Origin of the sequence: Pseudoalteromonas luteoviolacea CPMOR-1, from assembly GCF_001625685.1 — a bacterium.
Lineage (GTDB): Bacteria > Pseudomonadota > Gammaproteobacteria > Enterobacterales > Alteromonadaceae > Pseudoalteromonas > Pseudoalteromonas luteoviolacea_K.
This window is the reverse complement of sequence record NZ_AUYC01000028.1, coordinates 1-57,671: the sequence shown is the minus strand read 5'-3', so window position 1 is coordinate 57,671 and position 57,671 is coordinate 1. Positions and strand designations below refer to the sequence as shown.

The following is a 57,671-nucleotide window of genomic DNA, read 5'->3' as shown; positions in this document are numbered from 1 at the left end:
AAAATAAACAGAAGATGCTGTGTTGCATTCGCCGTTATTTTCCAGAGCACACACGGATCAGCGATCCCCGAGGGGGCTGCGTAATTTGGGTAGAATTAGACATTAAGATTGATGGTGGCAAACTGTTTAATAAAGCGATGGCTGAGGGGATCAGCTTGACGCCTGGGCAATTATTCAGTGCATCAGAGCGGTTTCAAAATTGTATTCGATTGAGTTATGGATTGCCTTGGCAAGAAACGCATGAGATGAGCTTAAAACGGTTAGGCGAATTGATTGCGACGATGCATGACGAACGCGAGCCGTAATAAGCACTCGCGTAGCGGGTTGGAAATGACTTGTTAATGTTGATTTTTGTGCATTAATGCGTACCCAGATAAGGTAGGCATTGAGAGGGATAATCGAGTCTCTTGTTGCGCAATGTGCGTAAATTGTTGGCACAGTGCATCTGCACGTGCTTCTAGTTGATCTGCGTGTGCGGTGACATGTTGCTCTATGTTTTCACCCATTTGCTCCATACGCTGCTCAAAGGTGTTGATATCGCCATTGGCATTTTTCATTTCAGAGCCCAAAGAAATCAGTAATGTACCAATCGATTCAAACATTGCGCTCTTTACCGCACTTTCTATCCGAGATTCAAATTCATGACTAAAGTGCTCCCCAAAACTCTCCATGGTTTGCTCTCCCATGACGAAGCTACCTTCTTGATAGAAAGTATTATGAACTTCCTCGTTTAACTCTTCTAATACAACCGACAGCTCATCAAGGCTTTGTAAATTGAATGTGGCGGCAACTTCGTCTAGTGCGACGCCTGCCAGTGTGACAGCGTCTGTAGCTACTTCGGCAACTTTAGGGAGTTCTGCACGTAATGTGTCTGCATAGACAGAGAGTGCTTGCTGTTGCTCTGGTGTCACCGTGATTGTCTGACCATTAATAAGTAGATTACCATCGGCCGTGATCAGCATATGTTGATTGTTTGCTTGCGTAATTGATACCTCTTCTGGGGTGATTTTTACGTCATTTTGAAATTGAAGTTGGCAGTCATCATGGGTAATAGAAAATTGATGATCAGCATGGGCGTAAGCAGAAACTGAAGAAAGCATAGCGATAGATAATAATGTCGTTTTCATGGCTTGGGTCTTTTTTATGTTGATGATACATAGTGATAACCAAATATGATGCCAATTATAAAACCGTCATGATTTCAATAGCTTAAGTTTTTTGGTTGGTCTGTGCTTTGAATTAGTACACTGTATTTAACTAAATTTTAGTCTTTCTGATTAATAGTTAGCATGATTAGTTTATTGAATCGTGACGATAAAAATCATTCACTGTCAAAGTGCTCTATTTCAAGCTAAATAGTTTATAAGCTTCAGTGTGTCGTTGTACGGCGAGTGCTTATGCTACAGGTAACGACCAGTAGGCTCAGATATCCGTGTTTATAAAGTGAATCTCTTTATGTAAATAGGAGCTTATCATGGGTAAAACATATTCCTATGATCCATTGGATGATGAATATCAAGATGACTTGGGCGCGTTAAATGAGAAAGATGTGAATCAGCAGCGGCAGAAAGTCAGGAAAAAGTTAGATGATTACTTGGAGCAAAAAAGGCTACGGCGGCACTTAGGTGATGATGACTTTGATTTCTTAGACGATTAATTCATGTATAACAGAGCGCATAACCGTGCGCTCTGTTAGATCGCAAGCATCTTGTTAGTCTTTGAATGACTTGTGGCAGTCCTTGCATCCCTTTGCCCAATTTCTAAAGGCGGGTGCAATCATTTTTTTATCTCCAGACTTTGATGCGACGGCCAGTGCTTGCGCATATTGAGCAAAGTCTGCCGCTTTCTTATCAAAGGTGGCTCTGTCGCTCCATACACTAGGCAGTGCGCTAGTATCCCCTTTATCTGAGCCTGCGATGAATGCTTCCCAAGGCATACTCGAAAGCTGCGCAGCATTGTGAGCACGTTGCTTGAATCGCTCAGCGTCAAACGGCACTTTTCCTTTTAGCATGTCACCCATATCGCCTATTTGATAGCGGATCAATTGAAAGGTTGCTTTTCGATATTCAATGGCGTCTTCCTTCTCTTCGAACATGGAGTCCGCCTGTACTTGGAGGCTGATGCCTGCAAGTAGCGTTAATAGTGTTAATGATTTCTTCATTAATCGCCCCTTAAATAATTAATTCCATACCTTTTTAAGGGTTTCTTTCTTATTTAGCAAGGTTCTGAGGTTAATGGGAGGGGGATTTTTAGTCATTGAAAATGGTTTGTTGCTTTTTTAGGTCCTATCTGGAGTTCCTGTTTACAGTATATTTATTTTAATTTCATTTACTTTCTTTTACATAGTAGTTTTTTTAATAAAAACAGTTATTTAAGAGTATGAATAAAATTAAAGTTCAAAAAATGTAACTTAATTGTATTTCCATTATTGCAATTAACCATGTAGTCACATTATATTGATGAATGATTCTACTCTCTTAAATATAAATAAACACCAAATTAAACAACAAGTCCTAGGGGAAACTATGGCCAAGTATTCATTTAAAGCGACAGCGGTAGCTATGGCTGTCTCAGGTGCGCTAACTGCTGCAGCAGTTAATGCTGCAACGGTAGATACACATCATCGCGCATTTAATACAGAAATCTCTAACGTTGACCAAGCAACATTAAAAGAAAATCGCGCAGAAGCGTTCTTAGTGATCTTAAAGCAAGAGACAGCAGCAGATTTAATGGCGCGCGGTAACTACTCTGTTAATGACGCACGTACTATGGTTGCCGATGTTGAGTTGTTACAGACGTCTGTTAAACGTGATTTAGCGGCGTTGAATGCAGACATCAAAGTAGTAGGTTCAACTAAGTTACTCGCATCAACACTTATCGTAGAAGCTTCTGATGAAGCGCTTGCTCAGATTAAAAAGAATAAAAGCGTAGAGCGTGTCCTTCCGCTATACGATTATGAGCTGCATGTAGCTGCTGCAAATGATTACATCAAGGCCGCACCAGTTAATGTTGCTGGTTTCACAGGTAAAGGTCAAAAAGTAGCGGTACTAGATACTGGTATTGATTACACACACCAAGTTTTCAACCCAGCAGGTGGTACTAAAGAAGCTTATGAAGCTGCACAGGCAGATCCGCGTGCAGTAGAATGGCCACAAGGTCAGGTGAAAGGCGGTTATGACTTTATGCGTAACGACCCGGATCCAATTGAAAATGATCCAAACTTCCCTGATCCAACAAGCCCAGACGACGGTGCTTCTAATCACGGTACGTCGGTATCTCATTCAGTAACAGGTATCGCACCAGATGTTGAGCTATATGTTTACTCTGTATGTGGTGGTGGTTGTCCTTACGCTGCTCAGCTTGGTGCTTTAGAAGCAGCAATGGATCCAAATGGCGACGGCGATATCAGTGACCGCGTAGATGTAATCAACATGTCACTGGGTGGTGAGTTTGGTTCAACTGATCGTGAAGAAGGTACTCAATTCCTTATCCACCAAGCAGTTAAAATGGGCACAAACGTGGTTATCTCTGCGGGTAACGATGGTAACCACCCATTCCGTATCGGTGGTCCAAGCACAACGCCAAATGCACTTTCAGTAGGCGCAATGGGTCACCCAACACTGAATGAGCTATTTGCACTAGGTACTATCGGCGGCGAAGCGGTTGAAGTAGGTACAGCTAGCTTTGGTCCACAAGACCCGTTCACGTTCTCAAACGAAGACACTGAACTTGTGTACCCTGAGACTAACCAAAATGGCTGTGACTTGCCTGATCCGAATGATGCAGATGGCGCGTTAAATCCATTCGACGGTATGGACTTCACTGGTAAGGCTGTACTTATCGACCGTGGTGCGTGTGCATTCACTGAAAAAGCACTTAATGCACAAGAGAAAGGTGCTAAGTACGTTATCATTGCGAACAATGTCGCGGGTGGCGCACCAGGTCTTGGTGGTTCAGATGATAAAGTGACTATCCCGACAATCTCAGTTACTTTAGATGACGGTGCTAAGCTTAAAGCAACACTTGCTGCTGGTCAGCAACCAGTCTTCAAGTTCGGTATTGAAGCTCACCTTGCAATCGACACGGTCGCTGACTTCTCTTCTCGTGGTCCTTCAATGGATGGCCTATTGAAGCCAGAAATTACAGCGCCAGGCGTAAACATTCAGGTTGCAGCAACAGGTACATACACTGAGCTAGACGGTGCGACGGGTACTTCATTCTCTGGTCCAATTACTGCGGGTGCGGTTGCACTTGTACGTGAAGCTCGTCCTGAACTAAGTGCATCACAAGTTAAAGCGGTACTGATGAATACAGCGAACTTGAATGTATTCATGGAGCCTAAGTCAATCAATGCAGATGCGGCATTAGCGCCGATCAGTATCATTGGTGCGGGTCTAGTTGATGTTGAAAAAGCAGTGGCTTCACAAACGGTTGCTTGGGTTAATCAAACTGATTATGACACAGCACAAGCTGCGCTATCATTTGGTTTTGATGTACTAGATGAAACAACAACTTACACGAAGACGGTTCACGTTAAGAACTTCTCTGCGACTGATAAAACGTATAACCTTCGCACTGAAGCACGTTTTGATAATGACGCAGCATTGGGTGCAACAGCTTGGGAATTCCCAGCGTCAATCACAGTGCCTGCAGGTGAGCAACTTGCATTTGAAGTTAAGCTAACCATTGATCCAAGCAAGCTACCTGCGTGGAGTCTACCTAACCCACAAAGCGCGAATGACTTAACGGCACGTGCAGATGCACTGACCTTGTCAGAGCTTGATGGTGCGCTTGTATTTGATGATACATCGCTTGACGGTGACCACGACCTTCACATGGTTTACCACGTTTTACCGCGTGCAGCAGAGAGCGTCGCGCTTGAACTTATCGAAGATGAAGGCCGTATCAAAGTAACTAATGACGGTTTCACAACGCTGAACGTGTATCCTGAGCAACTGATTGCAACAGGTGTAGAAGCAACGAAAGAAGACAAAGCGTATAACATCATCAGCTCTTCATTTAGCCTATTCGCAAATGAATTCTGTGACACTGGCCTATTCTTCAATGCATCTATTGAAATGCGTGATGAGCTAACAATTCACCGCCGCGCTGGTTACCAAATGAACCTAGATATCGATAACGACGGTATTTATGACTACGCACTAGCTAACTACTATGATGTAGGTCGTAGCGCAGCAGTTGTTGGTCGTGCACGTACAGTGAGTGGTCCAATTGTTGACGGTGAACCACAGTGGAGATTCCTAACTGCGATGTACCATGAAGGTGGTTCTAACACAGTTAAGTTCTCAGGTTGTAGTGATATCATCGGTCTAGACGGTGCTTCACTGGGCCAAGACATGATGATCCAAGCGATGGTTGGTCACAACAACTATCAGCTAGGTATTTACGAAGTGACTGACTCAGTAACTGGTTACGCGAGATTTGATGGCACAGCTTCTGCGCTTGTTGATGACGCAGGTAACCGAGTCACTGAACTTGCACCTGGCGCGTCTGCATATGCAATGAGCTACATGCCGATGACGGTTTCATCTGATAACCAAATCCTTGCAAGTGTCACTTCAGACTTACTACCAGAAGTCGTAGTACCACTGGTTGCTGATGTTGAACTTGAAGTATCTGAAGATGCTGAAGTGGGTCATGTCATTGGTCAGCTAGCACTGGTTGAGCAAGATGGTGGCGCGAACCTTGATATGTTTGAGCTAGTTGCTCAGTCACATTCAGGCATTACGGTTCACAAAGATGGTTCTGTAGTTGTTGCTGAAAGCGATACTCCGCTTGATTACGACGCAGGCCTAATGCATGTTGAACTTACCGTGGTTGCACATGATGAAAAAGGCTTCAAATCAGAGCCGACAACTATCATCGTTGATATTTTAAATGCGGTTGATGAAGACTCTGAAAAAGCACCATATGTTGCTGAAGGTCAGGAATTCGACGTTGATGAAAACGCAGAGCTTGGCACTGAAGTAGGTCACCTTGAGTTTATGGACCAAGACGACAACGTTGCAGAGTTTGTGGTAGATGGCTCAGACGTCATCGCAATTGACGCTGATGGCCTAATCACAGTGGTTGGTGAAGTTGACTTTGACCTAGGTGCGTCTTTTGAAGTGACTATTAAAGCAGTTGATGAAGATGGCTTAGAGTCTAAAGCAGTTACTGTTGTATTCAATGTTGAAGAGGATGAGTACGAAGGTAAGCCAATGATCGAAGAAGGTCAGAGCTTCAACATCGAAGAAAACAGCCCAATCGGTACGGTTATCGGTCAGTTAACTTTCTCTGATTTCGACAATGATGTTGTTGAGTTCTCAGTTGCGGGTACTTCGCTAGTTACAGTGAATGAGCAAGGTCAATTAATTGTTGCAGGCAACCTAGACTTTGAATATGACCGTCAGTTCAGCTTTGATGTGAAAGCAAAAGATGCACAAGACAAATACTCAGATGAAGTTCGTGTAGAAGTTCGCTTGGTGGATGTTGATGAAGACAATGGTGATGATGATGACTCAGGTTCACTAGCTTGGTTGACATTACTTGCTGCACCATTTGCTGCATTACGTCGCCGTAAGCAAAAATAATCATATCGATATCAGCTCAGTCTGATAACGACAATATGTAATAAACACCGGCTTGAAGCCGGTGTTTTTTTATATCTAAAATAAGCGGCGTAATAGCCTTGGCATTGGTGTCCATAGAAAGGCCTGTTTAGTTAGCCAAATTAGGGCTATGGCACATATTCTGTCATTAAGCGATTGGGAGTATCGCTATTTGAGTTGCTGGATTTTAGCCTATGTCTTTAAAAATCATACCGCGGCGCATACTGCGTGTCGCTAGCATGACTTCAGTTAACAAGGCGAGAAAAGCCCCGATGAGCAGAAACATTGCTGCGATAAAGCAACTTGAAACAGTGATCCCAAGCGGCCATGTATATAAATGAGAGATAAATAAGAAGACCACGACAGCACATACCATCAATGCACTGAGCACACTCATACTAAAGGCGATATGGATACAGCGAGAGCGCTTTAGCAAAGCACGCATTTCTTGCGTGAGCGTAAAGTTTAATGGTTCATCTTGATTGGCATTCAGTTTTCTATCTAGTAATCGAGCTCTATCTGTAATACGTGCTAGTCGATTTGATAAAACCCCTAAAAACGCAGCTATCCCCGTTAATAAAAAGACTGGTGCAACAGCGGTTTGAATAACCTTAGCCATGGTTAATATGCTTACTACTTCAGAATTTAGTTCCATTTAATTTGCTCAATAATATTATCTGTCTCGCCAATTAAAGTGTTGACCACACGGTTATGTTCATCAAGTAAGATTAATCGAGGCACCCCTTTATTCGCATACTGGCTGTAGATAATGCGCTGTTCATCGCTGATAAGAGGGAAGGTCAGCTGATAATTCTTAGCAAACTGCGCCAGTGATGCATTTGTTTCTTCTCGTCCAATGGCGAGAATGGTGAGTGTCTTGTCGGTGATTAAAGAAGAGGTATTGAGTTGGTTAAACATACGCTGTGAATCCGAACACCATGTAGCGAAAAAAATCACCAGTTTTTTAGAGTTAATTTTTGATAAGTCATATGTTTGCCCATGAATATCAGTCAGGGATAAATGTTTAAATGTGTCCCCTTGATGAATATAAGTCTCGTAATCTTGAGGGGCTGTATCCATTGTGCCACAGGCACTGAGTGTTAAATTGAGAGTGGTCATTAAGCTGATTGTGAGCAGACTTTTTATCATTGTGTATTTCCTTATGGTAGGCTGGCGTTATTTACGCGTATTTTTAATTACATAGCAAGCTTCGCGAGGCGTGTTTTCACTACAGTTGATGTTTATTTATGGCCTATCTCAGTCTTTTTCTCAGTGCGTTCATTGCTGCTACATTACTTCCTGCGTCGTCAGAATTGTTGCTCACGGGCATGGTTGCCAACCAGTCAGGACAGCTGGGGCTGTTGTGGCTCAGTGCGACTCTGGGCAATGTGCTTGGGAGTTGCGTAAATTACTATTTGGGGAGGCAAGTAGAGCGGTTTAGCCATCATCGCTGGTTTCCTGTATCACAAAACGCGATGGGAAAAGCGCGTGGTCACTTTCAAAAATATGGCAGTGCAAGTTTATTGTTTGCTTGGCTGCCTGTGGTAGGTGATCCACTGACATTAATTGCGGGTGTCTTTAGAGTGAAATTTGGTATTTTTTTATTATTGGTGAGTATCGGTAAAGGGCTGAGGTATGGGTTAGTGATAGCGTTAGCTCTGGGGCTATTTTAGGCCAATGAAATGCTCCAAAGCGGTGGCTTTGGAGCAGGGAAGTGTCAATCAATGTTGCGTTTTTTTTGCCACTCAAGCGTGAGTGACACTGAGTCTGCAAATCTGAGTGCATGAGGCTTATCAACACGCACGCGTGCGAAGGTCACATCAGGGTGTTGGTGACATTCGGCCAATATGTCGGCAACCAGCTTTTCAAGTAAAAGAAAATGTCCAGTCTCAACGAGCTTGATCACTGATTTGGTGATCGTTTTATAGTTCAGAGCATGGTCTACTTCGTCCAGCTGCACGCATTCCGTGTCAGCGGGATAATGTATCTCAATATTAATGACGACATCTTGTTTCTTTTCACGCTCTTCATCATTGAATCCAATAAAAGTGCGCAACCTGAGGTTTGTAATATTGATTATCGCATTATGCATCATGGCCTATCCTTGCTATTTAGCCGTGTTTGACAAGCTGTAAAAATTCATTGCGAGTTTTTGCATCTTCTCTAAAGTTACCTAGCATGACTGATGTGCGCATTTTGGAGTTTTGCTTTTCTACACCACGCATCATCATGCACATATGTTTAGCTTCGACGATAACCCCTACACCTCTTGCTCCAGTAACCTCTTCAACCGCTTTTGCGATTTGATGTGTTAGCTGTTCTTGGATCTGGAAACGACGTGCATACATGTCTACGATTCGAGCAAACTTAGATAAGCCTAACACTTTACCATTGGGAATGTAAGCAATGTGACAGCGGCCGACAAACGGTAATAGGTGGTGCTCACACATGGAATAGAGCTCTATATCTTGTATAAGTACCATATCGTCCGCATCTGATGAGAAGACCGCATTGTTGGTGATTTCATTCAAAGTTTGACGATAGCCTTGGGTTAAATACTCCATGGCTTTGGCTGCACGTTTAGGGGTGTCTAATAACCCCTCTCTGTCAGCGTCTTCGCCAACGGCTTTAATGATCTCTGTGTAACTGTTTTTTAAATCTTCATGCATAATGTGACTCACAATTTCATTATTTGAATTCGAGCTAAAAGGTGTCTTGCTCAAATTTACTTTAAGTGTCTACCACCATCTACGGCGAGTGTTCTACCTGTTATATAGTTGCTATTGAGCAATAGCTCAATGCTGGCAATGACTTCTTGGCAACCTGGCTCAATACCCATGAGAGATTTCTTTAAGGTTTTGACCTTATAATCATCATCGTCATGTTCATTGAAAATGATCAGTGATGGAGAGACCGAGTTGACTTTAATTTGAGGCGCATACTTGGCCGCAAATGAGCGACTTAAGTTATCTAAGGCGGCTTTGCTTGCCGCGTACGCGATGTGTTTTGGACTGCCTTTTTCAGCGACATAATCAGTGATATGGATAATGTCGCTGACCTCGGTCGATGCTTGTAGTAGCGGGGCAAGCGCCATATTCAGTAAGTAAGGTACTTTAGCGTGGATACGCATCATGTTGTCAAAAAGCGCGTTATGGTCAGGGTTAAGCTTTTCGCAATCCCAGCTCGAGGCATTGTGTATGACCGCACGCAGCGTGGAGGTGTGTTGTTTTACCTCGTCAACCAGCGACTCTATGGCATTGTGTTCATTGAAGTCCACTTGGATACATTTTACCCCGCTGGCTTCTAATTCGTCGACGGCCTTATGTCGGGTACGATACGTGACGATCAGTGGTGCATCTGCCTTAATGAGGTGCTGTGCAAGTGCCAGCCCGATACGCTGTGCTCCGCCTGTAATTAAGATTGGGGCTGCCATAAGAATTCCTTAAAGTCTGTGTGTCGTATGGTCATAAACTTCATGCTTACCCTGATAAGATGATGTAGTTAATGCTAAAAGCGACACGTTTCCCACTGCAATACGGGGTTAGTTACCTTTATGATCACTAACTTATCATGGCTTTTCACTGGCTGTATAGCATGTTGTTACAATAATGTTAAAATCTTTGTGTGGCTTAGGTAAGATAAAAAAGGGTGCTCAGTGCACCCAATCTTTAGCTGTATCTTTCTTATTCGTCGTAGACCGTTGGGATCGGCTGTCGCTTATGTTGAGTGCGCAGATAAATAGCTGTTAGTTTGTCTTCAACGTCTTTGGGCACATCTTTGCCTTCTAAAAAGTCGTCGATGTTGTCATAACTTAGCCCTAATGCGGCTTCATCTGTTAAACCAGGTCTGTCACACTCTAGGTCTGCGGTAGGCACTTTCTCAACCAACTGAGCGGGGGCACCTAACTGTGCAGCAAGGGCACGAACTTGGCGTTTGGAAAGGCCGAATAATGGGGCTAAATCACAGGCGCCATCACCGAATTTAGTGTAAAACCCCGTGATGTTTTCTGCACTGTGATCGGTGCCCACTACTAACCCAGCGGTCAACCCTGCGATTTCATATTGTGCGACCATACGCTGCCTTGCTTTGACATTGCCTTTGACAAAATCGACGTGATTTTGTGCAGGTAGCGAGAGGCGAGCATCATTCATCGCTTGAATCGCTTGTTCATGCATAGCGTCAGCAGCAGGCTTAATATTTACAGTTAGGCGCTGGGTCGGTTGAATGAAGTCCATGGCAAGTTGGGCTTCATCTTCATCCGCTTGAATACCATAAGGTAAACGCATTGCAATAAACTGGTAAGATTTATCTGGGTGAGCTTGGTTTAGTTCATCAACTGCCAGCTGACACAGCCTGCCACAAGTTGAAGAGTCAACGCCACCACTGATCCCTAGGACAAGACTTGTGCAGTGTGCAGATAGCAATCGCTGTTTTATGAATTGTACTCGACGGGTTATTTCTTCAGCCACATTGATATTAGGCTTAACTTTCATTTCGGCAATTATTGCGTCACGCATTGAATATCCTCGGACCTATTTATTATCTTCATAAATAGTGTAATTGATCCTCAAGTCTCTGGGCAATGATGTTTTCATTGCGGTATGCTTTAAAGCCCGAGATGTTGTTTGATGACTTTCAATTCTGCTTTCAGCTGATTGATTTCTTCAAGCAAAGAATTTAACTCATTGGGATGATTAATATCGGCTTGCGGCGTTGCTTGTGCAGTCGGTGCGTCACCGAACAAATGTTGGTAACGGCTTTCTCGCTTGCCTGGTTCACGTTCTAATTTTATGACGAGTTCTTGCTCTTGTAGCTTATTGAGTGCGGCTTCAACGTCGCTAACATTGCCAAACTCAGCGAGACGACCACTGCGAGTTCGTAACTCTCCAGGTGTTTGTGGTCCTCGTAACAGCAGTAAGCAAATGATGGCCCGTTGCTGCTCGTCTAGTTGTAGGCTACTAAACTCGGTATTGCAAAAACGGTGTGTATATTTAGTCACACGTCCAGATAATGCCTCATCAGACATCACTAAGCGCTGAGTCTTAAGCTGCTCCAACCCATCTAGCACATCAGCTTCTGTGAGCGACAGTACAGGCTCCCTATTGGACTTTTGGTTGCAAGCATTAGTGAGGGCATTCAAAGAAAGCGGGTATTGATCGGGGGTTGTGGTTTCTTTTTCTAGTAGACAACCAATTAAGCGCTGTTCGATTGTGGTGAGCTTCATAGTTTCCCTCTTCAGTAATATCGTAATATGAAACGAGGCCTTTCTCTATCGACATGTAAGCGTCTGTGAACATAGAGTTATAACCAATGCAATGACCTTACTCTATGCTATTTAAAGAAATTTTCCTAGTTGAGCGAGTCCATTCTTGTAGCGATTTTATTAACAGTTCAAAATTAATCGGTTTACTCAAATACGCATCCATCCCTGCCGCAAGGCATTTTTCTTCATCCCCCTCCATCGCATTGGCTGTCAGCGCAATGATAACCGTATTTTGATGCTGCTGACCGCTCTTACCTTGGCGGATGACTTTGGTTGCGGTGTAACCGTCCATTTCTGGCATTTGGCAGTCCATGAGAATGATATCGTAGGGCCTCTCGAGTTTTTGTAGTTGTTCAATGGCTAATCGCCCATTGGCAGCACAGTCGGCTTTGATACCGACTTTTGATAATAAACTGAGTGCCACGGTCTGATTAATTTTGTTATCTTCCACCAATAATACAGAGCAGTTGAGCTGAATGTCTTGCTTGTCAGTGTGTGAGGCTTGCTTTTTCTGCACCAAGGCCAAAGCATTAGCTGGCGTTAATGGGGCAAGAATAGTATTGCTTTCATGGCTTTTCGGTAGCGCAGCCAATTCATCTGGCGTGTGGCATAAAATCGCATAGTTGAGCTGATGCTTTTTTATAAAAGAGAATAAAGCCTGAGAGATCAGGTCTGAACTCTGCGTCAGCACCGTTGCTGTAACGATGAGCGCTGGGTGTGCATTGTTTTGCGATTCACAAAAATCCAGTGCGTCGGGTATCGTCAAGAAATGCTCAGTGGGCACACGCCACGCGTTGAGCATGTGCCTTGCACTGAGCTCTGTTTGCGGGTGTTGATCTATGATTAATAAATTGTCAGTACTACTTTCTAATGCCTTGATTGGCTGAGCGTCTTGTAATTCGATATAAAAAGTAAATGTACTACCGACCCCCAATTTGCTGTATGCATGCAGCGCGCCGCCGAGTAGCTCACACAGTTGCTTGGCAATGGTCAGGCCCAAGCCCGTACCGCCAAATTTTCGTGTAGTCGAGGGATCAGCCTGAGTAAATGAATCAAAGATTTTATCGAGTTGTGCTTTGCTTATCCCAATGCCCGTATCTTCAATACTGCACCACAAACGCGTATTTTTATTACTTTGCTCAGTGTAACAAGTCAGCGTGATCTTACCGTTTTCAGTAAACTTAATGGCATTACTGATTAAGTTATTTAAAATTTGCTTCAAGCGGTGTGGATCGGTCTTTGCGAGTTGATACTGCATATTTCGGCTATCTAAAAACAGCTCTGTATGTTGATCAATGGCTTTTGGCGCGAAGGCGGCAAAGCAATCGCTGATGATTTGGATGAGGTCACATTGGATAGTATCAATTGACATTTTCCCTGCTTCGATTTTCGAGAAATCGAGAATGTCATTGATGATAGTCAGTAGAGACTCCGCTGAGCTTTGAGCCAGAGTGAGGTGGCGTTGTTGACCTTCATTTAAATTAGAACTGCTTAAAATGTTCAGCATGCCTAAGATCCCGTTCATAGGTGTGCGGATCTCATGACTCATGCTCGCTAAAAATGAGGCTTTTACTTTTGCTGATTGTTCAGCGAGTTCTTTCTCCATAACCGCTTTATGCTGCGCCTGCTGCTGCTGTTGGCTGCTAAATAAACTGGCCAACATGGCGGCAATGGCCTTAAGAAAGCGTTTATCACTTTGTGTCCACTGTGGATAGGGAGTATTAAACTCTGCGGTTAGCGTTCCATACAAAGTGTCTTTGAAAAAAATGGGGACGAATACAATGGCATCTATTTCAAAAGGTGAAAGGTATTGCTCATTGATCGCACGTGTCACAGCATGGCTTTTAGCTGACCAAGCTTCAACACTATTTTTATTCAATAACGCGCTAAAAAGTGCTGATTGTGACGTTTTTCGCCAAGGGGGATAGTGTTGCAAGCTGTCTCGTTTGGTATTGCTAAAGCACACAGGGTATAAATGTGTTTGCTCTTCACTAAATAGCCAGATACTCGCTCGCGCAGCGTTAACACCATGGCAAATGGTATCGATACAAAGCTCTTGAGCACGGTCAAGGTGGTTGTTCAAAATGGCTTCATGTGTACTGAGCTGTGCTAGTAGCTCATTGTTTTTTGCTACTTTCTCGTGTTCTACCTCCATGGTTTTACGTTGGTGTATATTTTGAATAGAACCAAACACTTCTTGCGTTTTGCGACCCACCCGCTTTGTTTGCGCTTTGATAAGCACCCAGCAGGGAGGTTTATCTTTAGGCACTATTAAAAACTCACCTTGAAAGCTTTTCCCTTTTTTAATAGCCAGACCCATGGCATCTTGAAACTTTTTCCGCTGAGGGCCTTCTTTAAAAAACTCAGTACTGCCCATCCAAGAGGGGTGGTAGTGTGTGGGGACATTAAAAATTTGTTGAGTGACCGTGGACCAGGAGATGTGGTGGTCACTTAAATCAACAGACCAAGCACCGACTTCAGCCAGTGAGCCCATGCTGGTGAGGGAGTTAGCTTGATCTTCCAATTGCTTTAACAGCCGTGTGAAAAATACAAATGCAATCATAAAGATAATTACAATGGTGAGTAGCGCTAGGCGAAATGGCCACAACGCAGAGTCTTCTCCAGACCAGCCAAAGCGAGGCGCAGCATACAACACCCATGACCCCGATGGCACATTGATTTCAAACTTCAACGGATTGAGCTGCTGAATATCACTGGAACCATAAAAGTAGGCACCTTGTTCACCGCGAGCATGCTGCCCACGCATTGCAATTTGATAATTGTCTTCTAATTCACTTAGGTTGGCACTTTGATAAAGCTTTTGCATATCAATGACCACCGAAAGTAGTCCCCAAAACTGCTTTTGTGCATCATAAACTGGGACCCTGGCGATTAATGCATCGCCTCCCTGAACAAGTCGCAATGGACCGGCTAAAACGATTTCACCGGTACTTTGTGCTCTGAGTGCTTCGACGCGCTGGGTGGGATGGGTGCTGTAGTTTAAACCCAGCGCTTGCTCATTGCCTTCCAGTGGATAGATAAATTTTAATATCATATTTGGCGCTGCGCCCAAGTTACGCAGTACCTCGTCTGACTCGAATAGCGGCGAAGCAATATTGGCAAATTTTTGTTGCGTGAGATTGTCTGTATTGCCGAGGGCGATTGCGAGCCCTCTTACCAGCTGAATATTGGCAGCCAGCTGACCTTCTATACGGGTTCGGTAAAGGTTTACCTGTTCATAGGCCCGGTTTTTTTGTACTTCGATGAGGTGTTTATGATTAACTCGATCAACATACCAGCCAGTGGCAATGATCACAGCTAATAGGATGAGTACTCCAAACTTGGATAGTATTGCTTTCCTTGGCGGCACAACATTCTCTGTTTGCATGTCTTGTCTGTCGGTTCCATGAATATCTTAACTATAGTTGCCTTGCTAAAAAGTCGCCAAATCAAACTCGGGTAAATGAACTGCAAAAAAGCATGATAGTTATTATGTCTCAAAAGTGTCTTTGAACCTGACTCAATGACTTGCTATAACTGGTGGACATATTGGGGAAGGTTGCTAGCAAGACACGCTTGCTCACGTTTAGAAAGGAACACAAAGGAACATATATGTTGAAATGGTTTAAATTAGGCATATCAGTTGTTGTCATTGGGATATTAATAGTGACAGCGACTGTTTATGGAGTACTTTCACTCAGTTTACCGGCATTAGATGGACACGCCCTTAGCGATAGAATTACCGCACCGAGTAGGTTAAGTCGAGATAGTATGGGGCAGGCGATAATTCATGCCAAAAATCGGCAAGATGCAGCATACACGATGGGTTATGCCCATGGCCAAGATCGGTTTTTCCAGATGGATTTACTCCGCCGAAATGCAGCCGGAGAGCTCAGTGAGTTGTTTGGCTCAGCGGCATTGAAGCTGGATGAGGCTCATCGTTTTCACCAATTCAGACAGCGCAGTGAGCAGATCGTTGCCGCCATGGATGAAGCAGACAGAAACCTGCTGAGCGTCTATACCCAAGGTGTTAATGATGGTCGTCTGCAAGCCGGCATGTCGAGTTTTGAATACTTACTCCTCGGTGTGGATGCGCAGCCTTGGCAGCCCGCAGACTCTTTGCTGGTGATTTTTAGTATGTATTTGGACTTGCAGTCAGTGACTTATAAACGTGATAAAACGCTCATCCATATTGCTGAACATTTTGGTCAATCGATGGTCGATTTTATGCTTCAACCAAGCAGCTATCAAGCGGCGCTGGATGATAGTCAGTTGCCAGCGAAGTCAATCTTAGTCCCTGCGCTTGAGACTCCTAATTCTGTGGTAAAACATATCTCTCACATTGAAGATACGCCACTTTATGGCAGCAATAATTGGGCAGTAACGGGGCAATTGACGGCAACTGGCGCTGCGATGGTATCTGATGATATGCACTTGGGTCTGAATGTGCCTTCTATTTGGTACCGAGCACAATTAAATTACCAAACAACAGATAACCAGCCTGTGACGGTGACTGGCGTCAGCTTACCTGGCGTACCCGCGATTGTGGTAGGAAGTAATGATCACATTGCGTGGGGGTTTACAAACGGTTATTTAGACACTGCTGATTGGGTTGAACTTACCGCACAAGATACAGTGCAAACAGTCACAGAAAAAATTCATTTACCAGGCGGCCAAACACATGTCTTTGAACTGATGATGAGTGAGTTTGGGCCTGTACAGCAATTCAATGGCAAGCGCTATGCATTACAGTGGGTTGCGCACCAGCCCTACGCAGTGAATTTAAACTTACTCGAACTAGAGACCGCCAAGACGGTAGCACAGGCGCTGGATGTTGCTAACCATGTTGGGATTCCTGTACAGAACTTGATGGTTGTAGATGAGCAAGGTAATGCTGCTTGGCAGCCTATTGGTGCTGTGCCTGCGCGGGTCTTTCCCAGTGACTTAGCTGTGCCTTCTAATCGCGCGGAACCTACATTATGGCAAAAAAATGAGCTGGTACGACCGCAAGTGATTAATCCGAATAATGGTAAGTTATGGACGGCAAACTCTCGAGTGATGTCTGCGATGGCACATCGTCGCTTTGGCGATGGTGGGTATGCATTGGGTGCCCGCGCTGTACAAATTCGAGATCGACTACTTGCACAAAATCAATTCAGTGAATCTGATTTTAATCAGCTACAGCTTGATAATGAAGCACGCTTTTTATTGCCTTGGCATGCACTCTTGGTAGATACACTGACCAATTCTGCAAAGCCAAAAGACGAATACCAGCAAGCGCTTGAGTATTTGGCAAATTGGCGAGCGTGTGCATGCAGTGACTCCGTGGGTTATACCTTAGTGAAGTATTTTAGAATGCGTGTGATAGACACCGTATTTAGCCCAATCGAAAATCACTTAAAAGCAAAAGAGGAAACGCTCAGCCATCTTAAGCGTTATTTTGAACCCGCACTTTGGCAGCTTATCGAAACTCAGCCACACAATTGGTTGGCTGGGCATCAAGATTGGCAAGCGGTACTGGAGAGTGCTTTCTCTGAGGCTCAACACACCTTACAAAGTCGCTTTGGTGAGAATATGGCAAATTGGCGCTGGGGTAATGTGAACCAACTCCAAGTACAGCACCCATTCAGTCAGCAGATGCCATTTTTGAGTCGCTTTCTAGATATGCCCTCAGTGCCGGGGTTTGGAGATAGCTTTATGCCGGCAGTCCAAGGGAGAAGCTTTGGCGCATCGCAGCGATTTATTGCTCAGCCAGGGTACTTAAACAAGGCGGTAATGACTGTTGCTGGAGGACAAAGCGGTCACCCACTATCACCTTACTACCGCAGTGGGTTTGCGGCATACGCGGAAGGGGAATTAACGCCATTACTGCCAGGTGAAACACATCATGTAATAGAATTTTCAAATAAATAGGACTTAAAACGTCAGGTACTTTGCACTGTTTTTGAGGGGGCGCTAGTCGTTCGATTACGCCCTTGTGTTTTACTTATATACAAGGCATCGTCAGCCAGTTTTATGGCCATCCGAAAAGGCAGTGCGGGGTGCCATTGGGCGATACCAAAACTCATGGTCACTTGCAGCGCATCGGCATTGAAAGTATGCGTTTCAATTTCGCGGCGTAGGCTTTCAATTCGCGCTTGTGCGGTCTCCAAATCACAATTGACAAACACCAATAAAAACTCTTCGCCCCCCCACCGAACGGCAATATCAGAGTGCAGTGTGTGGTGTTTTATTTTCAGTGCCACTTCGATTAATACATCATCACCGATGTCATGGCCATATTTATCATTGATGCCCTTAAAATGGTCAATGTCCGCCATCACAATCGTGAGCTGCTGCGATGTATCGACGCAATTTTCTTGTGCGTTTTTGATGAGCTCCTTGGCATAGCGGCGATTAAACAGGCTCGTTAACGGATCTTTGGCTGCGAGTTGTGCCAGTTGATAACGGTTAGAAAAGGTGACCTCACGAATATGACCAATGGTATATATGCTCGGTAGTGCACAGATCAAGACATTGATGAAGTGGATGTAGGGCGCGAGATGACTCAATACAAAGCTGTCTTGAACGCTGCCAAAAAGCTCAAATAAAGCGGCAAAGGTGAGGATGAGCAATAGCGCTAATGCTGACGCAATTTTTAACTTGAGTTGGTAGTCGAGTAAGATGAGACTCGCGATGGTCCATAGATAATATTGAAAGCCATAGCCCATGCCAAGCACTGCACATACGAATATGGAATGGAGCGTGACTTCAACACAAAACAGTCGCAGGGCAAGGTGGCTTTTGTGCTCATAAAGTAGCTTGATGCCCACTGCCCAAGCGATCACACTGCCAACATTGACCATCGCCAATATGGTAATGTCACAATACCAAAACAACACCAATAATAGGCAATGCAGCCCTAAGCAATAGTATGCCAGGTGTTTGAAGAGCCTATTTTTAACTTGTTCTACGGTGTCAGGTTGACTGAAATAATGTTGACGTGTTGCCACACCAACTCCAAGAATATGTGATGATTACTTCAGTATAGAAGATGGATCTCAAGCTGAACACTTGTCCCTAAGGGACAAGGTTCAAGCAGATCCCATATGGTAAAGTCGCGTGTGATAGTTGCTTAAAATACATCACCCCACATGACCATGACGGCGGCTATCGCGATTAAACTAAGTCCAAGCGTATCGCGTTTTTTAGGAGGAGATTTAAGCCAAAAAGCAGCGATCAGGAGTGTAAAGAAGACTTCAATTTGTCCCAGTGTTTTGACATAGGCGACATGTTGGAGGCTCATGGCACTGAACCAGCCAATTGAGCCGATACAGCTGGTGGTGCTGATCAACAGTACCAAGGGCAAATGCGACTTGAGTGTTCCCCAAGCTTGAGGTGTTTTGATACTGATATAAAGACTTAAAATGAGTGTTTGACAGCCCAGTACGTATAATAATACCCACCCCGCACTGTGCGGAAAGGGCAACCCTGAAGCAAGTGCGGCCTCTCTCACCCAAAGTGAGGTTAAGGCAAAACAGGTGCCGCATAGTAAGCCGATGGCGGCCGTTTTTAGATTAAACTGCTTCAAACTGAAACCGCTCAGTAGTAGAACTGCCACTGCACCGATTAAAACGCCCATCCAGCCAAAAGGCGTTAAGGTGGAACCGAAGAATAACATACCTAAGATCGCAGCCATTAACGCTTCACTTTTTGCTAAGCCCGCACCGGTTGTAAAGTTCTTTTGTTTGAACAGCACCACCATCAGGGCGGTTGCAGTGATTTGCATGAGGCTGGCTGCGAGTACATAAGCACCTAAAGTGAATGAGGGCTGTATAGCCGGTGCGGGCTCAAATGCATAGAGTAGATAGAGATAGAGTGCGGCGATAGGAGTGGCAAATAGGAACCTTGCCAAGGTGACCACACTGACGCTGGCATGATTGCTGAGTTGGCTTTGCAAGGCATTGCGCCACGCTTGACTGAATGCTGCTAAACACGTAAATAAAATCCACCCCATAGATCACCTTCATTGATTATTTGTTATTTAAATTACTATGTTAGCGCTTGTATCCATAATGAATTTTTGTGATGGCGAGTATTTCAAAGCGTGACTAGACACGAGTGCGACAATCTGTCGCAGTGTCGGCGGGGGGTAAGTTATCTATACTGTGATGGATGTTACTCATAAAGCCACAGCTATGTATTTGAGTGGCTTTATTTTCCTCAATTATGGCAATTTCTTTTGTTTTATATTTAGATAAAATGCGATTAAATAGCACTCAGCTTGAATTTCAAGGAGTGACTATGAATGTGATTATCGTGTGTGCATTAATTGCCGTGTTTCTACCGTATTTGGCCAAAGTCCCTATCATCATCGCTGCCAATAAAGTGGGTGGCTATGACAACAAACAGCCGCGCGCTCAGCAGAGTCAGTTGTCTGGGCTTGGTGCGCGTGCCGTTGCCGCCCATTATAATTGTTTTGAGTCTTTAATTGTTTTTGGTATCGCGGTGGCGATTGTGCTTTCAACAGGAACAATAAACATAACAATACTGGGGTTAGCCATCGCGCACATCATTGCACGATGTGTATATTGTGTTTGCTACTGGTGTGATTTGGATTTATTGCGTTCTATCAGTTGGACTGTGGGCGTATTGTGTCCAATCGCAATGATTGTGATGTGCCTGTAAAAATGGCGGTTTAAGTTACAAGGTTAATGTATTGATATCTATTTGGCAATAATCCCCCTCAGGTAAGGTATTAGGGTCTAGTATGATATTGGCAATGCGGGTGCGATATAAATCGACGACGCGGCGATCACAGTGTTTCGCCATTTTCCTGATCTGTCTATTTAACCCTTGTTTGAGGACGATAATAAAGGTGTTTGGGCCTATTTTTTTAACTGAACATGGTAATGTTAATTGCCCGTCTACGGGGACCCCCTGAGACATTGCAAGACAAAATGCCTCATCAATTTCTTTATCAACGGTGACTCGGTATTCTTTCTCTTGATGTTGGTCTGGATGGATCAATGCATGACATAGTTCACCGTCATTGGTAAGTAAGAGCAACCCGCGACTATCTTTATCTAACCGACCTATCGGATAAACCCGAGTTGTGCGTGGTAAGTAATGCACCAAGCTGGCAGGATCATCCGTATTCAGTTTACAGTCAATACCAACGGGTTTGTGATAGACATATAAGTGTTTAGGTGCAAGTCCCGATATCTTTTTGCCTTCGACCCATATGTCATCGTGTTCAGTCACATGGTCAATATGATTTGCAGGTCGCCTGTTTACCTGCACCAGTCCTTGCTCAATGAGCCTTGAAGCTTGTCGCCTTGAGCAAATACCACAGTGGCTGAGGTATTTTGCCAAACGCATAGGTGGGTGAGATATCGGTTTGCTCATCAGTAACATCAAGTTATAAAAATAAGGTTAGCATGATAGCAAAAATAGTATCCGTTGTGCGCAATAAACTTTACACCGTCGTGACTCGTATAACAGCATTTTTGGAGGTGAAAAAATGAAAATTACGTTAGCTGCGCTGGGCGACAAAGCGACCATAGATAAGTTTGTCGTGAATTCCCTCGATCAGGCATTGTACCAACTGACAGTTTGCCTTGGAGACACTGAGTATGTGGTGGTTGATGAGCGAGGTGAGACCCTCAGAGCACATAACCCGCTGGCGTTGCAAAAGCGAGTTCAGCACTTACCTTACCAAAAAATGACACTACGTCAGCAAAGCGCATATGACGAAATGATAGGGCAGCCACTACGTGAGGGCAGCAATCAACTTGAAGTGCCATTTGGCGATAACAAGCTATATTAGATCAAATGTTGACACTATGTATGCTTTTTTACTCATTGTGACTTAAGTACTATTTAATTAATTAAAATTTTAAAATTGTACATCTCGATTTAAAGCCATGACAAATATGGATTTTGTAATATTTTGAGAGGTGTCACCCTTGTATAAAAAACTTCATTACCAAATTTTTTTCACACTTTATTAAAACAATCATATATATTGGAGTTACACTTAATACAACTTGGGTTAACTTGGTGTTACTTGTTGTGGAGATCAATCAATTACAAAGGCATTTGAGCCATTGTGGTGATCTCGTCCGAGTAGGTGGACCACACGAACGTGGTCATTTGATCCCCGCTCGTGCGATTTCAAAAACTAAGACATTATTATCTTTGGGCGTGAATGATAACTGGCGCTTCGATAAAGCATTTCAGGAGTTAAACCCTGAGTGTCAGGTTGTTGCGGTAGATCATAACCTCAGTTTATCGTCAGTACTGAGTGAAGCACTGAGCAGTAGCATTAAGCTGTTACGTAGTGCTTTGCTGGGTAAAATAAAACAAAGTAAACGTCATGCACAAACGCTGCTTAATCAGGTTTTACTGTACCTCTTTTACAATAGCAGCAACCGTTTGCTGCGCCGTCGTGTAAGTAACCAAACCAATGAAGTCGATATTAGTTTAGAAACCTTAATTGCAGTTTATGGCACGATTGATGAAAACGCGACGATGTTGAATGTCACTATGTCTTGCCAGCAATGCGACTTGCTAGAAGACATCATTTCATTGGAGAGTATGCTGAGTGTCGTTACTATTGAACTGGCACCTTTACCAACCAACATGAATGAGGTTGAGGGTTTGATAAACCAGCTGTCTAAATGCTTTGATATTGTTAATGTATCTAGTGATGGCGTTGATGTTGATCAAGTGTCTTCTGTGGGCTGTTTGGAAGCGCCCCTAGAACTGACTTTTATGAATAAAAGGCTCTCGCGCTGATCAATACATGCTTGGCGAAGTCCTACCTAGGTTTTAATATTAGCTCAGCCTTCTGCTGATCGATTTCAAAATCGAAATGCCGTAAAAAATTCATACCCAGTAAGCCAGGCCCATAATGAGCTTGCTCCATCACACCAAATTCAAAAGGGGTCCTTTGCTTTGTGCCAATTTGAATTCCTGTACTTTGGTAAAATGGCACTTCTGTAATGCCATTGGCGGTACTGACGCGTCGAGAGTTTATATAGCTTACATCATAAGCCAGCTGCTCAAATTGCGCAGCTGTGAGTGCCGTTACGCTGGCACCAGTATCTATCATTAGCGCCATGTCCTGACCTGCGATTTTTGCTTTTAAAACATAATGCTCTCCTTGACGAACAAGGGGAATTCTCTCTACCTGTTGGGCGGTGTTATCCAGGGCTTTTTTGAGTGGTGCAATGGCTTGATGCTGGCGCTGCTGATCACTAAGTTGTGATAGCAATAATTCTGCTTCTAAGGCATTGTTAAGCGCTAAGTGTGCTTCGACCATAGCTGCGATAATAGGGATGCTATTTGGCTGCTCACTAAGCCATATCTGCCCTTGAGCAATGGTTTCATGCCAGTTGCTTTGTGTTTTTAGGTGCGCTAACTGCTGTGTAATTAAGTTGGTGATGATGTCTTGTAACTGAGTGTACTCGGGGTAAAGGTGTAGCAATTTGATATAGCGATCAATGGCTTCATTGTATTCACCTTGTGCAAAATAGACATCGGCTTCTAATTGTAGGGCTGTAAAGTCGGTTGGTGAAATAGATAAAACACGCTGCACGAATAACAAGGTGTCAGTTAATTGTTGGGTATTTTGATGTGCTAACTTACCTCTGAGTTGCTCTAGCCAACTGTATACCTGTTCAAGGTGTTGGAGTGGATAGTCGGTATCGATCCACTCATTAACTGCCCTTAAAATATTGCCTTGATTGAAGTCGCGTATGGCGTCAGCGAGCGGTTTGTGTGACTGTCTGGTATCTGCATGCAACTCAGCCTCTGTTGCTGGTATCGACGTGTTTGCAGTTTGCGGTACCGGCTGGGTATTAAAAAGGCGCTGTAAAATTGAATTAGGACGCTGCCACTCGAAATAGACATTCAGAGTTAAAGAGCACATCAGTAATAGCCAAGTTAAGTACCGCATCGCTGTGTGCTCCTATAATAATATTACAAAGTGTGCTTGCTCAGCACATTGGCAATGGCTGTGGCAAAGTCTCTATGATGTGCAATGCCCATGGCATTGAGACGGGTATCTTTAAGCGCGCAGTTGTAGGGTCTTGCGGCTGTCTGTGATGGCTCTGGTAAAGCAACTAGGCCTTGAGTATCTAGGTTGAGTGCTTTAGCGATAAATACTGCCATCTCATATTTCGTCATTGACTGGTTGTCTGAGATATGAAACGTGCCCGCTTGCTTTTCCGGTGGTTGGACAAACAAATCCTTCAGGGTGAGTGCAATATCTTCTACATGAGTGGGGTAGCGTATGGCCCAGTGGTCGTGTTCGCTGTGTGGATTATTTAACACATGTTCAGCAATGACGGTCACCGCAGACTCAGCTAGATATTCCACATCGCCATATAATACCGGAACTCGTACGACGGTGTGCTGTGGGCTTACCGCTAAAACGGCTTGCTCTGCTTGTACTTTACTTTCTCCATAAAAATTGACTGGCGAGGTTGCTGCATTTTCGATATAAGGTGCAGATTTGCCATTGAATACATAATCAGTACTCACCAATACAAATTGGATATCCCTGTCTTTACACAGTTGAGCGAGAAACTCAGCTGCTTGGACATTTAAAGCAATGGTTGCTTGGTGATCATTTTCACAGATATCTGGTTTGCGCTCAGCGGCTGCGTGAACCAATATGTTGGGTCGATGAGTATCTAAAAATGCGGTGATAGCCGCCTGGTCATGCAAATCTAATTGCTCAATGGGGGGAGCCGCTCGACTGAACCCTGTGCCAATGACGGTATTTGATTGGGATAATATTTTTACTAAAGCGCGTCCGAGTAGCCCCGTAGCACCTGTAACGACAATTTTACTCATTGTTTTCTCATCTTTTTTATCACATAGGTATCTTAACGCTAGGATTGCATGTAAAGAAGCGAAAATGCGGTGAAATAAATGAGAAAAATAGATACGTAGCTAGAGAGGGATACGACACCTTACCTAAGGTGCCGTATCTGGCTGGAGAAATTAAGCCGATTTTTGCTGTGTTTGGCCTTCCCAAATTTTCGCTCTGAAACTGAATAGTAAAATCAGGATACCGACACCAATACCAAATAAACTGATCTGTAGGTAAAGATTTGGGATTTGATCGACTTGCTCTGGGTCAAAGTTACCTGCTAACAACCCAGAAATGATATTACCGATAGAGTAAGTCAGTACAAATATCCCCATCATTTGTCCGGCAAAACGCTTTGGTGACAACTTACTCACTGCACTCAGTGCCACTGGGCTTAGGCATAGCTCGCCAACGGTATGTAAGAAATAAGTTGTAATAAGCCACATTGGTGCAACTTTTAAGCCTTGTGCTGCGTACTGAGAGGCAAAGAACATCACAATAAAGCCAGTTGCCATGATGATGAGGCCAACCGCGCATTTAAGGCTGTATGAGGGGGTGATCATGCGTTTGGCAAGGTTTATCCAAAGTGCGGCAAAGAAGGGTGATAAAATAATGATGAAGAATGAGTTTGAAGATTGGAACCATGCTGTCGGGACGGTAAAGCCAGCGATCACTCGGTCAGTATAATCTTGCGCGAATAGGTTTAAAGAGGAGCCCGCCTGTTCGAAACCTGACCAAAAGCACGCCGATGCCACACAGACTAAAAACAGTGCCCACAGCTTTTTCTTTTCACCTTCATCAAGGTCACCTGCAAAATAGATGTAGCCATAATAACCAAGGAAAATTACGGTAAAGGCAACCGCCACATATTGTGCAAGCGTGACCGGTTCAATCACGATTATGCCTGCATAAGTTAGTGCGACAATCGCAGCGGTCGCAGCAAGAACAGCACCGATTGCAAGCCATGCATTTTTACTGCCAGCGGGTGTCAATGGGTGACTTGGTTTGTCACCGACCCCTTCAATGTTGCCAAGCGTCATGCGGTACTGAACAAGACCGATTGCCATCCCCACGGCTGCCGCGCCAAAGGCCCAGTGCCAACCGACATTTTCCATAAAGTAACCACACACCATGTAACCAATTACCGAGCCGATATTAATCCCCATGTAGTAAATGGCGTAGCCACTGTCGCGGCGCACATCTTCACTGCTGTATAGCTGGCCGACCATGGCACTGATATTGGGTTTTAATAGCCCAGTCCCCATCGCTACTAAAATCAAGCCGATGAAAAAGGTACTTTGTGCGGGAATTGCTAGGACAATATGCCCGAGCATAATGATGATACCACCGTACCAGACGGTGCGTTGACCACCAAGCAGGCGGTCAGCTATCCATCCGCCGGGTAGGCCGAGGAAATACACTGCGCCTGTGTACAAACCATAAATCGCGGTTGCGGTGGCAACGGTGAAGGCTAGGCCTTCTTCTTGTAGGCTTGCGGTCATAAATAAAACCAGCAAAGCGCGCATGCCGTAGTAGCTCATACGCTCCCACATTTCAGTGAAAAATAGGGTTGAAAGGCCTTGTGGATGACCGAAAAAACCCGTGTCTAGCTTGTTGTCTGGTGACTCGGCAGAAGCTGCTTCGTGAGATGACATAATGACTTCCGATTCTATGTTTTTATAGTTGAAAGCCAATATTAGTACGTTATCTGTACTGTGAATGCAACTTTAGCAGACTAATGGCGAATTGACAGCGCTCAGTATTATTGCCGTTTACGTCAAATATTGCTTGGCTGAACGCGTCATTTTTGAGGTTAATAAAGTGCCTTAAGCTGGTGGATATCAGAGATTTCGATGTCTGCGAGTCCTTGATATTGGTAGGTTACCCCTTGGTTATTTAGCCATACGCTATGGCATCCGGCATGATTCGCACCTTGAACATCTGTATCTAAGCTGTCTCCGATGTGCAAGATCTGGTTTGGGTGTATTTTCAAATCTCGACAGGCGCGTTTAAATAGTGCATCACTGGGCTTTGCTTCACCATCTGGGCCCGCTAAGTACACGCGTGAAAATACACCGGCCAAGTTAAATTTGTCGACTTCAACATTCCCATTGGTGATGGCAATTAACGTGTATTTTTTCGCTAAATTATCCAAAAGAGTCAACACTGAATCTGCAACTGTGATTTGGCTGCGGGCATCGGCAAATGCTTGGTAGGCAAGGTGTGTATGTCGTGTAATTTCTTCTTTTGTTAAACCTAGCTGTGACAAGCCATATTCTAGCGCGACTTTTCTCCACTGAGTGACATCACTTTGTAAGTAGGGCTGTATTTGACTTACATGGCGTCTACAGGCTAGCCAATAGTCGCCATCTTGAGCCGCCCATTGTGGGATAGACTGCAAATAGGTTTGCATGGCATTGATGGCATTAAGAATAATGGGGTGGTTATTATAGAGTGTGTCGTCTAAGTCAAAACTTAAAACTTGAATGGGTGAAATTGATCGATTAAATCGCATAATACACAGTGAAATAGGGCAACAATTTTTCTATTGTATGCGAAAAACATGAGTTGAGTGAAGTCTATAAGATACAGTGTTAAGACTTCTTTTGCTTAGCTCTTGGGTGCGCCTGGTCGTATACTTTGGCAAGGTGCTGAAAGTCTACATGAGTGTATACTTGAGTTGCAGATAAGCTACTGTGGCCAAGCATTTCTTGGATACCACGCAAATCACCACTGGATTCCAATAAGTGACTGGCAAAGGAGTGGCGCAGTTTGTGAGGGTGTACATTAGCACTGATCCCTTGTTTTACACCCCATTCTTTCATTCTTGCTCTGACATGACGGACAGAAATACGCGATCTACGGCTGCTAACAAACATCGCAAGCTCTTCTTGGTGCGCATACATTGGGCGCAGTTTTAACCATGCAGCAATGGCCTCACGGGCTTTACTCCCCACCGGCACGACACGCTCTTTGTTGCCTTTACCTACTACCCGAATTTCGCCATCGCGAATATCGTGTAAATTGGTGTTAACCAGTTCACTGATCCGTAATCCACTTGAATACATCAGTTCCATCATCGCTTTATCACGTACAGCCAACGCATCTTCATCGTCAATATCGAGTAATTGCATCATCTGGTCAACGTCAAGATTTTTTGGTAGGGGCTTTTGGAACTTGGGACCTTTTTGGATTGCAGCTGGGTCATGTAAACCATGGGAATCTTGATGCTTGGTTTTTAAAAACTTATACAGGCTGCGAATGCAGCTGAGTTTGAGATTAATACTCCTTGGGTTGTATTGTTGCGAACGCAGTTGCATTGAAAAACGTCGGATCAGTTCACTGCTGACTGAGGACCAATTTTGACAATGTGGCGCAAAAAACTCTGCAGCTAGGCGCAACTGGGTTTGATATTGCTTTAAAGTGTGAGCGGAATACTGCTTTTCGTAGCGCAAGTAGGCCATAAACTCATTAATTGGGTTTTGCCACTGTGCGCTGAGCGATGTCTCGCTCATGCTAATTCCTTCAATCTTATTTGTAGTGAAGAGACCAATTCATTGACGAATAGGTTGCCATTATCAGGTGAAAAGTGATCGGCACATTCACTGGCAAAAGCTAAAATTGCAGTGGGTTTATCGCTCGGGCCAAGTAAGTACAAGGCAACTGAATTGCAGGCAAACCCACTGAATAGGAGTGTTTGCTCTTGTAAGTCCAATCGCCCTAAGTAGCGAGACAATTTATTGAATCGTCTGTTCACCAGCTCTTCGAGCGTATTGTCGTAAGGGATCAGCTGGCAGACAGATATTTTTGGGGACTGAGACAATGTATCTGCGAGAATGTCGGCGAGTTCTTGAAAGTTATTGCAATACCACAATGCGCGTTGACAATCGCTGAACAATTTAAAGATCAGTTCATTTTCCCTGGCCGAGTCCACCATTGCGGCAATTTGCTTTTTGAGTTTGGCATTTTCTTCACGCAATACTCGCTGCTGCATTAACGCAAGATTAGGTGCACCTTGATGCTGTACATGTAGATTCATATCCAGCAGCAAGTAAGGGTGTTCCAGCAAAAAGCCCGGATTCTGTTGTAGAAACCCCATGACTTCTTGGGCTGTTAAAGGATGCGACTTATTACTCATATGGCGATCTGTCCATCAAAAACATGTTCAGCGGGGCCTGTCATTTTGACTGGTTTATTTCCGCCGTTCCAGCGTATTTGCAATGCCCCCCCTGGCAAATCAACACGTACCGTATCGGCGAGTTTACCTTGGGCAATACCGACGGCAACGGCACCACAGGCACCACTGCCACACGCTAAAGTTTCGTTTGCACCACGCTCCCACACTCTCAACTTTACATGCTCACGGTTGATGATCTGCATAAAACCCACATTGGTGCGTTTTGGAAAGCGTTCATGGTGTTCAATAAGCGGACCTAGGGTCTCGACGTCGGCGGTGTTTATATCATCAACCTCGATAATACAGTGTGGATTACCCATGGAGACTGCGCCACAAAAAATGGTGTGCTCTTGTGCCCTAAGTACATAGGTGAGTTCACTCTGCTGGGCTTTGAATGGAATATCTTGAGGCGCAAACTGGGGGGTGCCCATATTGACCGTAACTTGGCCGTCTTTTTCTGTATAAAGCGTAATATCACCGCCTTTGGTGGAAACGTTGACTTTGTGCTTGTTGGTTAGCCCTTTCATTCTGATAAAGCGAGCAAAACAGCGTGCACCGTTGCCACATTGCTCCACTTCGGTGCCATCGGCATTAAAAATACGGTAGTGAAAATCAAGATCGGGAGAGTAAGGAGGCTCTACGAGTAATAATTGATCGAACCCAATCCCAAAATGTCTATCTGCGAGCTTTTTAATTTGATCGCGTGACAAAAAAACGTTTTGTGTGACGTTATCAATCACCACAAAGTCGTTTCCTAAGCCATGCATTTTTGAAAAATTTACAAACATATTATTTTACTATTTAGCCGCTCAATGCGATGCACTATCGCTTTTATTATTCTGAAAGTAAGGTTTCGCCCTGCCATAGCGATTCAAGTGATTCTCTGGCTCGTATCACGTGGGCGCGATCACCATCAACCATGATCTCAGCGACCCTAGGGCGCGAGTTATAGTTAGAGCTCATGGTAAAACCATAAGCACCTGCGCTGCGTTGAGCAAGTAAATCACCGGGTAAAATGGCCAAGGTTCGGTCTTTACCGATAAAGTCGCCTGTTTCACAGACTGGCCCGACGACATCATAAGCATATTCTGGTGTGCCATCATTACGTGGGCTGACAGCAATGATCTCTTGCCATGCTTGATATAATGATGGTCGCAACATGTCATTCATACCTGCATCAACAATGGCAAAATGCTTATCCGCTGTTGGCTTTAAGTATTCTACTTTGGTGACGAGCAGGCCTGCATTGGCTGCAATAGCACGGCCAGGTTCAAAAATTAATTCCAATTCACTATGCGACTCAAGTCGCGCGATTACCTGAGCTGCGTATGCACTTGGGTGAGGTGGTTTTTCACCATCGTAAGGAACACCAAGTCCACCGCCAATATCGAGGTGGTGTAAGGTGATCCCAGCTGATTTTAAGGTGTCGACCAAGTCTAATACTTTGTCCAAGGCAGCTAAAAAAGGTTCAACTTCAGTGAGTTGCGAACCGATATGAAAATCCACCCCAACCACTTGAATACCCGGCAGGGCACAAGCCAACTGATAAACGTCAAATGCCTGCTTGATATCGATACCAAACTTATTTTCTTTCAACCCCGTTGAAATATAGGGGTGTGTTTTTGCATCAATATCTGGGTTTACACGAATAGATACTGGCGCTTGTACATTCATTTGCGTGGCAATATCAGAAATACGCTCTAGCTCAGCCTTAGATTCGACATTAAAGCACTTTATATTTTGCTCAAGCGCGTAAATGATTTCTTGTTGTGTTTTCGCTACCCCAGAAAATACCACTTTTTTAGCATCACCACCGGCTTTTAATACGCGTGCCAATTCACCCTGAGAGACGATATCAAAGCCTGCGCCCATTTTTGCCAAGACATTGAGTACAGCAAGGTTGCTATTCGCTTTAACTGCGTAGCAAACCAAGTGTTTATGACTGGCTGCAGCGTCAGTAAATGCGCGATAGTGCCGCTCTAGCGTTTTACGAGAGTATACATAGCAAGGTGTACCATATTGAGCCGCGATATCTTTGATAGCCACTTGTTCTGCGTACAATTCATTATTTTGATACTGGAAAAAGTCCATTTACTTATCCTTTTCGTCAGTTTTTTTCGTTTCTTGCGATGATTGTTGCGTGGTGGAGGCGCGATTTTTATCTGCGTCTTCAGGTAAATACAGTGGACCGCGTTGCCCGCAAGCTGTTAACGTTAAGGTGCTAGTCAATGCTAGGGCAAGTAAGCTAAATTGAGTGTATGTCGCTTTCATTAGATTAATGATGTCAGTGCCTTTATAATCGCAGAGTAACAGAATTCGCGAAAAAAGCAGCTTTTGCGGTTGAAATTTATTCCCTGTATCGGGAAAGCTGGTTATCGCTTAGCCGTATTTAAGGAGTTAGTCATGACAGATAACGAGTATCATCAGTTAGCCGAAGCGTTAATGTTAACAATTGAAGAGCAGATCGACGATTGTGATGCTGATTTAGATTATGAATCTGCTTCCGGTATTTTAGAGATCATTTTTGCTGATAGTTCTAAGATTATTATCAATAAGCAAGCACCACTGCATCAAGTATGGGTAGCAACCAAATTTAATGGCCATCACTTTGAATTACGTGATGATAAATGGATAGATAACCGATCTGGCGCGGAGTTTTGGCAGTTTATGGCCGACGCGGCAACACGTCAGGCGGGTCAAAAAATAGAGTGGCAACACGACTGATGTTAGAATTTGTAGAATATGCTGCTAAAGCGCAGCACAAAGCAACGGTGATTTGGCTACATGGATTAGGCGACTCAGGTAACGGTTTTTTGCCAATTGCGCCAGAATTAGACTTGCCTGATTCACTAGGTGTGCGTTTTATTTTCCCTCATGCACCTGTACAGCCTGTGACAGTTAATGGCGGTATGGAAATGCGTGCTTGGTATGACATCAAAAGCATGGATCTTGAAAACCGTGCTGATGAAGCCGGTGTACGCGAGTCGGCGGCAGCCGTTTCTGCGCTAATTGAACAAGAAATGGCAGCAGGGATCCCGGCAGAAAAAATCATCCTAGCAGGCTTTTCACAAGGTGGTGTGATCAGCCTTCATTTGGCACCGCGTTTATCACATACATTGGCTGGCGTGATGGCATTGTCTACGTATATGTGCGCACCACAAAAGCTAAGTGCAGAAGCCACACAATCGGCATTAAATATTTTTATGGCGCACGGTAGTCACGACCCTGTTGTACCGATGCAAGCGGGGCGGACTGCATATGATGCGTTAGTTAAGCAAGGGTATGAGGTCAGCTGGCAAGATTACCCAATGGAGCACCAAGTGTGCATCGAAGAGCTTAAAGCGATCCGAGCGTGGTTAATCGCACGCTTGTCATAGTGAATAGGACATACATATGACTCAACGTATAGTGATCAAAACCAAAATGACAGAGGCTAAATCTCAGCCTCGTCGCATTGAAACCGTCGGGTATCAATATCATTGGCGGCGTATTATCAGCGCGGTATGTGTGGCAAGTTTTGGTGTGACTGCGTTGTCATATGGTGTGTTTACGTCTGTTTATGCTGATGAAGCCCAGACACCAATGAATGTGCCGATAAGCACAGTGGCCATGCCATCGTCTGACATGATTGAGTCAGCACCTATGGCAGAGGGGAGTGTGCAGAGCACGCATATCGTGGATTCAGCACCGGCGGCAGATGCGCTGACAGTACAAGCTGAAAAAGTGGTAGAGGTAACACAAGAGACTGTTGGGCTGGAAAAGTCTGCACCTACCGTTGCTCTTGAAGAACAAATACCGACTGAACCGAGAATTACAGCCCCACAAAATGCGCTGCCATCACAAACACAATTTGCCGCTGATGCACAAGTGGCCAGCGTTGCGCTCAATGCCAAGGTAGATACCAGTCATATCAGCCGAGCCGTATTGACCTCAGGCATTGAAAATCGAGAGCCAATTAACGTGCTTAAGCACTTAGTTGAACCCAGCAGATTTCAAGAAAAACTCTATTTCTTTACCGAGATCAAAGGACTTCAAGGCGAAGTGGTGCAACATTTGTGGTTTCATCAAGACCAATTGATGGCAGACATTACTTTGCCAGTCAGCACGCCGAGATACCGCACTTACTCGAGCAAAAATATTATGCCGAGTCAAACCGGAGAATGGCGCGTTGAAGTGATCACCCAGGGTGGACAACTGTTGGCACAAAAATCATTTCGAATTTTAGCGAAGGCTCCCTAGGAGCCGACAAGGCAAAACATGACAGATACAAAAAATACTGTGCGCATTGCGACACGTAAAAGCGCACTGGCACTTTGGCAAGCAGAATACGTTAAAGCGCGACTAGAGCACTTTCATCCTGGACTTGTAGTGGAATTGGTGCCGATGTCGACCAAAGGTGATAAAATTTTGGATACGCCCTTGGCTAAAATTGGTGGTAAAGGCTTGTTTGTAAAAGAACTTGAACAAGCCATGTTAGAAGGCCGCGCAGACATTGCAGTGCACTCAATGAAGGATGTGCCCGTAGATTTTCCAGACGGGTTAGAACTGCACACCATTTGCGAACGTGAAGATCCACGTGACGCGTTTGTTTCAAATCAATATAAGCATATCAGTCAATTACCAGCCGGTGCGGTTGTTGGCACGTCCAGTTTACGTCGCCAATGTCAGATCCGCGAAGCACGCCCTGATCTAGTAATTAGGGATTTACGTGGCAATGTAAACACGCGTTTGGCTAAATTAGACGCGGGTGAATATGATGCAATCATATTGGCTGCTGCGGGCTTGATCCGCTTGGAAATGCCAGAGCGCATTGCAAGCTTTGTCTCAGTCGAAGAGTCATTGCCTGCCAATGGACAAGGTGCGGTTGGCATTGAATGTCGCAGCGATGATACTCGTATTCAAGGGTTGCTAGCGCCTTTGGAGCACGCAGAAACGAGAGCGCGTGTTCTTTCAGAAAGAGCGATGAATCGACGCCTCGAAGGTGGCTGTCAGGTGCCTATCGGCGCGTATGCTGAGCTACAACAAGACCAGTTATACTTGCGCGGCTTAGTGGGCGCTGTGGATGGGAGTCAAATTCTTCGTGCAGAGCTCACCGGTGATATTGCCAATGCTGAAGCACTGGGTATTGAGCTTGCTGAAGCACTTTTAGCGCAAGGTGCGGACAGTATTTTAGCGGAAGTTTATAGAGACGCTTAATGTGAAGTTTGCCATCACTCGGCCGCAAGGAAAGGGAGAGGCGCTTGCCACTGAGTTGGCAAAATCTCACCTATCAGCACTGTGTACACCAGTGCTGAAGCTCTGTTCAGTTCAAGCATCACCTCAACAGTTACTCAGCGCCTGTGACGCTGATATCCTCATTTTTATTTCGCAAGATGCGGTGCTTAATTTTGCGTCGCAAATACAAGCAGATGGCTTGTCATTGCCCTCTACTTGCCAAATATTTGCAGTCGGCACACAAACAGCTGATACGGTGAGTGAGTATTTATCTCGTAGGGCTAAAGTGCCCAAACGGCAAGATTCTGAAGGGCTAATGGCGCTTGCTGAACTTGAAGAGGTACAAGATTTAAGTGTGGTGATCATCAAAGGTCGAGGTGGTCGAACGCACATTGCGAAAACCCTAAAAGCTCGAGGCGCGCGGTTAAGTACCTGTAATGTCTATGAACGAATTGCAGTACAAAGTAGCTCAGATGACTGGTTAGACCTCTGGCGGGCAGCTAAAATTGACGGTATAGTGGTCACCAGTAACGCCGCGGTAGATGCGATTTTCAATACGCAAGAAGCAGCCAATCAAGCTTGGTTGCAAACATGCATGTATGTGGTTGTCAGTGAACGGACAGCGCAACATCTTAAAATACAGTATAAAATAACCGATACACAGATCGTGGTGAGTTCAGGTGCGAGCAATGATGCCTTGGCTCAGACGATAGGTGATTTAATTTCCCAACAGGGCAATGCAATGACGGAAAAACAGCAAGAAACGCCGGCCTCAATCCCAGCGAATGAGCCACAGCAGGTGGAAACCCAGGCGAATAACAAGACGGCTAAATTGAGCAAAACAGCGGTACTTGCTTTACTGATAGCCTTGACGGGAGTGGGCGCTGCTGGAGGGGTCTACGTATATAATCAACAACAAATAATGCAGCAAAGTGGACAGATAGCGCAGTTAAGCGCGCAGAACTCGCAATTACTGTCGCAGTTGCAAACGGCTCAATCGACATTGAACGGCTTACAAAATCAGTGGCAAGCTCAGCAAGAATCGATGACTGCGCAATTGCAACAACAGCAGCAACAAGTGCAACAAACATTACAACAAACCCTGTCACAAGCACGTCAGCAGGTCGGTGGTGCGGTAAGCTCTGAATTGCGTGCATTGGCCCGCTATGCTGAGTTTAAAGCGGCCAGTGAGCGAGATTATTTAGGCGCTGTGATGGTATTGAAACGCTTGGATGGTGCGCTCTCAGAAGAGTCCGCAACAGATACTTTAAAGCTTGCCATTAACCAAGACATTGCGATGCTTCGCGCCTTGCCAAAACCCAGCACGGAAGCGGTGTATATGGAACTGGCGGGCTTAATTTCTCAGGTGGATAAATTACCACTTAAAACCATTGATAAACCCAAAGAGCGCGCAGTTGACAGTGCCGAACTCAGCCGTGATATCAGTGACTGGCAAGCTAACATTATTCGTAGTTGGCAAAAAATAAAGGCGGACTTTTTAACCATCCGTCAGCATGATAGGCCTGTGATAGATCCTCTGTTAGATGCACAAGAGCAACAATTGATCCGAGCCCAGCTACGCAGTTATTTACAGCAAGCACAAACCGCATTTTTAGACCAGCAAGCGAGTATTTTTGACCAAGCTTTATCGGGCGCGATAGCGACTTTGAAGCGCTATTATCGAACAAATGAGTCAGCGAGCAATATGGTGTTGGAGCAATTACAGGTGTTGCAACGAACAGAACACCCAATGGCTCAATCTCCTCAGTTAGCTACGCCTACAGCACTGAAGGAGTGGTTACAATGATACGCTGGTTATTGGTGGCCATACTGTTTTTCATTGTGATGGCTGGTGCACATATGTTGATCGATGAAAAGGGCTATGTCTTAGTATCAGCTGGTGTGTATACCATAGAGAGTACATTGGTTTCATTAATATTTATGCTGTGTTTGGCTATTGCTATTGGCGCGATTATCTTAAAAATAGGTAAAGCTATATGGCGTGTGGTTGCTGGCGTTTCTCAGCGCCGCAGCAAAAAGCGCATTGCGCGTCAGGAAGCGGCGCTAGAGCAGAGCATGTGGGCGCTGATCAATGGCCAAGAAGACAGCTTGGGTTACGCCCTGCAAAAAGCCGAGTTTCCTGATAAATGGCGTGATATGCAGTGTGCAATCCAAGCGAAAGCGGCACTGTATGCCGGTAAAAAAGTGGTGGCCAGAGAGTATTTGCAGCAACTGAGTGAACCAGCGCAAAGCAAGGTTAGCCAACTATGGCTGGCAGCAGAGCAAGAGGGACAAGCGCTGGAGAGTTTGGCACCCCAAGCACAGATGAAAAAAGCCACCCCGACGCAATTGCATGCGTATGTGAGCGCGCTGCTGCAAGCGAAAGATTGGGATACCTTACAGTCGACAATTATGCAGCGTCATAAGCAGCTACACTGGAGTGAATCGCAGTGGGATAGTTTCTTTACTGATTATTTTTCTGCCATTGCGCAGCATACAGATAAAGATCTTCAAGCATTGCAGGGGGCATTACCGCGTGGGCTTAGGGCAATGAGTTATCCTGCATTTATGGCTGTGTGTGTACGAACAGGCCAACTAGCACCAGTGCGTAAAGAGTTGATAAAGCTTTTGAAAAAAGACCAAATTAGTGAGCTTGCTGAGATTCTACAGCACCTAGATGGTGCGGATATCGAATTGCGCAAACTGGTACAAAGCAAATTGAAAAAACAACCTGAGCAACCTGGTTTGTTATTTTGTTTGGCGTGTTTGGCTAACGGTGAGGGAGATCATAACCTTGCTGCAAAAATTTTTGATACGTTATCGAGTGAACCGTGGCAAGCGTTATGGCAGTATCAAGCACAGAGGGCATTTGCCAAAACAGGGCAGTATGAAAAGGCCTATTTACTGTTGAGCGACCAGCATAACTAATGAGAAGCCAGCTATCATGCTGGCTTTTTTGTATCTCAACATTTATCTGTACGTAGACAATTAATTGTAAGAGGTCTGTTTAGTTTGTTTTTGCGGATAATTGTCCTTGTATCTAAACTTAAGATGCGTATGATCTGAAAAATTTTATCTGCAAACCGAGTGCCTTATGATCAATACCAAACTACCTTTACTTGATTTACACCGCCACTTAGACGGTAATGTGCGTGCTGAAACAATTTTAGACCTCGGTCAAAAGTTTAACATGCCGCTGCCAGCACAGGATGTTGAAGGCCTTAGGCCGCATGTGCAAGTACTCGATAACGCGCCAAACTTGATGGCATTTTTAGCCAAATTAGATTGGGGTGTGAAAGTACTGGGTGATTATGACGCATGTCGTCGTATTGCAGTTGAAAACGTCGAAGATGCTATTGCGCAAAATATGGATTACACAGAATTGCGTTTTAGCCCATATTACATGGCAAAAACACATAATTTGCATCCACAAGGTGTGGTAGAAGCCGTGGTGGATGGCATTCAATCAGCCAGTGCTGATTGCGATATCAAAGTGAATTTAATCGGTATTATGTCACGCACGTTTGGTGTCGAAAAATGCCAGTACGAGCTTGATGCACTGTTGGCATTTAAAAATGATTTAGTTGCAATTGATTTGGCGGGTGACGAAATGGGTTTCCCTGGCGAGCTATTCATTGATCATTTTAAGCAAGTTCGTGATGCCTACCTTGGAGCGACCATTCATGCGGGTGAAGCGGAAGGGGCAAGTAGTATTTGGCAGGCCATTCAAGAGCTCGGTGCAACACGTATCGGTCACGGCGTAAAGGCCATTGAAGACCCTAAGCTGATGGACTATTTACGTGATAATCGCATCGGTATTGAATCTTGCTTGACCAGTAACCTACAAACCAGCACAGTTGCAAGCATTGAAACACACCCACTCAAGCAGTTTTTAGATCATGGTATTTTGGCGACCATTAATACCGATGACCCGGCTGTGCAAGGGGTGGAGCTTGATAATGAGTTTGAAAAAGCGGCGCCATTAGCTGGTCTGAGCGCGTCAGACATCATTAAAGCGCAACACAATGCCATTGAAATCGCATTTTTGAGTGATGCGGACAAGCAAGCGCTTTTGAACAAATACGCCTAATTCATTAAGCTGCTCAGTGCGCTGAGCAGCTTAAATAATTATCTTTTAATGCTGCGATGACCTGACTACGTGTCACAATAGCAATCACTTTTTCATCTTCCAGTACTGGGTATATCTTGGGTTTGTTTTGCTGCATTTGAGTGGCCAAATCCACCACCGTGGTTGCCTTGGTGACTGACAGTGTCTCTGTACTCATTAATTCTGCAACTTGATTGCTCCCATCACAAAAATAACTACTTTGAAGAAGCGGGGCAAGCAACTGCTGCTCAGAGATAAAGCCGACGAGACGGCCTGCACTGTCTTGCACTGGGGCACCAAATAAACCAAATTGCTGTAATTGCGTAATCGCATCAGTAATGTCAGTGTCGGGTGTGATTTTTGGAAATTGCACCGACATGATGTCTGAAATAAATTGTTTTGCCATGATAGCTCTCCTGTTGACTGATAGAGCTAGTATGGGCGATGGATAATCATTTTTAAAATTGATTATTTATATTGTATCGATAGGTTTTATAGATTAAATGCGCGGTTTGGTCACCGCGCATAGGATGCATTATTTGATAAATGCAAAGGCATCCGCGAACATAAAGTCACGTTGTGCACCGTGATTGATAAAGTCATCACGTACAATACCAATCATGTCAAAGCGTCCTGCCATATAAACACTGTAAGGCTCTAACGATACGATGTCTTTCATCACGGCTTGGTGTACATAGCCAGTATGACCTGTCCAAGTGTCAGATGCATTTTCGACAACAGGAATGAATTGGAAGTTCGCTTTGCTGTTAGCCCAGGCTTCCATTTCAGCTTTCGCATAGAGTGCAGATTCTTCTTTCACACCCCAGTAGAATAAAACCGGTTGGTCGTAGTCAATTTCAGCTAGGTAATCGGCCATTGACTTAACGTACGAAAAGCCAGTTCCGCCTGCTAGCAATACTAAAGGTCTTGATTGTTCAGGGCGAACTTGTGAGATACCCAATCCCACTTCAAGATCAACTTCAACATTATTGCTGTGCGCTTCTCTCAAATGATCAAGCGCCTGCATTGCATAAGAGTCAGCACCAGATGCACCGATATGCAGCTCAAGTTCTTGTTTTCTTGAAGGGCTGCTGGCAATAGAGAAAGCACGTTTATCTTTCTCGCCAAGTACGAGTTGTAAATAGTGACCCGCAGAAAATTCTGCATCATGTTGTGGCTTTAGTAGCACTTTATGAACAAATTCAGTGAGAGGAGAAATGGCCTCTACACGCGCTTTTAGTATTTGCATTTCAAACCTTAATAATTAAGCACCTTGGCGAAAGTATGCGCACTGTAACATATTTGGTTGTCGATTTGATATATCGTCCACCGTGATTGTTTACCCAACTTGTAAACATATGCAGGTAATCAGTGCGCATCGTATGACACCGTGATTACTTCTTCATGATCCCCAAGCTATCCCAGATCTCATCGACTTTACGTTTGACTTCATCATCCATGACGATAGGCACACCCCATTCACGGTCGGTTTCACCCGGCCATTTATTGGTTGCGTCCATCCCCATTTTTGACCCGAGTCCAGATACCGGTGACGCAAAGTCTAAGTAATCGATAGGGGTACTCTCGATCATGGTCGTGTCTCTGGCTGGATCCATACGTGTGGTAATCGCCCAGATAACATCATTCCAATCGCGCGCGTTGACATCATCATCACAGACAATGACAAACTTTGTGTACATAAATTGACGTAAGAAAGACCAGACACCCATCATCACGCGCTTAGCATGACCTGGATATTGCTTTTTCATTGTCACCACGGCCATGCGATATGAACAGCCTTCTGGTGGCAAATAGAAGTCGACAATTTCAGGGAATTGCTTTTGCAAAATGGGTACAAACACTTCGTTTAGTGCCACACCTAAAATAGCTGGTTCATCAGGTGGACGGCCTGTGTAAGTGCTGTGATAAATCGGGTTTTCACGATGCGTGATATGCGTAACAGTCATCACGGGGAAGTCATCGACTTCGTTGTAATAACCGGTGTGATCACCATATGGGCCTTCAGGTGCGGTTTCACCTTGCTCAATGTAACCTTCTAATACGATTTCCGCACTGGCTGGAACTTGTAAATCATTAGAGATAGATTTCACGACCTCGGTTTTGCTGCCTCGCAGTAAGCCCGCAAATGCGTACTCGCTGAGCGTATCCGGCACTGGTGTCACAGCTCCTAATATTGTGGCAGGATCTGCACCGAGCGCGACCGACACTGGGTAAGGCTCACCAGGATGCTCTTTGCACCACTCCTGGTAGTCTAAAGCACCACCGCGATGGGATAACCAACGCATGATGATCTTGTTTTTACCCAGTAATTGCTGGCGATAAATACCTAAGTTTTGGCGCTTTTTGTGTGGTCCTTTGGTGACCGTTAAGCCCCATGTAATAAGGGGGGCTGCGTCGCCAGGCCAACAATGTTGGATTGGTAATTTAGTGAGATCGACTTGATCGCCCGACAACACAACTTGTTGGCATGGTGCTTTTCTCACTTCTTTCGCAGGCATGTTAAGCACTTGCTTAAAAACAGGGATCTGGCCAATGGCTTCTTTGATGCCTTTAGGTGGCTCAGGCTCTTTTAAAAATGCCAGTAATTTGCCAACTTCACGCAATTCGTTGACATCCGTTTGTCCCATCCCCATAGCAACGCGCTTTGGCGTGCCGAACAGATTCGCTAACACAGGGATATCAAACCCTTCGGGGTTTTCAAATAAAATAGCGGGCCCGCCAGCTCGCAATGTACGGTCGGCGATTTCGGTCATCTCTAGTTTTGTCGAAATGGGTTGGCTGACGCGCACGAGTTCACCTTGCTTTTCAAGCAACTCGATAAACTCTCTTAAGTCTTTATATTTCATTTTTGCCTTTTACGCAGTGAGTACGCTTATTGGTAAGTGGAGTATATCAATTCCCTACAACACAGCACATAGTCAAACAGTTCAACAGCCATTATTGAGACATGTCATAATGTAACTATGCGCATACGTTTACGATGCGAAGAGAATGGTTAAATTGGGTACGAATTAAGTAAGTATTTGGTTTAACACTGATCATATTTTTGTCTATGTTCTGCACTCTTAGGTTTCATTGCCCTAGTCTATAGGCTATATTCTGTCAGAGTCGACGGAGTATTGGGTGGAGGCGGCTTGAAGACAATAACAAAAATAGCGCAGCGTTTACTCTTTGCGTGTATTGGGCTGCATGCCACACAATCTCTCGCACAAACATTGCCAACAGAAGTGTTTGATAATCATAGTGCAGTCATGCTGTTAATTGAGCCTGACAGCGGAAAAATCGTGCGGGCTAATCAAGCGGCGGCTGATTTTTATGGTTATAACAAAGCGCAGCTCGAAGCCTTATATATCCAAGAAATTAATCAGTTTTCACCTCAGCAAGTGGAAAAAGAGCGGCTCTCTGCGCTCAATGAAGGACGAAATTATTTTATCTTTCAACATCGTTTAGCGAGCGGTGAAAATCGAACCGTGTCTGTGTATTCCTCTCCCTTTATGGCTAGCAATGGTGAGGCCCTGTTGTTCTCAGTGATACAAGATATCAGTGCAAGACGCCAGCTAGAGCATGCACTGTGGCACTATCAAAGTAATCTTGAGCAGCAAGTCGCTCAGCAAACACGGGAAATTAAGCACGGCAGTACAGTGCAAGTCTTTTTACTCAGCAGTGTCATTGGCATTTTTGTCGGTACGACCGTGATATTAGGCTGGGGGTTTCTCCGATTACGAAAAACCAAAAAGCGCTCTGAATTTCATCGTGCCAGACTCAATGCCATTTTTGACGCCATTGGTGACTATCTTATTTTTACTGATGTAAATGATAAGGTGCTGTCTGCCAATCGTGCGGCATATCAAGACTTAGGTGAGCTGGATAACAAACCGATAGGGGATGTGTTATCTAAGTGTGTGTGCCTTGAGCAGCTCCAGTATGAGCCCAAAGAATGTCAGATCACGACCAATTTTGGCACATTGGATGTAGAGATAAGCAAAACAGATGTGTTGGATCATAACGGGGGGCTGTATGGGCATATCTTCTTGCTCCAGAATATCACCCAACGCTTGGCGGATGAGAAAGAACAGCGTTTAGCCAGCACCGTCTTCTCAACGACGAGTGAAGGGGTACTGGTTTCTGACAAAGATAATTGTATCCAGATGGTCAATCGTGCCTTCACCGATATTACCGGATTCAGCGGGCCTGAAGTAATGGGGAAAACACCGGCAATTTTTAATTCCGGGCGTCATGACACTGCTTACTTTACCCAGTTATATGATGCGTTGAGTACGCGAGGTCACTGGGAAGGAGAAATTTGGAATAAACGCAAAAATGGAGAAGTGTACCCTAGTTGGTTGCAAGTCTCTGCGGTATTTGACCAGCATGGTGACATAGACATGTATGTTGCTTTGTTTAATGACATCACATCACGCAAGCGCAATGAGCAATTGATGTGGCAGCAGGCGAATTTTGATAATTTGACTGATCTTGCCAACCGCCATCACTACCATGCCAAGTTTGATATTGCACTGGCACAAGCGCAACGTAAAAAATCACGAGTGGCTGTGTGTTTCATTGATCTTGATCGATTTAAAGCAGTAAATGACACGCTAGGCCATCATATTGGCGATTTACTGTTGATAGAGGCGGCAAACCGGATCCGAGAGTGTACACGAAATTCAGACACTGTAGCACGCTTGGGTGGCGATGAGTTTGCCTTGTTATTGCCAGATATGGATCTGATCAGTGATATGGAAAAGTTAGCTGAAAAGATACTGACTGCATTAAGTGCGCCGTTTCATCTCGAAGGCCATGAGGCATATGTCTCAGGCAGCATGGGGATCACCTTTTACCCTGATGATGGTGAGGATCGCAAAGTATTATTGCGTAACGCAGATAGTGCGATGTATAAAGCAAAAGAAAGCGGCCGTAATTGCTATCAGTTTTTTACCACCGCAATGCACGAACACGCCAAAGCGCGCAGTCAGCTTGAAGGGGCTCTGCACCGTGCATTGGCGAATCAAGAGTTGCGTGTGGTCTATCAGCCTATTGTGGGTGAGCAAAAGCTGGGATGTGAGGCGTTATTGCGCTGGCATAATGACACATTGGGCGAGGTATCTCCCGTTGATTTTATCCCCATCAGTGAAGAGTTGGGACTGATTATTTCAATGGGCGAGTGGGTGCTATATCAGGCATGTGCACAAGCGCGGGCTTGGTTGACGAAGACCCAACGGCCTTTCTTTGTCTCGGTCAATGTGTCTAGTATACAATTTAAGCGTCAAAATGTGGTTGCTTTGGTGGCAAAAGTACTTAAGGACACCGGGTTACCAGCGGAGTGCTTGACGCTTGAGATCACCGAAACTGTATTAGCTGACAATTCAGACGATATCGAAAGACAACTAGAGCAACTGCGAGCGATGGGTGTTGGGTTGGCAATAGATGACTTTGGAACGGGGTATTCATCACTGGGTTATTTGAAACGCTTTCCGCTTTCTAAACTTAAGATTGACCGTGCGTTTATCAAAGATTTACCCGATGATGAAGAAGATAAAACGCTGATTAGCGCGATTATTTCGATGGCCAGCAAGCTGAAGCTGACAGTCATAGCTGAAGGGGTAGAAACCGAGGCGCAATTAAGTTTGTTGCAAGAGCTTGGCTGTGACTTTACCCAAGGGTATTTGCATGCCAAGCCCTGCAGTGCCGATGAATTTGAAGTATTTTTAAGACAGTATTACGATGCATCTACTCATTCGCAGATTTGATGCATCATACACAGTGACGCAAGCGCTTCTTTGGCTTTGACGTTACCTTGTTCATGAGCGGTTTTGAGCAATTCAAAACCGCGTTGTAAATCTTGCTCTCCACCTTCTGCTGCGATCAGCATGGTCGCTAAGTTATACATACCCCATTGGTCTTTATTCTTTGTCGCGATCTCAAACTCAGCCCTTGCCGCGACTAAATCACCTCGTTGATAAAAGCCAATACCTTGGCTATTGGCTGCAGAGAATACCGCGCGTTGATGTTTAGGAAAGTGCGGCAGTGCGCGCTGTTTGACAATGCCGCCCATGACATAAATGTCATTTGGACGATAGGCTGCGTAGATTGCGCCACTTTGGTAATAGGGCATGACTTGTGTTCTAGGGATATGCCAAGGCTCTGCCTGAAAGTAATCATCGACCATTAAGTTATCAAGCTGAATAGCGCGTTTTGCATCACGCTTTCGTGAGTAAGTATAACGGCCCTGCTTGAGGGTTAACTGGGTATCATTGACCGCAATGACTTGAGCGATACGAAATTGTGGCTGATAGACTCTGTCCGTTTGCATCCTGCCAATATCAACCATGATCACATCATCCACTTTAGGAGCATCTAACCAAGCATGCTGCATTTGTTGAGTGCGTTGATGTTGCACAATCCAATGGGCACAAACACCAATGAGGATAAACGCGATCACAATGGCTTTATAGCGACTCAGTAATTCCGAAATGATGTCATGAGAACGAAAAATTGCGTTTTTGATCATCGCCAGCTCCGTGGTTGATTATGATTATTGTATTACCAAGACAAAGATAGCATGCCTTTGTCTTGGCACAAAGTGGGTTTATTTCCCTGCCATTTTGGTTTCTGCATTGGCTGCCATCAAAGCAAAAACGGCATAAGCGGCAGTGTTTTGCTTCAACTTATCTGGGTCTACTTTATCCAGAGTATCATCGGCAGTGTGGTGATAGTCGAAGTAATCAGTACCAACTTGATGCAGATCGAAAATCGGTGCAGAGGTGGTTTGTTTGAGTGGAATAAGGTCAGGTCCACCTCGGGCTGCATTTTTACGAATATATTTTACCCCAAGCGGTTCTAATTGCTCTGCGATGGCTCTGACGACTGGGAGCGACGCGGCATTCACGTTTGACTCAAATGCATACACGATATCAGCGCCAAAATCAGACTCTGCGGCTGCAACAATATTATCGAGTTGTTTTTCATAGTGTTTGAAATAGGCCTTAGCACCCCACAAACCAAGCTCTTCTGCAGCAAATAACACAACGCGGATACTGCGCTCTGGGCGGGTGTGGTCGGCGATATGTTTAGCCGCAGCCATGGTTAATGCCACCCCTGCACCATCATCGAGTGCGCCAGTCCCTAAATCCCATGAGTCTAGGTGGCTGCCCAGTAAGACATATTGCTGTGGGTATTTAGAACCGGTAATTTCACCGATGACGTTGTAGCTGGTACCTTCACCAAGATCTTCAGTTTGAATATTCAACTCAACTTTGACTGGCTTTCCAAGCGCGATCAGGCGCGCTAGTTGGTCCGCATCAGGGTTTGCAACAGCGGTTGCTGGGATTTTTGTTACCCCTTTGGTGTAGTGGCTGCCACCAGTGTGCGCAAATCGGTGATGACTGGTACTGACCGATCGCATCATGTAGGCGATAGCGCCTTTTTTAGCGGCTTCAACGGCACCTTTGTTACGAGCTTTAACAGCAGGCCCATAGCCATTACCGTCGATATCACGATTCATACGATAGTTCACAAAAGCTATTTTGCCTTGCAAACTGTTAGCAGGTGCTGCAATTAATTCATCGAAAGTTTCAAACAAGACGACTTCACCAGACAGGCCTGTTTCAGGTGTACTGATACTGTTACCAAGCGCAGTTAAATGGAGTGGTTGCTTACTTGGCGTTAGAATAAAAGCGGATTCGTGGTAGCGACGCCACTCTGGAAATTTGGAAGGTTCCAACCATACTTTATCAAAACCAAGTTTTTGAAACTTCTGCTTAGCCCATGCAACGGCCATTTTATCATTTTCAGTACCCGGTAAGCGTGGGCCTACCTCGGTTGTAAGGGACTCAACCAGCTGCCAGCTGAGGTCGCTTTGTCGAGCGTGTTCGCGCACTTTTTCAACCATCTCCAACTCTGCTTTTGTAAACTCTTGGGCATAAGCGATATGGCTGGTACAGAGTGCGACAAGCGGCAGTATGCTGGATTTAATCAGCGTACGAAATGCATGTTTCATGAATAATCCTTGATAGATAAATAGAGTTTTATTTTGACATCGAAACTATTTAATTTAAACGTTAATAAGATGAATGACATGAATGTACACTGTAGGATTATTGTTGTCTTGTGTGGGATGGTAGTGTGTATTGTGCTTTGAATGCCAGAATACAGTTATATACTAAGAGTCGAGGTTTTTGGTAAAATTGACTTAATTTGATTTGTTAGGACATCCATGTGAATTTGCTATTTTCTCAACTTCCCCTGCGCCAAGAGTTGTTTACTTCTTTGTCAAACGCCGGCTTTAATAAAATGACGCCGATTCAGTCGCAGGCGATACCTGAGCTATTAAATGGCAAGGATGTTGTCGCACAAGCTAAAACTGGCTCTGGTAAGACGCTGGCTTTTAGTCTAGGGGTGTTGCAGCAATTGGACCCACATGCACAGCAAATTCAGGGGCTAATTCTGACTCCAACTCGCGAGTTAGCATCGCAAGTGGCGGATGAAGTCAGGAAACTGGCAAAGTCATTGGCGAATATTAAAGTACTAACGATTTGTGGCGGAGAGCCGATTGGTCCACAGATCAGCTCATTAGAACATGGTGCACATATTGTGGTGGGTACTCCTGGTCGTGTTGAAGAGCATCTGTTTAAAGGGACCTTAGATTTAACCGGTGTTAGTCACTTTGTTTTGGATGAGGCCGATCAAATGTTAGAAATGGGATTCATCGATGCCATTGAGAACATTGCCGTCTATTTATCGCCTACTCGTCAAACAATGATGTTTAGCGCGACATACCCAAAAGACATAGACAAGCTCGCAAAGCAGTTTATGCAATCGCCAGTTGTCGTGAAAGGCGAAACTGAAGCGCTTAACAAGCAGATCAAACAACAGTTTTATCATCTGAAAAATAATAAGCTGCGGTTTAATACTTTAAAACTATTGTTATTACAGCATAAACCGCAAAGTTGCATCGTATTTTGCAATACCAAAGTTGAGACCAAAAAGTTGTATAGTGAATTACAACAAACGGGTTTACAAGTCGTGGTATTGCACGGTGATTTGGCGCAAATTGAACGTCAGCGCATGTTACTCCGCTTTGCCAATAAAAGTGCCTCTATTCTTGTTGCCACAGATGTGGCGGCCAGAGGGCTCGACATTGATGATATCGATATGGTTGTCAATTATCATATGGCACTTGAACCACAAACTCATGTGCACCGTGTAGGTCGTACAGGCAGAGGGGGCAAAAAAGGCTTTGCGTGTTCTTTGTATGGAGAAAATGAAACATTCAAAGTTAAACAGCTCAGCGAGTTGTATGAAAGAGAGTTTAATCCTTCTCCCACGCCACCTTTGAGTTTGTTGGATAAGCCAATATATAAGCCGAGCATGGTCACCGTGGTTCTTGATGTTGGTAAAAAGCAAAAAGTCAGGGCAGGAGACATCGTCGGTTGCTTGACTGGTGAAAATGGTATCAGTGCAGCACAAATTGGCAATATTACGGTACAAGATAACCAGGCCTATGTGGCGGTATATCGAGATGCGGTTAAACCTGCAATTCGTAAGTTACAGGCGGATAAAATAAAAGGTAAGCGCATCAAAGCAAAGCGACTAGTTTAGTTATTTAAGAGCAGCTTATAGTGTGCTTTTGAGCTGCTCATATTCTTGCTTTATTTGTTTAAAGGTGGCTGCATCACCGCCTTTATCAGGGTGATTTTCGATGGCTAGCTGACGCCATCGTTTTTGCAGTTCAGTCGCAGAATACTGTGTTGGCAGCTGCCATTTTTTTTGTAACTGTTCGCGCGTTTCAGAACTGAGACTTGGGGTGGTGAGAATGTATTTTTGCCAAAAGCTCGTCAGCAATGCTTCGATCTCCTCTTCACTCGTTTCATAATTGCTCCAATCTAAATAATAATGTCTAAGAGCTGCTGAGCTTTCAACTTGAGGTGCGTTTGAGTTGGGTGTATCCACTTCGGCTTGATGAAGGTAGATATCCATATTTGATATGTGCAAGTGATGGCCATATTCATGTAGTTCATTTTGTAATTGATATAGCGCATTCATGATTAAAAAGTTTTTCTTAAACAATTCTTTGTGTGGATCAGAGTCTAAGTTAGGGAGCGCCTTATGCGAGGTGATCTGAGCTGCTAATTCATGAACTTTGTAGTGTGTTCCAGTGGAGAGAATTTCAAAAATAACATCAAGTAATGGGTTGGTCATTGTTCGGTCTGTAAACATAGTGTATCTTCATTGCATAGGATATTGTTGATTAAATATTACGCTATTGCAAATTGGGATTAGCACGGATGGCAGTTATAAAGACATGCTGTATGTTGATAGTAGCATTAGGATTCAGTTTTCACACCATGGCAACTGAGCCGCTTAGTGAGGTTCAGTCGTTACAACAGCAAATCGAAAATATTACGCAACTAGATGATTGGCAAGAAAAGAAAATGGCGACTGAGCAATTGCTTAATCACCCTATGTTATTGTCAAAACAGCGTATTACATTACTTCAAAATATGGGGAGTGCCGCCTTTTCTTCTGGCCAAATTTCGGATGGTATAGGTTATTTTAAAGAATTGGAACTGTCAGTGGATGGTGATCTTGACCCTGAACTCTTATATCAAGCAATGAAAATGCAAGGCATTGGCTGGTACCACTCTGGTGGGTTTTCAGCGGCGGTCACTGAATATGAACGAGCATTGGTGCTGGCACGATTGCATTTACCTGCCATTGAACTTGGCCATATTCTTAATAACCTTGGACTAGCGCGTTTACAAATGCATGATTTAATCGGTGCCTTGTCATCGTTTACTGAGGCATATTCGCTATATCAAACCCATGGTAACGATCAAGATGAAGCTGACATCATTCTCAATATTGCAGGTGTTTATATTCGCTTGTTGCGATACGAAAAAGCTGAAGAGTTGTCTCTTAAAGCCATAAAATTATTCAATGTGCTCTCTGATAGCTATGGTCTTGCGTTAGCTCAGGCTAATCTGGGTGTGATGTATACCCAAACTGGGCGGTATGAGGAAGCACGTACTTTTTTGCAAAAAGCCGTAGATTATTATGAAGCGACCAATGATATTAAACACCTTTCTTATGAGTATGCAAACTTAGCAAGAGTAAGCGTGGTTTTAGGTGAGGTCGAACGGGCTGAAGTGGAAGTAAACTTCGCGATATATTACGCCGAAAAATCAGGCAACTTGGCGAATATGGCTGAAGCACTTCATGTACAAGCACAAGTAGATTTAATCAAAGGTCAGATTGCAGCTGCAATGGATGCTGCTCAGCGAAGTATGGAAATAAGTCGCGATTTAGGTAGCTCTTTGCGAGAAAAAGAGTCCATGTTACTTTTTGCGCTGACAAAAGCGGCACAAGGTGAAACAGCCAATGCTCTGTCCATTATCGTGGAGTATAACAAAGCGCGGACACAGCTACTAAATCAGGCGTTATTCTCAGAAGCTGAAAAATATCAAAAGCAATTTGAAGAGAGCGAGCTTAGCCAAGAGTTGGCAAAATTAAAACAAGCCCAGCAGCTTCAAGAGCTCAAGAATAAACAACAGCAGCAGTTGATTTGGATGAGCGTGCTTGTGGTTGGGTTTGCACTGTTAGCATCCATTGCTTGGTATCGAAGAAGCCTTGAACACAAGGCCAAACTGGATTTGCGTCATGAGGTTGCATTGCGCACGGCGGAATTGCAAAAGACTGCAGATCAACTGCGCAGTGCAAATCAAATAAAAAGCCAGTTCTTAGCAAATATCAGTCATGAGATTAGGACACCACTGACCGCAATTCTTGGGTACAGTGAAAATATGTTGCGTGAAAATCAGCACAACCTTGAGTTGAAAGAGCCGCTGGAAGTGCTGCTTAGGCAAGGTGTGCATTTAAAAGAATTGATTAGTGATGTACTAGATCTGAGTAAGATAGAAGCTGAGCAACTTGAGTTAGAAATGACCGAGTTTAATGTAGAGGCACTACTCACCGACATTACGGATATGTTTCACCATCCCTGCATTGAAAAATCACTCGAGTTAATCGTTGATCATCACCTGGAGACACCCTATTGGGTGTGTCTAGATTATGTACGGGTCAAACAAGTGCTTATTAATTTGCTAAGTAACGCCATAAAATTCACCCATAAAGGACATGTCGAGCTGATAGCAGAACCTTCAGAAGGGGGGATCAGGTTTACAGTAACGGATACAGGGATAGGGATGTCGGGTGAGCAATTGGATAAAATTTTTGATTACTTTCAGCAGGGAGATAACAGTATCTCTCGCCGTTTTGGCGGATCTGGATTGGGTCTAAGCTTATCTCAGCAGTTAGCCAACATGATGGGGGGGACCATTCGAGCGATGAGTGAGCTGCATGTAGGCAGTCGGTTTTCGTTTTGGCTTCCTTGCAAACGTTTAAATGCTCCACATTGTGGGAATACGGCACAACAATCTCAGTTAAGGCCAGCGGCAATGTTTAGTGGTGAAGTATTGGTCGCGGAAGACCATGATGATAATCGCGTGCTATTTGAGCGGATTTTGCATCAACTTGGTGTGAAAGTTGAGTCGGCAGCGGATGGTCGACAGGCTGTGGAAAAGTGTTTAAGTAGCTTTCCTGATTTAGTACTGATGGATATACAAATGCCAGAAATGGATGGGGTGGAGGCACTTAAACTACTTCGCCAGGCAGGATATGAGGGACCTGTTTATGCACTTACTGCGAATGTGATGGAACATGAAATAAGTTATTACCTTAAAAATGGCTTTAGTGGACACTTAAGCAAACCGATTGAGCATAACAAGTTAGTGACCGTGTTGCACAAAGAATTACAAGAGAATGAACAGCAAAACAATCATACCGAAATGTGCATAGATATGAGTGACTTGAAACAGAGCTTTGCATCAACTTTAGAGCAAGAGCGATATAAGTTAATTGATCTCTGGCAAGACTCTGATCATGATGGGTTACAATATCATTGTCATAAAATCGCTGGTGCGGCGGCTGTGTTTGGTTTTACTGCCATTGCTGACATTGCGAAACAATTTGAGCAAGCCCTTAAAGAGCAAAAGCAGGCACAATATCAGGATTTGTTTTTGATCTTGTGTGATGAACTGAAGGTGCAAGCCTATTCAGAACAATTCGATGTCACAGGAGTCTGAGTCATCAGGTTGTGCTTTGGTTTGGCTTGTAATGGGGGCCGCTGCGGGGGTAGAGCGGCTTTTATCAACCCGAGGGTCTAAATTGGGGTCAGGTGTTTCAGTTTTGAAAATACTGAGCTTTTCATGAATGCTGGAGGATAAGTTTAATAAATCAGCACTTGAAACGGCTTGGATTTTTGAGCTTGATAATGCATCAGAGTTGAGCTCTACCATAGATTCGATACTTGATTGCGCTTCGTCTGATACCAGCTTTTGTTGGGACACTTGAGCGTGAATACTGTGCGACATTGCATTGATATCCAACATGGCATGCTCAATTTGGTCAACTTCTTTAGTAGACTCTTCCGACAGTTGCACTGTTTTATCCGTCTCTTCTAGTGCGAGCAACATTAACGAATGTGCACTGTCAGTGCCCGCCTGTATTTTACTTACCATGGAACGGACTTCTTGCGTTGATTGACTGGTACGCGCGGCTAGATTACGAACTTCGTCTGCAACGACAGCAAACCCTCGGCCTTGTTCACCGGCACGAGCGGCTTCAATTGCAGCGTTTAACGCAAGTAAATTGGTTTGCTCAGCAATTGAGTTGATCACATCGATAACGGCACTAATGGCATCACTGTCCGTTTTTAATGTCTCAATTTGTTCGCTAGTTTGGCGAATATGGCTGGCAAGACTCAGCAAGCTTTGTTGGCTGTTGTCAGTGTCTATTCGCGTTTTCTTGACAGCCTCAGTGGCACTTTCGACTGAGTTATATATTTTTTCTAGGTTTTCATCAAGCTCTCGAGAAACCACCAACATGCGATTAATTGATTCTGCGAGATCTTCGCCATGAGCATGCTGTATGGTGGCTTTTTGTGTCATTGATGCATACGTATCCCTGAGGTCATCTGCCATCGGTGCGAGTCGTGCTGAGCAGGTATACACTTCACAGATAAGATGTTCAATTGTCGCTAAGCCTGCATTAAGTGCTAAACAAGCTGGCGGGATGTGTTTATTTTGGTCGTCAAATCGATACGTTAGATCTATATGCGTTTCAGCCAATAAGGCATTCACTAAGTTATCGAGGTAACCGCCTTTATCATGATACTTTGAAATGGTGTAATAAATCATCGTTGCACTGATGACCATGAGAGCACAGAGAAGAAGTGTTGCGGTTAAAGTGAAATCAAAGTAGGCGGCGCAAGCTACCGTAATGACAATATTGGCGCACGTGGTACTAACAACACCGACGTTTAAACGCATATACTTGATACTCCTTTCTATGGGTTTAAAAACTAGACTTTTTCCAATTAGATTAATAGGTATAGTCTAGTTCAAAAAGAAATCCAAGCTGGTGTTAGACGAAAAAAAACCTGCCGGAGCAGGTTTCTTCACTATTTTCGCTTCATGGAGTCAAAGAACTCATCATTCGTTTTACTCATCGACAGTTTGTCGATAAGGAATTCCATGGCGTCTATTTCACTCATTTCATGTACGATCTTGCGTAAGATCCACATTTTTTGTAACTCATCAGGCTTCGTTAATAACTCTTCGCGACGGGTACCTGAACGGTTAAAATCAATCGCTGGGAATACACGCTTTTCAGCAATCTTACGATTTAGGTGTAATTCCATGTTACCAGTACCTTTAAACTCTTCGTAGATAACTTCATCCATCTTAGAGCCGGTATCAATCAGTGCCGTTGCGATAATGGTTAAGCTGCCGCCTTCTTCAACGTTACGCGCAGCACCAAAGAAGCGCTTTGGCTTATGTAGTGCGTTTGCATCAACACCACCCGTTAAGACTTTACCTGATGAAGGAATAACGGTGTTATATGCACGTGCTAAACGAGTGATAGAGTCAAGCAAGATAACAACGTCTTTTTTGTGTTCTACAAGGCGTTTTGCTTTTTCAATAACCATTTCTGCAACTTGTACGTGACGGCTCGCTGGTTCATCAAAGGTAGAAGCGACAACTTCCCCTTGTACCAAACGCTGCATTTCTGTCACTTCTTCCGGACGCTCATCGATAAGCAGTACCATCAAGGTTGCATCAGGGTTGTTGTAAGAGATAGATTGCGCAATGTTTTGTAGTAACATTGTTTTACCAGCTTTTGGTGGCGCTACGATAAGTGCACGTTGACCTTTACCAATCGGTGAGGCAAGGTCTAATACACGCGCTGTAATATCTTCAGTACTACCATTACCACGCTGCATAACTAGACGCTCATTTGCATGAATCGGCGTCAAGTTTTCGAATAAGATCTTTGTTCTAGAGTTTTCTGGCTTATCAAAGTTAACTTCGTTCACTTTTAAAAGTGCGAAGTAACGCTCGCCGTCTTTAGGTGGACGGATCAGACCGCTAATTGAATCACCAGTACGCAAACTGAAGCGTCTGATTTGACTCGGCGATACATAGATGTCATCTGGTCCTGCTAAATATGAAGCTTCGGAAGAGCGTAAAAAGCCAAAGCCGTCTTGGAGAATTTCTAAAACACCGCCGCCGTAAATGTTTTCGCCGCTTTTAGCATGCGCTTTCAAAATAGCAAAAATAATATCTTGTTTTCTTAGACGGGCTACGTTTTCGAGTCCCATTGACTCGGCAAGTTTTACAAGCTCATTTATTGACTTGTCTTTAAGTTCGCGTAAATGCATATTGGTGGGTTCTTTAATTAACTTTGTCTTCTCGTCGCACGAGGGATTGAGTTGATATTTGATAAAAGGTTAGTGGCTCTATAAGTTAGCAGCTAGCTAGCGAGTCGTCCAGTCTTTATACAAAAAATAAATCCATTAATCTAATAAATGGTCGCTAGTTAGTGAGCAAAAAAGCCCAAACATATCGTATTTGGGCTTTTTCGTAGAAGTATTAAACGTTGTCGTTTAAGAACTCAACAAGTTGAGTCTTCGACAATGCACCTACTTTAGTCGCAGCAACAGCCCCATCTTTGAAAAGAAGTAAAGTAGGGATACCACGAATGCCGAACTTACCAGGTGTACCTGAGTTTTGGTCAATGTTTAGTTTACCAATGCTCACTTTACCTGCAAACTCTTCTGCAACTTCATCAAGGATTGGCGCGATCATTTTACAAGGACCACACCACTCAGCCCAAAAGTCCACAAGAACAGGGCCGCTTGCATTTAGTACGTCAGCTTCAAAGCTATCGTCAGTTAATTGAATTATTTTGTCGCTCATTACGTTCTCCGATAGAAATTTGGCGAATTATTTAGTGCGTATTTAAACACTCTTGTTTCTTATTGCAAGTTTAAACGTTATGCTTTATTGCTATGACTAAGACACATTTGACCAACACGAAATTTTCAGACTTTGCTTTAGCACCGGAAGTGGTCGCCGGTTTAACAGCGAATGGCTTCGAACATTGTACGCCAATTCAAGCAAAGTGTATGCCTTACGTATGTGAAGGCAGGGACATTGCGGGTCAAGCGCAAACAGGAACGGGTAAAACATTGGCGTTCCTAACCGCGACTTGTCATCGTTTAATGCAAACGCAACCAGAGCAGCAAGCATCAGGACAGCCGCGAGCTATTATCATGGCACCGACACGAGAGCTTGCAATTCAAATTCACAAAGATGCTCAAATTATCGCACCGCACTGTAAATTAAATCTAGGATTAGTATATGGTGGCGAAGAATATGAAAAACAACGGGCGCAGTTAGAAAAAGGTGTTGATATTTTAATTGGCACAACTGGAAGGCTGATTGATTTTTATAAACAAGGTGCATTCAACTTAAATAGTATTGAAGTCGTTGTATTGGATGAAGCTGATAGAATGTTCGATTTGGGCTTCATTAAAGACATTAGGTATTTGTTTAACCGCATGCCAGGTACGCAAGAGCGCATGAACTTATTGTTCTCAGCGACTTTATCTTATCGCGTACAAGAGCTCGCTTTTGAGCATATGCACAACCCTATCCATGTTCAAATTGAGCCAGATGTTAAAACTGGCAAGCGCATTCAAGAAGAGCTGTTCCAACCTTCACAAGAGGACAAATTGCCTTTACTTCTGACTCTAATTGAGGAAGATTGGCCTGAGAAGGCAATTGTGTTTGCGAATACTAAACATAGCTGTGAAAACGTTTATGAATGGTTAAAAGCAGATGGCCATCGTGTCGGCTTATTGACAGGCGATGTGAATCAGAAAAAGCGTTTATCAATTCTGACAAGGTTTACAAAGGGGGAATTGGACTTATTGGTAGCGACCGATGTTGCTGCGCGAGGACTGCATATTCCTGAAGTGAGCCATGTGTTTAATTTTGATCTGCCAGATGACAGAGAAGATTACGTGCACAGAATTGGACGTACTGGTCGAGCTGGTGCATCGGGTCATGCGATTAGTTTTGCGTGTGAACAATATGCTTACAACCTACATGAGATTGAGGAATACATCGAGCATGCTATCCCAATTTCTCAGTATGATAAATCAGCATTGTTAGATGACTTAAAAGCGCCTGTAAAGCAACATCGTAGAAATTACCAATCAGGCCCTAGAAAGCGTGGAAATACACGACGCCAAGGTAATTTTCAAAAAGCATCGCCTAAGCACAGTTAAAAAGTAGTAAAGGTAAGTAGAGGTCACAAGCGTGGGATACAACTCACCACTGAATAATGTATATGCCGTCATAGATTTGGGCTCTAACAGTTTTCATATGTTGATTGCAAAGCATATGGCTGGAGGGGTCCATACGATTGGCAGAGTAAAACGCAAAGTGAGATTAGCCGCAGGGCTAAATGAACAATATGTTTTATCACAAGAGGCGATGGAGCGCGGGTGGGAATGTCTCTCCTTATTTGCAGAGCGATTGCAGGATATTCCAGCGCAAAATATCAAAATTGTTGCCACAGCTACATTACGTTTGGCGACGAATGCGCAAGAATTTAAACAGCGAGCTGAAAGTATACTGAACCATAAAATCGAAATTATTAGTGGTGAATTAGAAGCTTGCACTATTTACAAGGGCGTTGCGCATACATCTGCATGTCATGGCAAGCAACTGGTTGTGGATATTGGTGGTGCCAGTACCGAAGTTGTCATTGGTAGAGGTTTTGATGCCGAGATTTATCACAGCCTAAATATGGGGTGTGTGACTTATCTTGAAAAGTTTTTTAAAGACGATCGCTTAAGCGAAGAGAACTTTGCGCATGCTATTGCAGAGGCCAAAAGCACGGTAGGTCCCCATGTTCCTGCCTTTCAGCAAGTCGGGTGGGAGTTAGCCATAGGTGCATCTGGCACGGTTCAGGCAATACAGGAAATCTTTTCTGCATTAGGTTTGGATGAATACCTGTCATTGGATAAGCTTTATCACATCAAATCACTCGCTATTCAATGCAAGACAATTCCACAGCTTGACCTACCGGGGTTAAGTGAAGAGAGAAGATTGGTATTTGTTTCAGGCTTAGCAATTTTGATTGCGTTGTTTGAATCATTAGACATTGAATACATGGGATTGGCTGGCGGGGCACTGCGTGAAGGTGTCTTATATAGCATGATCGATGACCTGAGTGTGGCGGATATTAGAAAGCGTACTCTGAACTGCTTTATTTCACGCTATCATGTGGACAATCTGCAAGCTCAGCGTGTCTTTGAAATTAGCAATGGTTTTTTAAATCAACTAGAGGGTTATTGGTCTGTTGATATGCGTTTCGGAAGTGATGCGCTTAAAGCCGCATCTGTTATGCATGAAATTGGCCTTTTGATTGATTTTAAAGAGTATCATCTCCATAGCGCATATATTTTAGATAATAGTGTGATGCCAGGTTACACGCGCGCTCAAAAACAGCTTATAGCAGCATTGGTAAGTTGCCATCGTCTAGATATCGATACTGATGCATTTTCGCAATTAGGTGTTCATCAACATTTGGCTGAAGTATTAATTCGTCTATTACGTATTGGGGTAATACTATCGATGCGTCGTCAGGATGATGTGCTACCCGAATTGTTTCTGACGGCATCTGAGCCAGAAACGTTAACACTTACTATGCCTAAAAGTTGGCTTGATGCTCACCCACTGATGCGTACTGAGTTAGAACAAGAAGCACGTTATCAAGAAAAATGTGGTTGGCTTTTGAAAGTAGAAAGTGAATAGTCACTTTTGACTGAAAACCAAACAAAAAAAGGTGGTTTTGTTTGGTTTTTATTCGGTTGAATGGTTTTTTGTTTTTATCTATAAAAAACGCTTGATCAATAATTTTAACGCCCTATAATGCGCACCCACTGACACGGAGCAACACGCTGAAAAGCAAGAAGCAAAGTGAAGGTGAAAGCCAAACTGAAA

The 57,671-nt window shown here is 44.2% G+C and carries 51 protein-coding genes (1 of these 51 running past the window's edge); 20 read left to right on the top strand and 31 right to left on the bottom strand.

Features of this window, described 5'->3' with window-relative positions:
• Nucleotides 1-305: the 3' portion of a PLP-dependent aminotransferase family protein gene (locus N473_RS11405; protein ID WP_063368016.1), read on the top strand. Its footprint begins 1,129 nt before the window's first position; 305 of the gene's 1,434 nt are visible here — the last part of the coding sequence; its start codon lies off the left edge, out of view; its stop codon occupies nucleotides 303-305.
• Nucleotides 306-338: 33 nt separating this feature from the next.
• Here the strand turns inward: N473_RS11405 and N473_RS11400 are convergent, their stop codons facing one another.
• Nucleotides 339-1,127, bottom strand: a complete 789-nt coding sequence (locus N473_RS11400) for a DUF2884 family protein (protein ID WP_063368015.1) — start codon at nucleotides 1,125-1,127, stop codon at nucleotides 339-341.
• 347 nt (nucleotides 1,128-1,474) lie between these two features.
• Here N473_RS11400 and N473_RS11395 point away from each other — a divergent pair, with 347 nt between their 5' ends.
• Nucleotides 1,475-1,657, top strand: a complete 183-nt coding sequence (locus N473_RS11395) for a PA3496 family putative envelope integrity protein (protein ID WP_039611230.1) — start codon at nucleotides 1,475-1,477, stop codon at nucleotides 1,655-1,657.
• Nucleotides 1,658-1,711: 54 nt separating this feature from the next.
• Here N473_RS11395 and N473_RS11390 read toward each other — a convergent pair whose 3' ends face one another.
• Nucleotides 1,712-2,161: a c-type cytochrome gene (locus N473_RS11390; RefSeq protein WP_063368014.1), complete on the bottom strand. Its 450-nt coding sequence runs from the start codon at nucleotides 2,159-2,161 to the stop codon at nucleotides 1,712-1,714.
• Nucleotides 2,162-2,525: 364 nt separating this feature from the next.
• Here N473_RS11390 and N473_RS11385 point away from each other — a divergent pair, with 364 nt between their 5' ends.
• The gene (locus N473_RS11385; protein WP_063368013.1) at nucleotides 2,526-6,593 is read left to right on the top strand and encodes a S8 family serine peptidase; all 4,068 of its coding nucleotides are present in this window, start codon (nucleotides 2,526-2,528) and stop codon (nucleotides 6,591-6,593) included.
• 205 nt (nucleotides 6,594-6,798) lie between these two features.
• On the opposite strand, the gene N473_RS11380 is transcribed toward N473_RS11385, so the two are convergent.
• Nucleotides 6,799-7,266 carry a DUF2721 domain-containing protein gene (locus N473_RS11380; protein WP_039611233.1) on the bottom strand — a complete coding sequence of 156 codons (468 nt, stop codon included), beginning with the start codon at nucleotides 7,264-7,266 and terminating at the stop codon, nucleotides 6,799-6,801.
• Nucleotides 7,257-7,760: a TlpA family protein disulfide reductase gene (locus N473_RS11375; protein WP_063368012.1), complete on the bottom strand. Its 504-nt coding sequence runs from the start codon at nucleotides 7,758-7,760 to the stop codon at nucleotides 7,257-7,259. The genes N473_RS11380 and N473_RS11375 overlap by 10 nt, the downstream gene beginning before the upstream one ends.
• A gap of 98 nt (nucleotides 7,761-7,858) precedes the next feature.
• Between N473_RS11375 and N473_RS11370 the strand changes: the two genes are divergently transcribed.
• Nucleotides 7,859-8,284: a YqaA family protein gene (locus N473_RS11370; RefSeq protein ID WP_063368011.1), complete on the top strand. Its 426-nt coding sequence runs from the start codon at nucleotides 7,859-7,861 to the stop codon at nucleotides 8,282-8,284.
• Nucleotides 8,285-8,328: 44 nt separating this feature from the next.
• Here the strand turns inward: N473_RS11370 and folX are convergent, their stop codons facing one another.
• The 6 genes from folX to N473_RS11340 all read right to left on the bottom strand — a co-directional run bounded on the left by folX (nucleotide 8,329) and on the right by N473_RS11340 (nucleotide 15,262).
• Nucleotides 8,329-8,703 (bottom strand): dihydroneopterin triphosphate 2'-epimerase, encoded by a 375-nt coding sequence (gene folX / locus N473_RS11365; RefSeq protein ID WP_039611292.1) that lies wholly within the window; start codon nucleotides 8,701-8,703, stop codon nucleotides 8,329-8,331.
• 19 nt (nucleotides 8,704-8,722) lie between these two features.
• The gene (folE, locus tag N473_RS11360; protein WP_039611293.1) at nucleotides 8,723-9,280 is read right to left on the bottom strand and encodes a GTP cyclohydrolase I FolE; all 558 of its coding nucleotides are present in this window, start codon (nucleotides 9,278-9,280) and stop codon (nucleotides 8,723-8,725) included.
• A 56-nt stretch (nucleotides 9,281-9,336) separates the two neighbouring features.
• Nucleotides 9,337-10,044, bottom strand: a complete 708-nt coding sequence (folM, locus tag N473_RS11355; protein ID WP_039611236.1) for a dihydromonapterin reductase — start codon at nucleotides 10,042-10,044, stop codon at nucleotides 9,337-9,339.
• 250 nt (nucleotides 10,045-10,294) lie between these two features.
• The gene (gene nadE, locus N473_RS11350; protein WP_063368010.1) at nucleotides 10,295-11,128 is read right to left on the bottom strand and encodes an ammonia-dependent NAD(+) synthetase; all 834 of its coding nucleotides are present in this window, start codon (nucleotides 11,126-11,128) and stop codon (nucleotides 10,295-10,297) included.
• A gap of 89 nt (nucleotides 11,129-11,217) precedes the next feature.
• On the bottom strand, nucleotides 11,218-11,835 hold the full coding sequence (locus N473_RS11345; RefSeq protein WP_063368009.1) for a YceH family protein: 618 nt from the start codon (nucleotides 11,833-11,835) through the stop codon (nucleotides 11,218-11,220).
• 97 nt (nucleotides 11,836-11,932) lie between these two features.
• Nucleotides 11,933-15,262: an ATP-binding protein gene (locus tag N473_RS11340; protein WP_063368008.1), complete on the bottom strand. Its 3,330-nt coding sequence runs from the start codon at nucleotides 15,260-15,262 to the stop codon at nucleotides 11,933-11,935.
• A 224-nt stretch (nucleotides 15,263-15,486) separates the two neighbouring features.
• On the opposite strand from N473_RS11340, the gene N473_RS11335 reads away from it, so the two are divergent.
• On the top strand, nucleotides 15,487-17,787 hold the full coding sequence (locus N473_RS11335; protein ID WP_063368007.1) for a penicillin acylase family protein: 2,301 nt from the start codon (nucleotides 15,487-15,489) through the stop codon (nucleotides 17,785-17,787).
• Nucleotides 17,788-17,798: 11 nt separating this feature from the next.
• Here the strand turns inward: N473_RS11335 and N473_RS11330 are convergent, their stop codons facing one another.
• Both N473_RS11330 and N473_RS11325 read right to left on the bottom strand, forming a co-directional pair.
• Entirely contained in the window at nucleotides 17,799-18,866 is a 1,068-nt protein-coding gene (locus N473_RS11330) for a GGDEF domain-containing protein (protein ID WP_063368006.1), read from the bottom strand.
• A 122-nt stretch (nucleotides 18,867-18,988) separates the two neighbouring features.
• A complete protein-coding gene (locus N473_RS11325) occupies nucleotides 18,989-19,870 on the bottom strand; it encodes a DMT family transporter (protein WP_063368005.1) in 882 nt (293 codons plus the stop codon).
• A gap of 287 nt (nucleotides 19,871-20,157) precedes the next feature.
• Between N473_RS11325 and N473_RS11320 the strand changes: the two genes are divergently transcribed.
• The gene (locus tag N473_RS11320; RefSeq protein ID WP_063368004.1) at nucleotides 20,158-20,541 is read left to right on the top strand and encodes an MAPEG family protein; all 384 of its coding nucleotides are present in this window, start codon (nucleotides 20,158-20,160) and stop codon (nucleotides 20,539-20,541) included.
• A 15-nt stretch (nucleotides 20,542-20,556) separates the two neighbouring features.
• Here N473_RS11320 and N473_RS11315 read toward each other — a convergent pair whose 3' ends face one another.
• The gene (locus N473_RS11315; RefSeq protein ID WP_063368003.1) at nucleotides 20,557-21,261 is read right to left on the bottom strand and encodes a pseudouridine synthase; all 705 of its coding nucleotides are present in this window, start codon (nucleotides 21,259-21,261) and stop codon (nucleotides 20,557-20,559) included.
• Between the two features lie 115 nt (nucleotides 21,262-21,376).
• Between N473_RS11315 and N473_RS11310 the strand changes: the two genes are divergently transcribed.
• Nucleotides 21,377-21,682, top strand: coding sequence for a DUF6482 family protein (locus tag N473_RS11310; protein WP_039611244.1), 306 nt, complete (start codon nucleotides 21,377-21,379; stop codon nucleotides 21,680-21,682).
• Between the two features lie 245 nt (nucleotides 21,683-21,927).
• A complete protein-coding gene (locus N473_RS11305) occupies nucleotides 21,928-22,653 on the top strand; it encodes a hypothetical protein (RefSeq protein WP_155735586.1) in 726 nt (241 codons plus the stop codon).
• A 22-nt stretch (nucleotides 22,654-22,675) separates the two neighbouring features.
• Here N473_RS11305 and N473_RS11300 read toward each other — a convergent pair whose 3' ends face one another.
• From N473_RS11300 to lptM, 9 genes are all read right to left on the bottom strand, one after another.
• Nucleotides 22,676-23,815 carry a retropepsin-like aspartic protease gene (locus tag N473_RS11300; RefSeq protein WP_063368001.1) on the bottom strand — a complete coding sequence of 380 codons (1,140 nt, stop codon included), beginning with the start codon at nucleotides 23,813-23,815 and terminating at the stop codon, nucleotides 22,676-22,678.
• Nucleotides 23,816-23,838: 23 nt separating this feature from the next.
• A complete protein-coding gene (locus tag N473_RS11295) occupies nucleotides 23,839-24,717 on the bottom strand; it encodes a dTDP-4-dehydrorhamnose reductase family protein (RefSeq protein WP_063368000.1) in 879 nt (292 codons plus the stop codon).
• Nucleotides 24,718-24,867: 150 nt separating this feature from the next.
• On the bottom strand, nucleotides 24,868-26,391 hold the full coding sequence (locus N473_RS11290; protein WP_063367999.1) for a peptide MFS transporter: 1,524 nt from the start codon (nucleotides 26,389-26,391) through the stop codon (nucleotides 24,868-24,870).
• A 158-nt stretch (nucleotides 26,392-26,549) separates the two neighbouring features.
• Nucleotides 26,550-27,254, bottom strand: coding sequence for an HAD-IA family hydrolase (locus N473_RS11285; RefSeq protein WP_081221101.1), 705 nt, complete (start codon nucleotides 27,252-27,254; stop codon nucleotides 26,550-26,552).
• A gap of 76 nt (nucleotides 27,255-27,330) precedes the next feature.
• Nucleotides 27,331-28,251 (bottom strand): tyrosine recombinase XerC, encoded by a 921-nt coding sequence (locus N473_RS11280; RefSeq protein ID WP_063367997.1) that lies wholly within the window; start codon nucleotides 28,249-28,251, stop codon nucleotides 27,331-27,333.
• Nucleotides 28,248-28,874, bottom strand: coding sequence for a DUF484 family protein (locus N473_RS11275; protein ID WP_063367996.1), 627 nt, complete (start codon nucleotides 28,872-28,874; stop codon nucleotides 28,248-28,250). Before N473_RS11275 ends, N473_RS11280 begins: the two co-directional genes overlap by 4 nt.
• A complete protein-coding gene (gene dapF, locus N473_RS11270) occupies nucleotides 28,871-29,701 on the bottom strand; it encodes a diaminopimelate epimerase (RefSeq protein ID WP_063367995.1) in 831 nt (276 codons plus the stop codon). Before dapF ends, N473_RS11275 begins: the two co-directional genes overlap by 4 nt.
• A gap of 46 nt (nucleotides 29,702-29,747) precedes the next feature.
• Nucleotides 29,748-31,004, bottom strand: coding sequence for a diaminopimelate decarboxylase (gene lysA, locus N473_RS11265; RefSeq protein ID WP_063367994.1), 1,257 nt, complete (start codon nucleotides 31,002-31,004; stop codon nucleotides 29,748-29,750).
• A complete protein-coding gene (lptM, locus tag N473_RS11260; RefSeq protein WP_063367993.1) occupies nucleotides 31,005-31,184 on the bottom strand; it encodes an LPS translocon maturation chaperone LptM in 180 nt (59 codons plus the stop codon).
• A 132-nt stretch (nucleotides 31,185-31,316) separates the two neighbouring features.
• On the opposite strand from lptM, the gene cyaY reads away from it, so the two are divergent.
• The 7 genes from cyaY (at nucleotide 31,317) to add (ending at nucleotide 38,217) form a co-directional block, all read left to right on the top strand.
• On the top strand, nucleotides 31,317-31,637 hold the full coding sequence (gene cyaY, locus N473_RS11255; protein ID WP_063360892.1) for an iron donor protein CyaY: 321 nt from the start codon (nucleotides 31,317-31,319) through the stop codon (nucleotides 31,635-31,637).
• On the top strand, nucleotides 31,637-32,290 hold the full coding sequence (locus N473_RS11250; protein WP_063367992.1) for an alpha/beta hydrolase: 654 nt from the start codon (nucleotides 31,637-31,639) through the stop codon (nucleotides 32,288-32,290). Before cyaY ends, N473_RS11250 begins: the two co-directional genes overlap by 1 nt.
• 16 nt (nucleotides 32,291-32,306) lie before the next feature.
• Complete coding sequence (locus tag N473_RS11245; RefSeq protein ID WP_063367991.1) at nucleotides 32,307-33,152, top strand: DUF2914 domain-containing protein; 846 nt, start codon at nucleotides 32,307-32,309, stop codon at nucleotides 33,150-33,152.
• A gap of 18 nt (nucleotides 33,153-33,170) precedes the next feature.
• The gene (gene hemC, locus N473_RS11240) at nucleotides 33,171-34,109 is read left to right on the top strand and encodes a hydroxymethylbilane synthase (protein ID WP_063367990.1); all 939 of its coding nucleotides are present in this window, start codon (nucleotides 33,171-33,173) and stop codon (nucleotides 34,107-34,109) included.
• A gap of 1 nt (nucleotide 34,110) precedes the next feature.
• Entirely contained in the window at nucleotides 34,111-35,934 is a 1,824-nt protein-coding gene (locus tag N473_RS11235; protein WP_063367989.1) for a uroporphyrinogen-III C-methyltransferase, read from the top strand.
• A complete protein-coding gene (locus N473_RS11230; protein ID WP_063367988.1) occupies nucleotides 35,931-37,055 on the top strand; it encodes a heme biosynthesis HemY N-terminal domain-containing protein in 1,125 nt (374 codons plus the stop codon). Before N473_RS11235 ends, N473_RS11230 begins: the two co-directional genes overlap by 4 nt.
• A 166-nt stretch (nucleotides 37,056-37,221) precedes the next feature.
• Nucleotides 37,222-38,217, top strand: coding sequence for an adenosine deaminase (gene add / locus N473_RS11225; protein WP_063367987.1), 996 nt, complete (start codon nucleotides 37,222-37,224; stop codon nucleotides 38,215-38,217).
• A 13-nt stretch (nucleotides 38,218-38,230) separates the two neighbouring features.
• Here the strand turns inward: add and N473_RS11220 are convergent, their stop codons facing one another.
• From N473_RS11220 to ubiD, 3 genes are all read right to left on the bottom strand, one after another.
• Nucleotides 38,231-38,641: a CBS domain-containing protein gene (locus tag N473_RS11220; RefSeq protein ID WP_063367986.1), complete on the bottom strand. Its 411-nt coding sequence runs from the start codon at nucleotides 38,639-38,641 to the stop codon at nucleotides 38,231-38,233.
• Between the two features lie 129 nt (nucleotides 38,642-38,770).
• A complete protein-coding gene (fre, locus tag N473_RS11215; RefSeq protein ID WP_063367985.1) occupies nucleotides 38,771-39,484 on the bottom strand; it encodes an NAD(P)H-flavin reductase in 714 nt (237 codons plus the stop codon).
• 145 nt (nucleotides 39,485-39,629) lie between these two features.
• The gene (gene ubiD, locus N473_RS11210) at nucleotides 39,630-41,102 is read right to left on the bottom strand and encodes a 4-hydroxy-3-polyprenylbenzoate decarboxylase (RefSeq protein ID WP_063367984.1); all 1,473 of its coding nucleotides are present in this window, start codon (nucleotides 41,100-41,102) and stop codon (nucleotides 39,630-39,632) included.
• A gap of 288 nt (nucleotides 41,103-41,390) precedes the next feature.
• Here ubiD and N473_RS11205 point away from each other — a divergent pair, with 288 nt between their 5' ends.
• Nucleotides 41,391-44,006, top strand: a complete 2,616-nt coding sequence (locus tag N473_RS11205) for a GGDEF and EAL domain-containing protein (RefSeq protein WP_081221127.1) — start codon at nucleotides 41,391-41,393, stop codon at nucleotides 44,004-44,006.
• Here the strand turns inward: N473_RS11205 and N473_RS11200 are convergent.
• Together N473_RS11200 and N473_RS11195 are read right to left on the bottom strand one after the other, a co-directional pair.
• Complete coding sequence (locus N473_RS11200) at nucleotides 43,991-44,767, bottom strand: sel1 repeat family protein (RefSeq protein ID WP_063367983.1); 777 nt, start codon at nucleotides 44,765-44,767, stop codon at nucleotides 43,991-43,993. The two genes, N473_RS11205 and N473_RS11200, sit on opposite strands and share 16 nt — an antisense overlap.
• A 78-nt stretch (nucleotides 44,768-44,845) precedes the next feature.
• Nucleotides 44,846-46,255, bottom strand: a complete 1,410-nt coding sequence (locus N473_RS11195; RefSeq protein ID WP_063367982.1) for a M20/M25/M40 family metallo-hydrolase — start codon at nucleotides 46,253-46,255, stop codon at nucleotides 44,846-44,848.
• 218 nt (nucleotides 46,256-46,473) lie between these two features.
• Here N473_RS11195 and dbpA point away from each other — a divergent pair, with 218 nt between their 5' ends.
• Nucleotides 46,474-47,856, top strand: a complete 1,383-nt coding sequence (gene dbpA / locus N473_RS11190) for an ATP-dependent RNA helicase DbpA (protein WP_063367981.1) — start codon at nucleotides 46,474-46,476, stop codon at nucleotides 47,854-47,856.
• A gap of 15 nt (nucleotides 47,857-47,871) precedes the next feature.
• On the opposite strand, the gene N473_RS11185 is transcribed toward dbpA, so the two are convergent.
• Complete coding sequence (locus N473_RS11185; RefSeq protein WP_231099558.1) at nucleotides 47,872-48,474, bottom strand: DNA-J related domain-containing protein; 603 nt, start codon at nucleotides 48,472-48,474, stop codon at nucleotides 47,872-47,874.
• Nucleotides 48,475-48,566: 92 nt separating this feature from the next.
• On the opposite strand from N473_RS11185, the gene N473_RS11180 reads away from it, so the two are divergent.
• Nucleotides 48,567-51,398, top strand: a complete 2,832-nt coding sequence (locus N473_RS11180; protein WP_196766400.1) for an ATP-binding protein — start codon at nucleotides 48,567-48,569, stop codon at nucleotides 51,396-51,398.
• Here the strand turns inward: N473_RS11180 and N473_RS11175 are convergent.
• The 3 genes from N473_RS11175 to trxA form a co-directional block, all read right to left on the bottom strand.
• Nucleotides 51,369-52,643 carry a methyl-accepting chemotaxis protein gene (locus tag N473_RS11175; RefSeq protein WP_081221098.1) on the bottom strand — a complete coding sequence of 425 codons (1,275 nt, stop codon included), beginning with the start codon at nucleotides 52,641-52,643 and terminating at the stop codon, nucleotides 51,369-51,371. The genes N473_RS11180 and N473_RS11175 overlap by 30 nt on opposite strands.
• Nucleotides 52,644-52,774: 131 nt before the next feature.
• Nucleotides 52,775-54,034, bottom strand: coding sequence for a transcription termination factor Rho (gene rho / locus N473_RS11170; RefSeq protein ID WP_023399073.1), 1,260 nt, complete (start codon nucleotides 54,032-54,034; stop codon nucleotides 52,775-52,777).
• Between the two features lie 211 nt (nucleotides 54,035-54,245).
• On the bottom strand, nucleotides 54,246-54,572 hold the full coding sequence (trxA, locus tag N473_RS11165) for a thioredoxin TrxA (protein ID WP_039611268.1): 327 nt from the start codon (nucleotides 54,570-54,572) through the stop codon (nucleotides 54,246-54,248).
• A gap of 92 nt (nucleotides 54,573-54,664) precedes the next feature.
• Between trxA and rhlB the strand changes: the two genes are divergently transcribed.
• Together rhlB and gppA are read left to right on the top strand one after the other, a co-directional pair.
• Nucleotides 54,665-55,948, top strand: coding sequence for an ATP-dependent RNA helicase RhlB (rhlB, locus tag N473_RS11160; RefSeq protein ID WP_063367979.1), 1,284 nt, complete (start codon nucleotides 54,665-54,667; stop codon nucleotides 55,946-55,948).
• Nucleotides 55,949-55,979: 31 nt separating this feature from the next.
• The gene (gene gppA / locus N473_RS11155; protein WP_063367978.1) at nucleotides 55,980-57,482 is read left to right on the top strand and encodes a guanosine-5'-triphosphate,3'-diphosphate diphosphatase; all 1,503 of its coding nucleotides are present in this window, start codon (nucleotides 55,980-55,982) and stop codon (nucleotides 57,480-57,482) included.
• The last annotated feature ends 189 nt before the right edge of the window (nucleotides 57,483-57,671 follow it).

What these genes read in the sequence shown, in the direction of transcription:
- fre (WP_063367985.1), bottom strand. Translation starts at nt 39,484, where the DNA reads ATGCAAATACTAAAAGCGCGTGTAGAGGCCATTTCTCCTCTCACTGAA.
- trxA (WP_039611268.1), bottom strand. Translation starts at nt 54,572, where the DNA reads ATGAGCGACAAAATAATTCAATTAACTGACGATAGCTTTGAAGCTGAC.
- folX (WP_039611292.1), bottom strand. Translation starts at nt 8,703, where the DNA reads ATGCATAATGCGATAATCAATATTACAAACCTCAGGTTGCGCACTTTT.
- rho (WP_023399073.1), bottom strand. Translation starts at nt 54,034, where the DNA reads ATGCATTTACGCGAACTTAAAGACAAGTCAATAAATGAGCTTGTAAAA.
- N473_RS11290 (WP_063367999.1), bottom strand. Translation starts at nt 26,391, where the DNA reads ATGTCATCTCACGAAGCAGCTTCTGCCGAGTCACCAGACAACAAGCTA.
- N473_RS11390 (WP_063368014.1), bottom strand. Translation starts at nt 2,161, where the DNA reads ATGAAGAAATCATTAACACTATTAACGCTACTTGCAGGCATCAGCCTC.
- N473_RS11345 (WP_063368009.1), bottom strand. Translation starts at nt 11,835, where the DNA reads ATGAAGCTCACCACAATCGAACAGCGCTTAATTGGTTGTCTACTAGAA.
- N473_RS11310 (WP_039611244.1), top strand. Translation starts at nt 21,377, where the DNA reads ATGAAAATTACGTTAGCTGCGCTGGGCGACAAAGCGACCATAGATAAG.
- N473_RS11340 (WP_063368008.1), bottom strand. Translation starts at nt 15,262, where the DNA reads ATGCAAACAGAGAATGTTGTGCCGCCAAGGAAAGCAATACTATCCAAG.
- ubiD (WP_063367984.1), bottom strand. Translation starts at nt 41,102, where the DNA reads ATGAAATATAAAGACTTAAGAGAGTTTATCGAGTTGCTTGAAAAGCAA.
- N473_RS11295 (WP_063368000.1), bottom strand. Translation starts at nt 24,717, where the DNA reads ATGAGTAAAATTGTCGTTACAGGTGCTACGGGGCTACTCGGACGCGCT.
- folM (WP_039611236.1), bottom strand. Translation starts at nt 10,044, where the DNA reads ATGGCAGCCCCAATCTTAATTACAGGCGGAGCACAGCGTATCGGGCTG.
- nadE (WP_063368010.1), bottom strand. Translation starts at nt 11,128, where the DNA reads ATGCGTGACGCAATAATTGCCGAAATGAAAGTTAAGCCTAATATCAAT.
- N473_RS11280 (WP_063367997.1), bottom strand. Translation starts at nt 28,251, where the DNA reads ATGAGCGAGACATCGCTCAGCGCACAGTGGCAAAACCCAATTAATGAG.
- add (WP_063367987.1), top strand. Translation starts at nt 37,222, where the DNA reads ATGATCAATACCAAACTACCTTTACTTGATTTACACCGCCACTTAGAC.
- N473_RS11275 (WP_063367996.1), bottom strand. Translation starts at nt 28,874, where the DNA reads ATGAGTAATAAGTCGCATCCTTTAACAGCCCAAGAAGTCATGGGGTTT.
- N473_RS11380 (WP_039611233.1), bottom strand. Translation starts at nt 7,266, where the DNA reads ATGGAACTAAATTCTGAAGTAGTAAGCATATTAACCATGGCTAAGGTT.
- dapF (WP_063367995.1), bottom strand. Translation starts at nt 29,701, where the DNA reads ATGTTTGTAAATTTTTCAAAAATGCATGGCTTAGGAAACGACTTTGTG.
- N473_RS11395 (WP_039611230.1), top strand. Translation starts at nt 1,475, where the DNA reads ATGGGTAAAACATATTCCTATGATCCATTGGATGATGAATATCAAGAT.
- N473_RS11230 (WP_063367988.1), top strand. Translation starts at nt 35,931, where the DNA reads ATGATACGCTGGTTATTGGTGGCCATACTGTTTTTCATTGTGATGGCT.
- N473_RS11220 (WP_063367986.1), bottom strand. Translation starts at nt 38,641, where the DNA reads ATGGCAAAACAATTTATTTCAGACATCATGTCGGTGCAATTTCCAAAA.
- N473_RS11200 (WP_063367983.1), bottom strand. Translation starts at nt 44,767, where the DNA reads ATGATCAAAAACGCAATTTTTCGTTCTCATGACATCATTTCGGAATTA.
- N473_RS11250 (WP_063367992.1), top strand. Translation starts at nt 31,637, where the DNA reads ATGTTAGAATTTGTAGAATATGCTGCTAAAGCGCAGCACAAAGCAACG.
- N473_RS11325 (WP_063368005.1), bottom strand. Translation starts at nt 19,870, where the DNA reads ATGGGGTGGATTTTATTTACGTGTTTAGCAGCATTCAGTCAAGCGTGG.
- folE (WP_039611293.1), bottom strand. Translation starts at nt 9,280, where the DNA reads ATGCATGAAGATTTAAAAAACAGTTACACAGAGATCATTAAAGCCGTT.
- N473_RS11400 (WP_063368015.1), bottom strand. Translation starts at nt 1,127, where the DNA reads ATGAAAACGACATTATTATCTATCGCTATGCTTTCTTCAGTTTCTGCT.
- N473_RS11375 (WP_063368012.1), bottom strand. Translation starts at nt 7,760, where the DNA reads ATGATAAAAAGTCTGCTCACAATCAGCTTAATGACCACTCTCAATTTA.
- lysA (WP_063367994.1), bottom strand. Translation starts at nt 31,004, where the DNA reads ATGGACTTTTTCCAGTATCAAAATAATGAATTGTACGCAGAACAAGTG.
- N473_RS11185 (WP_231099558.1), bottom strand. Translation starts at nt 48,474, where the DNA reads ATGTTTACAGACCGAACAATGACCAACCCATTACTTGATGTTATTTTT.
- N473_RS11180 (WP_196766400.1), top strand. Translation starts at nt 48,567, where the DNA reads ATGTTGATAGTAGCATTAGGATTCAGTTTTCACACCATGGCAACTGAG.
- N473_RS11315 (WP_063368003.1), bottom strand. Translation starts at nt 21,261, where the DNA reads ATGAGCAAACCGATATCTCACCCACCTATGCGTTTGGCAAAATACCTC.
- N473_RS11370 (WP_063368011.1), top strand. Translation starts at nt 7,859, where the DNA reads ATGGCCTATCTCAGTCTTTTTCTCAGTGCGTTCATTGCTGCTACATTA.
- N473_RS11335 (WP_063368007.1), top strand. Translation starts at nt 15,487, where the DNA reads ATGTTGAAATGGTTTAAATTAGGCATATCAGTTGTTGTCATTGGGATA.
- N473_RS11385 (WP_063368013.1), top strand. Translation starts at nt 2,526, where the DNA reads ATGGCCAAGTATTCATTTAAAGCGACAGCGGTAGCTATGGCTGTCTCA.
- cyaY (WP_063360892.1), top strand. Translation starts at nt 31,317, where the DNA reads ATGACAGATAACGAGTATCATCAGTTAGCCGAAGCGTTAATGTTAACA.
- N473_RS11320 (WP_063368004.1), top strand. Translation starts at nt 20,158, where the DNA reads ATGAATGTGATTATCGTGTGTGCATTAATTGCCGTGTTTCTACCGTAT.
- N473_RS11195 (WP_063367982.1), bottom strand. Translation starts at nt 46,255, where the DNA reads ATGAAACATGCATTTCGTACGCTGATTAAATCCAGCATACTGCCGCTT.
- N473_RS11245 (WP_063367991.1), top strand. Translation starts at nt 32,307, where the DNA reads ATGACTCAACGTATAGTGATCAAAACCAAAATGACAGAGGCTAAATCT.
- rhlB (WP_063367979.1), top strand. Translation starts at nt 54,665, where the DNA reads ATGACTAAGACACATTTGACCAACACGAAATTTTCAGACTTTGCTTTA.
- N473_RS11175 (WP_081221098.1), bottom strand. Translation starts at nt 52,643, where the DNA reads ATGCGTTTAAACGTCGGTGTTGTTAGTACCACGTGCGCCAATATTGTC.
- hemC (WP_063367990.1), top strand. Translation starts at nt 33,171, where the DNA reads ATGACAGATACAAAAAATACTGTGCGCATTGCGACACGTAAAAGCGCA.
- N473_RS11300 (WP_063368001.1), bottom strand. Translation starts at nt 23,815, where the DNA reads ATGCGGTACTTAACTTGGCTATTACTGATGTGCTCTTTAACTCTGAAT.
- lptM (WP_063367993.1), bottom strand. Translation starts at nt 31,184, where the DNA reads ATGAAAGCGACATACACTCAATTTAGCTTACTTGCCCTAGCATTGACT.